Source organism: Streptomyces sp. NPDC007084 (assembly GCF_040703595.1).
GTDB lineage: Bacteria > Actinomycetota > Actinomycetes > Streptomycetales > Streptomycetaceae > Streptomyces.
The window spans coordinates 1-57230 of record NZ_JBEYFY010000036.1 but is presented as its reverse complement, the minus strand read 5'-3'; the positions used below and the strand labels follow the sequence as shown (position 1 = coordinate 57230).

At 72.5% G+C, this 57230-nt stretch carries 48 protein-coding genes and 2 pseudogenes (1 of these 50 running past the window's edge); 27 read left to right on the top strand and 23 right to left on the bottom strand.

Going from position 1 to position 57230, the window contains the following annotated elements; translation table 11 throughout:
- Positions 1-114, bottom strand: partial view of a hydroxyacid dehydrogenase gene (locus AB0912_RS25110; protein WP_366703430.1) — the beginning only. The gene continues 894 nt to the left of window position 1, outside the view; only the first 114 of its 1008 coding nucleotides appear in the window; the start codon lies at positions 112-114; its stop codon lies beyond the left edge, outside the window.
- A gap of 318 nt (positions 115-432) precedes the next feature.
- Between AB0912_RS25110 and AB0912_RS25105 the strand changes: the two genes are divergently transcribed.
- The 3 genes from AB0912_RS25105 (at position 433) to AB0912_RS25095 (ending at position 5675) form a co-directional block, all read left to right on the top strand.
- Positions 433-1683 (top strand): D-arabinono-1,4-lactone oxidase, encoded by a 1251-nt coding sequence (locus AB0912_RS25105; RefSeq protein WP_366703428.1) that lies wholly within the window; start codon positions 433-435, stop codon positions 1681-1683.
- Positions 1684-1713: 30 nt separating this feature from the next.
- Positions 1714-4641, top strand: coding sequence for a glycoside hydrolase family 2 TIM barrel-domain containing protein (locus tag AB0912_RS25100; RefSeq protein ID WP_366703426.1), 2928 nt, complete (start codon positions 1714-1716; stop codon positions 4639-4641).
- A 350-nt stretch (positions 4642-4991) separates the two neighbouring features.
- On the top strand, positions 4992-5675 hold the full coding sequence (locus tag AB0912_RS25095) for a siderophore-interacting protein (RefSeq protein ID WP_366703424.1): 684 nt from the start codon (positions 4992-4994) through the stop codon (positions 5673-5675).
- 84 nt (positions 5676-5759) lie between these two features.
- On the opposite strand, the gene AB0912_RS25090 is transcribed toward AB0912_RS25095, so the two are convergent.
- The 3 genes from AB0912_RS25090 to AB0912_RS25080 form a co-directional block, all read right to left on the bottom strand.
- Positions 5760-6566 carry an isocitrate lyase/phosphoenolpyruvate mutase family protein gene (locus AB0912_RS25090; protein WP_366703422.1) on the bottom strand — a complete coding sequence of 269 codons (807 nt, stop codon included), beginning with the start codon at positions 6564-6566 and terminating at the stop codon, positions 5760-5762.
- Between the two features lie 62 nt (positions 6567-6628).
- Entirely contained in the window at positions 6629-8476 is a 1848-nt protein-coding gene (locus AB0912_RS25085) for a DUF2264 domain-containing protein (RefSeq protein ID WP_366703420.1), read from the bottom strand.
- A 69-nt stretch (positions 8477-8545) separates the two neighbouring features.
- Positions 8546-9349, bottom strand: a complete 804-nt coding sequence (locus AB0912_RS25080; RefSeq protein WP_366703418.1) for a class I SAM-dependent methyltransferase — start codon at positions 9347-9349, stop codon at positions 8546-8548.
- Positions 9350-9702: 353 nt separating this feature from the next.
- Here AB0912_RS25080 and mmuM point away from each other — a divergent pair, with 353 nt between their 5' ends.
- A complete protein-coding gene (gene mmuM, locus AB0912_RS25075) occupies positions 9703-10662 on the top strand; it encodes a homocysteine S-methyltransferase (protein WP_366703416.1) in 960 nt (319 codons plus the stop codon).
- A 288-nt stretch (positions 10663-10950) separates the two neighbouring features.
- Here the strand turns inward: mmuM and AB0912_RS25070 are convergent, their stop codons facing one another.
- Entirely contained in the window at positions 10951-11721 is a 771-nt protein-coding gene (locus tag AB0912_RS25070; RefSeq protein ID WP_366703414.1) for a transposase, read from the bottom strand.
- Positions 11722-11889: 168 nt separating this feature from the next.
- On the opposite strand from AB0912_RS25070, the gene AB0912_RS25065 reads away from it, so the two are divergent.
- Together AB0912_RS25065 and AB0912_RS25060 are read left to right on the top strand one after the other, a co-directional pair.
- Entirely contained in the window at positions 11890-12492 is a 603-nt protein-coding gene (locus tag AB0912_RS25065) for a hypothetical protein (RefSeq protein WP_366703412.1), read from the top strand.
- A gap of 250 nt (positions 12493-12742) precedes the next feature.
- A complete protein-coding gene (locus AB0912_RS25060) occupies positions 12743-13339 on the top strand; it encodes a hypothetical protein (protein ID WP_366703410.1) in 597 nt (198 codons plus the stop codon).
- Between the two features lie 102 nt (positions 13340-13441).
- Here AB0912_RS25060 and AB0912_RS25055 read toward each other — a convergent pair.
- The 3 genes and pseudogenes from AB0912_RS25055 to AB0912_RS25045 form a co-directional block, all read right to left on the bottom strand.
- Positions 13442-14315: pseudogene (locus tag AB0912_RS25055) on the bottom strand (IS5 family transposase).
- A gap of 61 nt (positions 14316-14376) precedes the next feature.
- A complete protein-coding gene (locus AB0912_RS25050; protein ID WP_366703408.1) occupies positions 14377-16224 on the bottom strand; it encodes a carboxylesterase family protein in 1848 nt (615 codons plus the stop codon).
- Positions 16225-16331: 107 nt separating this feature from the next.
- Positions 16332-17066: pseudogene (locus AB0912_RS25045) on the bottom strand (ThuA domain-containing protein).
- A 406-nt stretch (positions 17067-17472) separates the two neighbouring features.
- Here AB0912_RS25045 and AB0912_RS25040 point away from each other — a divergent pair.
- Entirely contained in the window at positions 17473-17892 is a 420-nt protein-coding gene (locus tag AB0912_RS25040; protein ID WP_366703406.1) for a VOC family protein, read from the top strand.
- Positions 17893-17895: 3 nt separating this feature from the next.
- Here the strand turns inward: AB0912_RS25040 and AB0912_RS25035 are convergent, their stop codons facing one another.
- Both AB0912_RS25035 and AB0912_RS25030 read right to left on the bottom strand, forming a co-directional pair.
- Positions 17896-18684 carry a helix-turn-helix transcriptional regulator gene (locus AB0912_RS25035; RefSeq protein ID WP_366703404.1) on the bottom strand — a complete coding sequence of 263 codons (789 nt, stop codon included), beginning with the start codon at positions 18682-18684 and terminating at the stop codon, positions 17896-17898.
- Positions 18685-18694: 10 nt separating this feature from the next.
- The gene (locus tag AB0912_RS25030; RefSeq protein WP_366703402.1) at positions 18695-19666 is read right to left on the bottom strand and encodes an AraC family transcriptional regulator; all 972 of its coding nucleotides are present in this window, start codon (positions 19664-19666) and stop codon (positions 18695-18697) included.
- 127 nt (positions 19667-19793) lie between these two features.
- On the opposite strand from AB0912_RS25030, the gene AB0912_RS25025 reads away from it, so the two are divergent.
- Positions 19794-20627, top strand: coding sequence for an NAD(P)H-binding protein (locus AB0912_RS25025; RefSeq protein WP_366703400.1), 834 nt, complete (start codon positions 19794-19796; stop codon positions 20625-20627).
- Positions 20628-20771: 144 nt separating this feature from the next.
- On the opposite strand, the gene AB0912_RS25020 is transcribed toward AB0912_RS25025, so the two are convergent.
- The gene (locus AB0912_RS25020; RefSeq protein WP_366703398.1) at positions 20772-21953 is read right to left on the bottom strand and encodes a YihY/virulence factor BrkB family protein; all 1182 of its coding nucleotides are present in this window, start codon (positions 21951-21953) and stop codon (positions 20772-20774) included.
- Positions 21954-21970: 17 nt separating this feature from the next.
- On the opposite strand from AB0912_RS25020, the gene AB0912_RS25015 reads away from it, so the two are divergent.
- From AB0912_RS25015 to AB0912_RS24945, 15 genes are all read left to right on the top strand, one after another.
- Positions 21971-23608 (top strand): acyl-CoA dehydrogenase family protein, encoded by a 1638-nt coding sequence (locus tag AB0912_RS25015; protein WP_366703396.1) that lies wholly within the window; start codon positions 21971-21973, stop codon positions 23606-23608.
- A 404-nt stretch (positions 23609-24012) separates the two neighbouring features.
- Positions 24013-25236: a GAF domain-containing protein gene (locus AB0912_RS25010; RefSeq protein WP_366703448.1), complete on the top strand. Its 1224-nt coding sequence runs from the start codon at positions 24013-24015 to the stop codon at positions 25234-25236.
- Positions 25237-25375: 139 nt separating this feature from the next.
- Positions 25376-26719 carry a hypothetical protein gene (locus AB0912_RS25005; protein ID WP_366703394.1) on the top strand — a complete coding sequence of 448 codons (1344 nt, stop codon included), beginning with the start codon at positions 25376-25378 and terminating at the stop codon, positions 26717-26719.
- 185 nt (positions 26720-26904) lie between these two features.
- A complete protein-coding gene (locus AB0912_RS25000) occupies positions 26905-27471 on the top strand; it encodes a GNAT family N-acetyltransferase (RefSeq protein WP_366703392.1) in 567 nt (188 codons plus the stop codon).
- 93 nt (positions 27472-27564) lie between these two features.
- Positions 27565-27648 (top strand): putative leader peptide, encoded by an 84-nt coding sequence (locus AB0912_RS24995; RefSeq protein ID WP_309486338.1) that lies wholly within the window; start codon positions 27565-27567, stop codon positions 27646-27648.
- A 135-nt stretch (positions 27649-27783) separates the two neighbouring features.
- Positions 27784-29478 (top strand): nitrite/sulfite reductase, encoded by a 1695-nt coding sequence (locus AB0912_RS24990; protein WP_366703390.1) that lies wholly within the window; start codon positions 27784-27786, stop codon positions 29476-29478.
- Complete coding sequence (locus AB0912_RS24985; protein ID WP_366703388.1) at positions 29475-29654, top strand: hypothetical protein; 180 nt, start codon at positions 29475-29477, stop codon at positions 29652-29654. The genes AB0912_RS24990 and AB0912_RS24985 overlap by 4 nt, the downstream gene beginning before the upstream one ends.
- On the top strand, positions 29651-30370 hold the full coding sequence (locus tag AB0912_RS24980) for a phosphoadenylyl-sulfate reductase (protein ID WP_366703386.1): 720 nt from the start codon (positions 29651-29653) through the stop codon (positions 30368-30370). The genes AB0912_RS24985 and AB0912_RS24980 overlap by 4 nt, the downstream gene beginning before the upstream one ends.
- Positions 30367-30975: an adenylyl-sulfate kinase gene (gene cysC, locus AB0912_RS24975; RefSeq protein ID WP_366703383.1), complete on the top strand. Its 609-nt coding sequence runs from the start codon at positions 30367-30369 to the stop codon at positions 30973-30975. The genes AB0912_RS24980 and cysC overlap by 4 nt, the downstream gene beginning before the upstream one ends.
- A complete protein-coding gene (cysD, locus tag AB0912_RS24970; protein WP_366703381.1) occupies positions 30972-31910 on the top strand; it encodes a sulfate adenylyltransferase subunit CysD in 939 nt (312 codons plus the stop codon). The genes cysC and cysD overlap by 4 nt, the downstream gene beginning before the upstream one ends.
- 2 nt (positions 31911-31912) lie before the next feature.
- Positions 31913-33268, top strand: coding sequence for a GTP-binding protein (locus tag AB0912_RS24965; protein WP_366703378.1), 1356 nt, complete (start codon positions 31913-31915; stop codon positions 33266-33268).
- A gap of 235 nt (positions 33269-33503) precedes the next feature.
- Positions 33504-34613 (top strand): aliphatic sulfonate ABC transporter substrate-binding protein, encoded by a 1110-nt coding sequence (locus tag AB0912_RS24960; protein WP_366703446.1) that lies wholly within the window; start codon positions 33504-33506, stop codon positions 34611-34613.
- A gap of 12 nt (positions 34614-34625) precedes the next feature.
- Positions 34626-35438, top strand: coding sequence for an ABC transporter ATP-binding protein (locus AB0912_RS24955; protein WP_366703377.1), 813 nt, complete (start codon positions 34626-34628; stop codon positions 35436-35438).
- A complete protein-coding gene (locus tag AB0912_RS24950) occupies positions 35425-36333 on the top strand; it encodes an ABC transporter permease (RefSeq protein WP_366703375.1) in 909 nt (302 codons plus the stop codon). The genes AB0912_RS24955 and AB0912_RS24950 overlap by 14 nt, the downstream gene beginning before the upstream one ends.
- Before the next feature lie 7 nt (positions 36334-36340).
- A complete protein-coding gene (locus AB0912_RS24945; RefSeq protein WP_366703373.1) occupies positions 36341-37087 on the top strand; it encodes a sirohydrochlorin chelatase in 747 nt (248 codons plus the stop codon).
- A gap of 26 nt (positions 37088-37113) precedes the next feature.
- On the opposite strand, the gene AB0912_RS24940 is transcribed toward AB0912_RS24945, so the two are convergent.
- From AB0912_RS24940 to AB0912_RS24920, 5 genes are all read right to left on the bottom strand, one after another.
- Positions 37114-37731, bottom strand: coding sequence for a DsbA family protein (locus AB0912_RS24940; protein WP_366703371.1), 618 nt, complete (start codon positions 37729-37731; stop codon positions 37114-37116).
- A gap of 69 nt (positions 37732-37800) precedes the next feature.
- Positions 37801-38415 carry a TIGR03086 family metal-binding protein gene (locus AB0912_RS24935; protein ID WP_366703369.1) on the bottom strand — a complete coding sequence of 205 codons (615 nt, stop codon included), beginning with the start codon at positions 38413-38415 and terminating at the stop codon, positions 37801-37803.
- Between the two features lie 10 nt (positions 38416-38425).
- Positions 38426-39562 carry a 2-dehydropantoate 2-reductase N-terminal domain-containing protein gene (locus AB0912_RS24930; RefSeq protein WP_366703367.1) on the bottom strand — a complete coding sequence of 379 codons (1137 nt, stop codon included), beginning with the start codon at positions 39560-39562 and terminating at the stop codon, positions 38426-38428.
- Positions 39563-39618: 56 nt separating this feature from the next.
- Positions 39619-39990 carry a nuclear transport factor 2 family protein gene (locus AB0912_RS24925; protein ID WP_366703365.1) on the bottom strand — a complete coding sequence of 124 codons (372 nt, stop codon included), beginning with the start codon at positions 39988-39990 and terminating at the stop codon, positions 39619-39621.
- Positions 39983-40531 carry a DUF1697 domain-containing protein gene (locus AB0912_RS24920; RefSeq protein ID WP_366703363.1) on the bottom strand — a complete coding sequence of 183 codons (549 nt, stop codon included), beginning with the start codon at positions 40529-40531 and terminating at the stop codon, positions 39983-39985. The genes AB0912_RS24925 and AB0912_RS24920 overlap by 8 nt, the downstream gene beginning before the upstream one ends.
- A gap of 329 nt (positions 40532-40860) precedes the next feature.
- On the opposite strand from AB0912_RS24920, the gene AB0912_RS24915 reads away from it, so the two are divergent.
- Positions 40861-43143 (top strand): MMPL family transporter, encoded by a 2283-nt coding sequence (locus tag AB0912_RS24915; RefSeq protein WP_366703361.1) that lies wholly within the window; start codon positions 40861-40863, stop codon positions 43141-43143.
- 56 nt (positions 43144-43199) lie between these two features.
- Here the strand turns inward: AB0912_RS24915 and AB0912_RS24910 are convergent, their stop codons facing one another.
- Together AB0912_RS24910 and mgt are read right to left on the bottom strand one after the other, a co-directional pair.
- Complete coding sequence (locus tag AB0912_RS24910; RefSeq protein ID WP_366703359.1) at positions 43200-44396, bottom strand: CDP-alcohol phosphatidyltransferase family protein; 1197 nt, start codon at positions 44394-44396, stop codon at positions 43200-43202.
- Positions 44397-44668: 272 nt separating this feature from the next.
- Complete coding sequence (gene mgt, locus AB0912_RS24905) at positions 44669-45874, bottom strand: macrolide-inactivating glycosyltransferase (protein ID WP_366703357.1); 1206 nt, start codon at positions 45872-45874, stop codon at positions 44669-44671.
- 166 nt (positions 45875-46040) lie between these two features.
- On the opposite strand from mgt, the gene AB0912_RS24900 reads away from it, so the two are divergent.
- On the top strand, positions 46041-46904 hold the full coding sequence (locus tag AB0912_RS24900) for an aminoglycoside phosphotransferase family protein (RefSeq protein ID WP_366703355.1): 864 nt from the start codon (positions 46041-46043) through the stop codon (positions 46902-46904).
- A 51-nt stretch (positions 46905-46955) separates the two neighbouring features.
- Here the strand turns inward: AB0912_RS24900 and AB0912_RS24895 are convergent, their stop codons facing one another.
- The 4 genes from AB0912_RS24895 to AB0912_RS24880 form a co-directional block, all read right to left on the bottom strand.
- Positions 46956-47678 (bottom strand): 3'-5' exonuclease, encoded by a 723-nt coding sequence (locus AB0912_RS24895; protein ID WP_366703353.1) that lies wholly within the window; start codon positions 47676-47678, stop codon positions 46956-46958.
- Between the two features lie 118 nt (positions 47679-47796).
- Complete coding sequence (locus tag AB0912_RS24890; protein WP_366703351.1) at positions 47797-49035, bottom strand: SAV2148 family HEPN domain-containing protein; 1239 nt, start codon at positions 49033-49035, stop codon at positions 47797-47799.
- 149 nt (positions 49036-49184) lie between these two features.
- A complete protein-coding gene (locus AB0912_RS24885; RefSeq protein WP_366703349.1) occupies positions 49185-50501 on the bottom strand; it encodes a copper amine oxidase in 1317 nt (438 codons plus the stop codon).
- 65 nt (positions 50502-50566) lie between these two features.
- Positions 50567-51403 (bottom strand): Tat pathway signal sequence domain protein, encoded by an 837-nt coding sequence (locus AB0912_RS24880; protein WP_366703347.1) that lies wholly within the window; start codon positions 51401-51403, stop codon positions 50567-50569.
- A 178-nt stretch (positions 51404-51581) separates the two neighbouring features.
- Between AB0912_RS24880 and glgX the strand changes: the two genes are divergently transcribed.
- A complete protein-coding gene (gene glgX, locus AB0912_RS24875; RefSeq protein WP_366703345.1) occupies positions 51582-53690 on the top strand; it encodes a glycogen debranching protein GlgX in 2109 nt (702 codons plus the stop codon).
- A 584-nt stretch (positions 53691-54274) separates the two neighbouring features.
- Positions 54275-56668 (top strand): malto-oligosyltrehalose synthase, encoded by a 2394-nt coding sequence (gene treY / locus AB0912_RS24870; protein WP_366703444.1) that lies wholly within the window; start codon positions 54275-54277, stop codon positions 56666-56668.
- On the opposite strand, the gene AB0912_RS24865 is transcribed toward treY, so the two are convergent.
- On the bottom strand, positions 56628-57131 hold the full coding sequence (locus AB0912_RS24865; protein WP_366703343.1) for a cytochrome P450: 504 nt from the start codon (positions 57129-57131) through the stop codon (positions 56628-56630). The two genes, treY and AB0912_RS24865, sit on opposite strands and share 41 nt — an antisense overlap.
- Between the last annotated feature and the right edge of the window lie 99 nt (positions 57132-57230).

Sequence of the window (57230 nt, the reverse complement as noted above, 5' to 3'; positions counted from 1 at the left end):
CAGGTCGGGATCGAGGTCCACGAGGTCACGCAGCCGGGTGAGCGTGTCCGGCGGGAAGACGCGCGGCACGTTCTCGGCGGTCATGGCGAACATCGCGACGGGGCGCTTCGGCACGGAGGGCCTTCCGGTTCGGGGGCGGTCGGGTTCGGGGGTGGGCGGTGCTGGGGCCGTCGGCTCGGGGGTGGGCAGCCCCTCCGAGGAGGGCGGGCCGCCCCCAGGACGGGGCTCCTGCGGGGACGGGGCTCCTCCGAGGCGGCGGCCGGAGGCGGCAGACGGAAGCGGCGGTCCGTCGGCAACCGCTCTCCACGCTAGATCGCCGCGCGTGAGAGGGTCAACGGAGAGGTCTGCCACCTGGGCGGACCGGCGCGGTACGTTCGCCGGGCGGTCAGCGCACGCGCGGCGGCCGGCGGACATCCGGGGAGGAACGGCACGATGACTCAGACCCTCACCAACTGGGCGGGCAACATCACCTACGCGGCGAAGGAACTCCACCGGCCCGCCACGCTCGCCGCGCTCCGTACGCTGGTCGCCGAGAGCCCCCGGGTGCGGGTGCTGGGCAGCGGGCACTCCTTCAACAGGATCGCCGAACCAGGCTCCGACGGCATCCTGTTGTCGCTGACCGAGCTGCCGCCCACGATCGACGTCGACACCGCGGCCCGTACGGTACGGGTGTCGGGCGGCGTCCGCTACGCCGAACTCGCCCGCCGGGTACGGGCGAAGGGGCTGGCGCTGCACAACATGGCCTCCCTGCCGCACATCTCGGTGGCCGGTTCGGTCGCCACCGGCACCCATGGCTCGGGGGTCGCGAACGGGTCGCTGGCCGCCGCCGTCCGCGAGGTCGAGTTGATCACCGCGGACGGCTCCGGACTGACGATCACCCGCGGCGAGGACCGTTTCGACGGCGCGGTGACCGCCCTGGGCGCCCTCGGAGTGGTCACCGCCCTCACGCTCGACCTGGAAGCGGACTTCGAGGTGAGCCAGCATGTGTTCACCGAACTCCCGCTGGAGGGACTGGACTTCGAGAAGGTCGCGTCCCACGCGTACAGCGTGAGCCTGTTCACGGACTGGGGGCGGCCCGGTTTCCGCCAGGTGTGGCTGAAGCGGCGCACCGACCAGCCGCTGCCGGACTTCCCGTGGGCGGCGCCCGCGACCGAGGCGATGCATCCGGTGCCGGGGATGCCCGCCCGCAACTGCACGGAACAGTTCGGTGTGCCGGGGCCCTGGCACGAGCGACTGCCGCATTTCCGGGCCGAGTTCACGCCGAGCAACGGCTCCGAGCTGCAGTCCGAGTACCTGTTGCCGCGCAGCGACGCCCTGGCCGCGCTGCACGCCCTGGACGCCATTCGCGGGACGATCGCGCCGCTGCTCCAGATCTGCGAGGTGCGGACCGTCGCCGCCGACCGCCAGTGGCTGAGCCCGGCGTACGGACGGGACACCGTGGCCCTGCACTTCACCTGGGTCGACGACATGGCGGCCGTGCTGCCGGTGGTGCGGCGGGTGGAACAGGCCCTGGAGCCGTTCGCGCCGCGCCCGCACTGGGGCAAGGTCTTCGCCGTGCCGGCACAGGCGCTGCGCGAGCGCTATCCACGGCTGCCCGAGTTCCGGGCGCTGGTGGACAGCCTCGACCCGGCCGGCACGTTCACCAACGCCTTCGTGGAGGACGTCCTGCCGCCTCGCTCCTGAACACGGACAACGGGCCGACCGAGGAGACGTATGTCATTCCGCACCTTTGACCCGCACCCCGCCCCCGCACCGTCCGCCACCGACTACATCGAGGACGTCTCCCCCGGCCACGGCGCGCTCCCGCCGCGTGCCCGGTACGCGACCTCGGACGCGCGAACCCTTTCGCTGAACGGGCGTTGGCACTTCCGCCTCTCCCCCACGGCCGACACGCAAGACGACTCCTTCGCCGCCGAGGGGTACGCGCCGCACGGCCCCCGAGACGGTCAGGGCTGGGACGAGATCCAGGTCCCCGGCCACTGGGTGCTCCAAGGGCACGGCTCGCCGATCTACACCAACCAGCGCTACCCGTTCCCGCTCGACCCGCCCCGCGTGCCGACCGAGAACCCGACCGGTGACCATCTGCGCTTCTTCGACCTGCCGGCGGACTGGCCCGCGGAGGGCGGTACGGTGCTGCGCTTCGACGGCGTCGAGTCCTGCGCCCGGGTGTGGCTGAACGGCACGGACCTCGGCACGTTCAAGGGCTCCCGGCTCCCCCACGAGTTCGCCGTCGGTCACCTGCTGCGGCCGGGCCGCAACGCGCTCGCCGTGCGGGTGCACCAGTGGTCGGCGGGCTCGTATCTGGAGGACCAGGACCAGTGGTGGCTGCCGGGCGTCTTCCGTGACGTGACCCTGCTGCACCGGCCGGCCGGCGGCGTGCTCGACTTCTTCGTACACGCCGGCTACGACCACCGCGAGGGCCTCGGCACCCTGCGCGTCGACTCCGACGTCGACGGGCGGGTCCTCGTACCCGCCCTCGGTGTCGACATGGCGACCGGCGAGGACGTCACCGTGCCGGTGGAACCGTGGACGGCCGAGACGCCCCGGCTGTACGACGGCGAACTGGTCACCGAGGGCGAGCGCGTCGCCCTGCGGATCGGCTTCCGCACCGTCGCCCTCGACGGCGGCCAGATCAAGGTCAACGGCCGGGCGGTCCTCTTCAAGGGCGTCAACCGGCACGAGTGGCACCCGGAGACGGGCCGCGCCCTCGACGTGGAGACGATGCTCGCGGACGTGCTGCTGATGAAGCGTCACAACGTCAACGCCGTCCGCACCGCGCACTATCCGCCGCACCCCGCCTTTCTCGACCTGTGCGACGAGTACGGCCTGTGGGTGGTGGACGAATGCGATCTGGAGACCCACGGCTTCACCGAGGAGGGCTGGCGCGGCAACCCGGTGGACGACGACCGCTGGACGCCCGCGCTCCTCGACCGGGCCGCCCGGATGGTCGAGCGTGACAAGAACCATCCGTCCGTCGTCCTGTGGTCGCTCGGCAACGAAGCGGGCACCGGACGGGGACTGACGGCGATGGCCGACTGGATCCGGGGCCGCGACAGCTCCCGCCTCATCCACTACGAGGGTGACCCCACGTGCCGTGACACGGACGTCTATTCGCGCATGTACGCCGACCACGCCGAGGTCGAACGCATCGGCCGCCACGAGGACGAGAACGAGAACGGAGGCGACGAAAGGCGGCGTCAACTGCCCTTCATCCTCTGCGAGTACGGCCACGCCATGGGCAACGGGCCCGGTGGACTGGCCGATTACCAGCGGCTGTTCACCGCGTACGACCGTGTCCAGGGCGGCTTCGTCTGGGAGTGGATCGACCACGGGGTCAAGGACGAGCGGTACGGGTTCGCGTACGGCGGTGACTTCGGCGAGGAGCTGCACGACGGGAACTTCGTCTGCGACGGGCTGCTCTTCCCTGACCGGACACCGTCCCCGGGACTCGTCGAGTACAAGAAGGTGATCGAACCGGTCCGCATCGACACCGCCGGCGCTTCCGGCTCCTCCGTCGTCCGGGTCACCAACGGGTATGACTTCGCCGGACTTTCGGCGCTCGCCTTCTCGTGGTCGTACCAGGTGGACGGCGTGACCGTCGGCTCGGGCCCGCTTCAGGTGCCGGACGCGGCCCCCGGCGAGTCGGCCGAAGTGAAGCTGCCCGCACCGCCCGTGGACCCGGGGAACGCCGAGGCGCACTGGACGGTCCGGGCGGCCCTCGCCGAGGACACGGCGTGGGCGCCGCGCGGCCACGAGGTCGCCTGGGCCCAACTGCCGTCCGCCGGGCCCGTGTCGGCGGCTCCGCTCGCCCGGTTCGTCGCCCCGGCGCGCGGCGAGCGGACGGTCACCCTCGGGCCGGGCACCTTCGACGCCCGTACCGGCGAGCCGCTCTCGATCGGCGGGGTCGGCGTCACGGGCCTGCGGCTCGACGTGTGGCGGGCGCCGACCGACAACGACAACGGCGCGCACTGGCAGCCGGACGCCCGCTTCGGCCCGCTCTGGCGCGCCCTGGGCCTGCACCGGACGCGGCACCGCCTGGACGCGGTGGAACCGGGCGAGGACGCGCTGACCGTACGGACCCGGGTGGCACCGGCCGCCCGCGGGGTGGGCCTGCGCACGGTGTACCGGTGGACGTCCGACGGCGTACGGCTGCGGCTCACCGTGTCCGTGGCCCCGGAGGGCGACTGGAAGCTGCCGTTGCCCCGGCTCGGAGTCCGGCTAGGCCTCGCCGGGTCGGCGGACCGAGTTACCTGGTTCGGCGGCGGGCCGGGCGAGGGGTACCCGGACACCAAGTCGGCTGCCAGGAACGGTCGTTGGGAGTCGACGGTGGACGCGATGCAGACTCCGTACGTGCGCCCGCAGGAGAACGGCGCCCGGCCCGACGTCCGTTGGGCGGAGATCGGCGGCCTGCGCATCGAGGGCGAGCCGCCGTTCTGGTTCACCGCGCGGCGCTGGACGACCGAGCAACTGGACGCGGCGGACCATCTGACGGACCTGACGCCCGGCGACACGGTCTGGGTCAACCTCGACCACGGCCAGCAGGGCATCGGCTCCCAGTCGTGCGGCCCGGGCGTGCTCCCGCCGTACCGACTGCACGCGGAACCGGCGGAGTTCTCGTTCGTGTTCTCGGACGCCGACTGAGCCGGGTGGCACGTCCACCGCCCCGAAATTCCGCGGAGCCCACGCGGCACCGCACCTACGGTCCATCCACTGCGCGGTCGACGAGGAACCAGCACGTCGACCGGCACAGGGACCGGTACAGGGACCAGCACAGGGACCGGTCCACGTGGACCAGTACATGGCCCCGGGGCGTGGACAAGCACGAGAAGCAGAACGCGAACGACGCCGGGGAAGAGGAAGAGACACCATCCCAACGCGCACTATCGCGAGGTCCCACGAACGCGTACTATCGCGTTCAGTCTCTCCGCCGTGCCCGCGGCGCCCGCTGCGCCCGCCGAGTACGACAACCCCGCCCCGTTGAGGAGCCCTTCATGCCCGATGTGCTGAGCCCCGTCCTCGATCTCGTGACCGTACGCGGCACCGTCACGGAGGCCGAGCAGGTCACCGCCCGGATGCGTCGGCTGCGTATCGACAGCGGGCAACTGGCCGGTCTGGAGGTCCGGCCAGGCCAGCAGGTGCGGGTCCTGGTCGGCGGGCTCACCCTCCGTACGTACTCGATCTGGCACTACGACCCGTCCGGCGGCGTCGAGTTGTGCGTACTGGACCACGCGGCGGGCGGACCGGGCGCCCGATGGGGCCGCACCGTCGCACCAGGCGAACAGGTGCGGCTGCGGCGGCCCGAGGGCACCTTCACGCTGCGCCCCGACGCCGCCCACCACTTCTTCGTCGGCGACGAGACGGCCTCGGTCGCGTTCGGTGCGATGCTCGCGGCACTGCCCGGGGAGGCCGTCGTCTCCGGGTGCGTCGAGACGGCCACGGAAGCGGACCGGCTGCCGCTGGCGGGCGGCGACCGGCTCGACTGGGTCATCCGGGGCGAGACGTCACTGCCGGACGCGGTACGACGTCTCGCCCCCGAACCCGGCGGGATCGCGTATGTCGCCGGGGAGGCACGGGGCGTGCAAGCGGTGCGGCGGGTGCTCCAGGAGGCCGGGTGGGACCGGCGCGCGGTCCTGACCAAGCCGTTCTGGACTCCGGGCAAGAAGGGCATGGACTGACGGCCGGGGCGTACGCCTCCGCCCTGAGGAGACACCACCGCCGTCTTCGGCCGCCGTCGCAACTACACCTCGGGCCAAGGGCGTTCACGCTCGGCGGTCGAGCCCTCGCGCGCCGAGCGCCTGGACGTCCGCGTACGACGGGACCGTTCCCTCAGTGGCCCGGCCGGCTCGGATGGCGAGGGCCGTGTCGACGGCGGCGCCCAGGGCGCGGCGGTAAAGCAGGGAGCCGAGACTGATCCGGCGGACGCCGAGGTCACCGAGTTGGGCGACGGGCGGGCCGAGCGGTGAGTAGAGGATGTTGAGCGGCGCGTCGAACGTCGTCACCAGGTCCGAGATGCGGTCCGGGTCGCTCAGGCCGGGCACGAACACGCCGTCGGCGCCCGCCTGGAGGTAGGCGTCGAGGCGGCGGCAGGTGTCGGCGTGGTCGCCGTCGCCGAGCCAGTAGGTGTCTGTCCGGGCGTTGACGAACAGGTGGGGGACGGCGGCCTTGACCGCGGCGATCTTCGCGGCGTGCGACGGAGCGGGCCCGAGCCCGTCCTCGATGTTGACGCCCACCGCTCCGGCGTCGGCCAGTTCACGGGCCAGCGCGGCGACGTCGTCCGGGTCCCCGCCGAAGCCGTCCTCGGCGTCCACCGAGAGCAGGAAACGGCCTCCGCCGAGCCGCCGGGCCAACTGGACCGTGAGGTCGCGCGTCGCCGCCGCGCCGTCGGGCAGCCCGGCGGCGGCGGCGACACCGAGACTCGTCGTCCCGACGGCCTCGAACCCCTCCCCGGCCAGCGCGAGAGCGGACGCGTGGTCCCAGGCGTTGGGCAGCAGCAGCGGGACGTCGGCGTGGTGCAGCGCGGCGAAGTCGGCGGCGCCGGCCGGGTTTTCTCGCGGGGCAGCGGTCATACGGGGACGATAGCGGCGGGACGGTTCGGTACCGGGCGAACCATCCCGGCCGCCTCCCCCCCTCAGCGGGTCGACGCCGCCGCGCTCGCCGAGCCTGGAACAGTTCCCCCTCGGACCGTTCGGACCTCGACGCTCGGCGAAGGCCCGTCCGGGCCCGTGGCCGTGCCGCCCGGCGTGAAGCGGAAGCTTGACTCGTCCTCCGGGGTCCAGGTCACCGTCAGGTCGTACGTGCCCGGTTCCGCGTCCTCGGCCGGTGCCACCCGGACGGACACCAGGTCCGTGAGCGGGCGGGAGTCCGGGACGGGTTCGGCGGTGAGACGGGCGAGGGCGACGAAGAGGGAGGCGCCGGTTCCGGTGGTGCCGGTCGCCGCCTCCGGCAGGCCCTCCGCCGCCGCTCCGCCGCCCGACAGGCCGTACACCGGCCGGAGTTCGGAGCGCGCCCCGCCCCGTGCCGCCCAGCCCGTCACCCGCACCGGCGTCCCCTCGGCCGCGCCCGCCACCAGGTGGGCCCGCACCTCGACGGCACCCCGCGCGACCACGAGCCCGGCCACGGCCACTCCCTCCGCGACGGTGTGCCGGGACGCCGCCCAGCCCTCGCCGACGCCCAGCGGCCGGATCGCGGTACGGCTCGCGTCGGCACCGACGATCACGCTGTTGTCGTACGACGGCGAGGGCTCCGTGACGGTGGAGTAGGCGAGCCGTGTGTAGTAAGGGTCGTAGCGGGCGTCCTCGCTGCCGTGGTTGTGGAGCCGGACCAGACCGTCCGAACGGGTCGACTGGATCAGCCAGTTGGGCGGTCCGACCGGGGTGACCGCGTCCGCGCGCTCCGCCGGGCCCGGCTCCTCCCGCACCGTCCACACCGGGTGGTCCGGGGGCAGCAGCAGACAGACGAAGGCCTTGGCGGCCCAGTACGGGGAGGCCGGTCCCGAGTAGTTCTGGAGGACCGACTCGTCGGGGCCGCGCCAGCCGAGGGTGAGCAGGCCGTAGCCGTCGGTCGCCCCCCGGTCGAGGAAGTAGCGCAGGGCGCCCGAGGCGAGGCGGCGGGTCTCACCCGGGGACAGGGGCGTACGGCCGGTGAGCGCGCCGAGCCAGAGCGGGGCGGTGGCGGCGAAGCGGTAGGTCAGCGAGCGGCCCTGCATCACCGGCGCGCCGTCGCCGCCGAACAGCCGGGCGTAGGTGGCGAGATGGGCCTCCAGGCGGCCCGCGTACAGGTCGAGGAGGCGGCTGTCGTCCGCGAGATGGGCGTGCAGCACCGGATAGAGGTGCATGGCCCAGCCGTTGTAGTAGTCGAACTTGCGGCCGTGGCCGTCGGTGTACCAGCCGTCGCCGAGGTACCACTGCTCGATGCGTTCCAGACCACGGTCGATCACCGCGCGCGAGAGGTCGGGCTCGTGTCCGATCTCGTGGAGGAAGCCGCCGACCGTCACGGGGAACAACTCCCAGTTGTTGGGCCAGGGTTCGGCCTTCAGCGCGTCACCGAGCCAGTCGGCGGCACGCTGCCGCACGCCGTCGTCCAGCCGGTCCCAGAGCAGTGGGCGGGTCAGCCGGAGCGCGAGCGCGATGGACGCGGCCTCCACGAGCGGCTGGCTACGGTGTCCGACCCGGGGCCAGACGCCCGCCGTTCCGGCGGCGAGGCCGTCCGCGTACCGCTCCAGGACCTTCTCGTCCCGGCGGAAGCCCGCCAGCAGCAGGGTCCGGGCGTATCCCTCCAGCCCGTCGGAGAGCCGGCCGGAGGCGCTCGGGCGCCCGCCGGGGAGGTGATAGAGGGCGCCGCCCTCGGCCGCGTAGGGCGCCACGGCGGCGAGCAGGGAGTCGGCGGCCCCTTCCCAGTGGGCGCGCGTACGGCCGGTGTACGGGCTCAGGGTGCGGTCCTCGGCGGGGTCGGCGGACTCGGCGGGCTCGGCGGGCATCAGCGCGGCTTCCTGTCGCAGGGGTGAGCGTCCGGGCAGGTGGACGCTACCCTCCCGGGCAAGCGCTTTCTAGACCCCCGGCGGCGCCGTTGGGGGCTCCACTCGCCGGGCGGTGATCAGCTCGTGCAGATAGCGCTTGGTGACGCTGCCTCCGTACCGGCGGTCGATCAGCCCGGCGATACAGGCGAGCAGGCCGTCGCGGGCGGGGGCGGGCAGGGCCCGGTGGCCGGAGTAGGTGCGCAGCACGTCCAGGTAGGCCTCGGTGGTGTAGGTGATCTCCCGGGAGAAGCGCCGGACACGGACCGGACCGAGCCGGTCGGAGACATCGAGTTCACCGGTGTCGGAGGCGACGTCGTCCTCCTCGGATGCGCGCAGGCCGGGCGGGGTGGCGGGGTCCCAGCGTTCGTAGCAGTCCTGCGCCTCCGCGAAGAACTCCCTGGAGCCGCCCGCCACATGGTGGGTGGTGACCAGCGCGAGGGTGCCGCCCGGGGCGAGCGCGGCGGTCATCCGGGGGACGCGCACCGCCGGGTCGATCCAGTGGAAGGCGGTGGCGCAGACCGACAGTGCGAAGGTCCGGCCTGGTGGCGGGCGCCACTCCTCGAAGGCGCCGACCTCGACACGGGCGTCCGGGAACGGCCGCAGGTTGCGCCGGGTCACCGCCGCGAGCGAGGGCCCCAGTTCAACCGCCGTGATCCGGCAGCCCGCCCGGGCGAGCGGCACGGTGAGCTGTCCCGTCCCCGGGCCCACCTCCAGGACGCGGGTGCCCGGGGTCAGCCCCGCCTCGCCGATCAGGGCCTCGACCAGGGCGGCCGGGTAGGCGGGACGGGCCCGGTCGTACAGCTCGGCGTCCTCGTCGAACACGTCTCGCAGCATGGGGCCAGGCTAGGGGGCGGGGACGGGTTGGGGGCGGGGGCGGGTTGGGGGCCGCGGCGCGGACTGGGGGTCGGGGCGCGGACTGGGGGTCGGGGCGCGGTCTGGGGGTCGGGGCGCGGTCTGGGGGCCGGGGCGCGGTCTGGGGGGCACGGTCTGGCGGAGGGATACGACCCGGCGCCGCTCCCCTGCCCACCTGCGGCCTGCCACCTCCGCCGGCCCACCTGCCCACCTGCCCACCTGCGGCCGGCCATCTCCCACCTGGCCCTGGCCCTGGCACCTGGCACCTGGCACCTGGCACCTGGCACCTGGCACCTGCCTGACAGGACCCCCTCCGGATCGACTAGCGTCGTGGGATGACCAGCGACGCGACCGGCGGCCCGGCCGGTGAGGCCCCCCGTACCCCCCGCACGTTCTCCGAGGCGCTCTCCCTCGGCACGGTGGTGCTCGACGGCGGTATGTCCAACCAGCTTGAGTCGGCCGGTCACGACCTGAGTGACGCGCTGTGGTCGGCGCGATTGCTCGCGGAGCGGCCCGAGGCGGTCGTGGAGGCGCATCTCGCCTACTTCGAGGCGGGCGCGGATGTCGCGATCACCGCCAGTTACCAGGCGACGTTCGAGGGCTTCGCCCGCCGGGGCATCCCGCACGAGCGGGCGGCCCGACTCCTCGGCCTGAGCGTCGAGTCGGCGCGTGAGGCCGCCCGGCAGGCGCACGCCAAGGGTGTCACGCGGCCCCTGTGGGTGGCGGCGTCCGTCGGTCCGTACGGGGCGATGCTCGCGGACGGTTCGGAGTACCGGGGCCGGTACGGGCTGAGCGTGGCCGAGCTGGAGCGGTTCCACCGGCCGCGCCTGGAGGTGCTGGCCGCCGACGCGCCCGACGTGCTGGCCCTGGAGACGGTCCCGGACGCCGACGAGGGGCTGGCCCTGCTGCGGGCGGTGCGCGGGCTCGGCGTACCGGCGTGGCTGTCGTTCAGTGTCGACGGTGACCGTACGCGGGCCGGTCAGCCGCTGGAGGAGGCGTTCGCGCCGGCCGCCGAGGCGGACGAGATCGTCGCGGTCGGGGTGAACTGCTGCGCGCCCGGCGACGTGGACGCGGCGGTCGCCATCGCGGCCCGGGTCACCGGGAAGCCCGTCGTGGTCTACCCGAACAGCGGCGAGGCCTGGGACGCCGACGCCCGCGCCTGGACCGGGAGTTCCACCTTCACGGCCGCCCAGGTCGACCGGTGGGAACGGGCCGGCGCACGGCTCGTCGGCGGATGCTGCCGGGTGGGACCGGAGGCGATCAGGGGGATCGCGACGGCGGTTCGGGGCGACTGACACCCCGGCCGGTACCGTCCCGTCGGCGCCCGCCCGGCAAAATGCCGGAGGCCGACGGCCGAAGGCCGGAAACCGGCGCCCCACCGACACCGGCACCGGGCGCCGAAGGCCGCACCCGGGCCCTCACCGCCACCGTCACCGTCACCGTCACCGTCACCGTCACCGTCACCGTCACCGTCACCGTCACCGTCACCGGGCATCCTCACGCCCGCCCGACTGCGCACCCCGCTAAAGGGTGTTGCAGAAGGTCTGGCTTCGGCAGGTCGAAGTGGTGTCTGGCCTGCTGTTTCACCGTGTCATGGCGAGGTTGTGCATGGTGGTGATGGCCTGGACCGCGTGGTGGAGGCCGTCTCCTTTCTGGCGGCAGTCGCGCAGGATCTTCCAGTTCTTCATCCGGGCGAAGGTGTGCTCGACGCGGGCGCGGACCCGTCGGTGCTCGGCGTTGTCTTCTTCCTGGCCGCGCAGGAGGGGGCGGCCGGCTCTCTTGCGGTGCGGGACGATCAGGCCGGTGCCGAGGTAGGCGCCGTCCGCGATCACCGTCGTTCCCGCCGCCAGGGCGGGCAGACCTGACTCCCGCCACACGTGGGCGTCGGCCTTGTTGCCCGGCGCTGGTCGAGCCGCCGCAACAACCAGGCGGGTGTCGGCGTCGATGATGACCTGCACGTTCGCCGAGAACCGGTAGTTGCGGGAGGAGGCCCCGACCTTGCGGTCGCGGACCGGGATCAGGGTACCGTCCACGATCCACAACCGCTCGGTGTCCGTCACCGGCCGCGGAGCCGGCTCAAGCGCCAGCAGCGGACGAAGCCGCTGGATGACCCGGCAGACCGTGGCCGGCGAGACACCGAACAGCGGCGCCAACTGTCGCATGGTGAGGTTCGTACGGTAGTACACGGCCACCAGCAGCACCCGGTCCGGCAGCGGCAGGCACCACGGCCGGCCACCACCCGGACCATTCCCACCCCGTTCCCGCACCACTTTCACCAGCTTCGCGAACCGGTCCATCCGCAAGCCCGTGAACGTCTCCACCCACACCGGCTCAGCCCGCAACACCCCGCCCATACAGGCAAAATGCCCATAACAGAGGCTTCTGCAACACTTTTTAGGGGCTGTTGCGAAAGTGCCAGTCACAGCCACTCGTTGCGCCGCGGGAGGTCACCGGGCCGACCGGCCGTGATCACGACGGACAGCGGCTTGCCCCCACGGGGTAGGGTCCCGCAAGTGGAGATCATGGACTTGACCGCACTGGAACGTCGCCTCTGTCAGGCCTTCCCCCGCGGGGAACCGATCGACCTCCGCCAAGCCCAGGACGAGGACCCGGAGGATCCCCGCGCATGGGGCCCCGAGCGAACGGTCCGCGCCGAGGTCATCCGCACCGTTCTCCTCAGCGATCCGTCCGAACCCGGCGAAGTGCCCGCCCTCCACCTCACCGGCGCCCGGATCGTCGGCGTCCTGAACCTCCAGTATGCGGAGATACCCCACCCCGTCCGCCTCACCGCCTGCCACTTCGAGCAGACGCCGGAGTTCCACGGAACACAGACCAGCCTGCTCGACCTCAGCTCGTCACACCTCCCCGCCCTCAGGGCCACCGCCATACGCGTCAATGACGTCCTGCGGCTCACCGACTGCCGCATCCCCGGGACCGTGCAGTTGGGCAGCGCTCAGGTCATGGGCGGAATCTTCCTCGACCGCGCCCGCCTCGGTGTCGACGGGGAGCCCGCACTCGAGCTCAGCCAGGCTTCCGTCGGCAACGACATCTGGGCGGCCGGGCTCGTGGCACTGGGCGAGATACGCCTGGGATCCGCCCGTATCGAGGGGCACCCTCGATCTTGAGGACGCCCACATCAAGAACCCAGCGGGCGATGCCCTCAACGCCGCTCACCTCACGGTCGGAGCAAGACTCAACGCGGGCGGCCTCCACGCCGAAGGCCGGGTCAGGCTCACCGCGGCCAAGATCACCGGCTGGCTCACGTTCATCGAGGCCCGGCTCCGCAACCCGGGAGGTGTCGCACTGGGAGTCAGCAGCTGCGAGGCAGCCGGGTTCTCGCTCTGGGACGCGGCCCCGGTCTCCGGCAGCGTCAAGATGCACTACTCCAACTTCAAGGTCATCCACGCCAAGCCCGAGGTCTGGCCCGCCACCGTGCGGCTGGAGGGTCTGACGTACGAGACCCTCGCTCCGCGTCTGCCCGCCGCACAACGACTTGCCCTGCTTGAGCGGGACGAAGCCGGCTTCGTTCCTCACGCCTACGAGCAGCTCGCGGCCGTGTACCGCCGCGTCGGTGACGACGCCGAAGCCCGTGCCGTCCAGCTCGCCAAGCAACGCCGGCACCGCACCACGCTGCCCTGGTACGGAAAGCTCTGGGGCCGCCTCCAGGACGCGACCGTCGGCTACGGTTTCCGCCCCACCCGTGCCATGGCCTGGCTCCTGGCCCTGCTACTCCTCGGCTCCGTCGCCTTCGCTCTCCACCACTCGCGCCCGGCCGAGCGCGGCAAAGGTCCGGAGTTCAATCCCGTCGTCTACACCCTCGACCTGCTCCTGCCCATCGTCGACTTCGGCCAGGAGAAGGCATTCACTCCCACCGGCCTCTACCAATGGCTGTCCTATCTCCTGATCGCAGCAGGCTGGATCCTCGCCACGACCGTCGCCGCCGGGGTGACCCGCAATCTCAACCGCCCATGACCCGCCCTGCTTGGGAACCGCGATTTCGTGGTTCCCAAGCAGACGGTCCGGCGTCGTTTCCGCATCTCGCGACAGGCCCTAGGGGTGTCGCGACCGTGCTGGTCACAGCCATTCGTTGATGGCTGCGATCAGCACGGTCGCTTCGTAGCGGACGGCAAGTTTGTCGTATCCGGTGGCAACGGCCCGGTGCCGCTTGAGCCGGTTGATTCCGTACTCGACAGCGTGCCGATGCTTGTAGTCATCCTTGTCGAACGCCGGCGGCCGCCCGCCACGCGATCCGCGCCTCAGCCGGTTGCGGACCCGGTCCGCCGGCACCGGAATCGTGGCCTTGATCCCGCGTCTGCGCAGGTAGGAACGGTTGCTGCGGGAGTCGTATGCCTTGTCGGCCCGGACCCGGTCGGACGCTTGCGCGGCCGGCCGAGTCCCAGCCGGGGGACCCGGATCGCTTCCAGGACCGGCTCGAACTGGGGTGAGTCGCCGCGCTGCCCAGCTGTGATCACCACGGACAGGGGCTTCTGTCCCTGCTCGACCGCGAGGTGGATCTTGCTGGTCAGCCCGCCCCGGGACCGCCCGAGGCCGTGGTCGGCCGGCTCGACGAAGACACCGCCGGGCGGTTCCTTCTGGAGGTCCCCTTTTTCGCCGCCCCGGCGGCGTGCTGGTGGGCCCGGCAGACGGTGGAGTCGACGTTGACCTCCCAGGTGATCAGGCCCTTCGCGTCCGCCTCGGCCTGGAGCTGCGTGAGGATCCTGGCCCAGGTCCCGTCCCGTTGCCAGCGCCGGAACAGGTCATAGACCCGGTCCCACGGGCCATACCTTTCGGGCACGTCCCGCCACGGGGCACCGGTCCGGGTCCGCCACCGTATGCCGTCTATCAGCTGCCGTCGCGTCCACACCTGCGGACGTCCCGGCTTGATGCCTCGCGGCAGTAACGGCTCCATCCGGACCCACTGGCCATCCGTCAGATCCCCATGTCCCACGAAGCACGACCATCAACGAGCAAGATCCACTTTCGCAACAGGCCCTGGGCACCCCTTCCGCTCAACGCCAACCGGCGCGGCCCCCGCAGCCCCCCCCTGCGCCCCCTGGACCCTCACCTTCGCGCCCGTCCCGCCCCACCCGCGCCCTCCGGACCGCCACCCCGAGCGTTCGACCTGCGGAAGCGGCGGACGGCGGACAGCGGGGTCGCGATGCGCGTGCTGGTGTCCGGGGCGCGATGCGCCGGGGTTCCGGGTTCGGCGGGCCCGGATTCGGCTGGTCCGAGGTCGGTGGCTCCGGGGCCGGTTGCTCCGGGCCGACTGGTCCGGTCGCCGGGGTGGCCGTGGTCCTGGGGGGCCGCGCCGACTCCGCTTCCCAGAGGGCGAGTTCACGGTCGCGCGGCCCGTGCACGGTGTACGGGTCGCCCGCGCCGAAGACCCGGACCGGGTGTGAGCCGTCCCAGGCCTGCCACCCGGGGTCGCCGTCGACCGCGAACCGCACCCACGCGCCGTGCATGGCGTCGGCCAGTTCATGCGGGGCCCCCTCGCCCGCGAGTTTCTCCGACTCGGGCACGTCGGGGGTGTCGAAGACGAAGCCCAACTCCAGGGCGTGGCAGGCGCCGAGGTCCGGCACGTTGGACGGCCAGGCGAACTCGTACACGTAGGCCGGAGCCCGGAGGCCGTCGTGCGCGCCCGCGTCATCCACGTCCGAGCCGTGCGCGTCCGAGCCGTGCGCGTCCGAGCTGTGGGAGTCGGCGAGGCGGTGCAGCGGGACCCGCAGGATGTGGTCGGTGACCAGTTGGCCGACGAGGTCGGCGGTGCGGGCCTCCGGGTGGAGGGCGCGGTAGCCGCGGGGGACCTCGTGGCCGCAGTGGCAGCGGGCCATGGCCCCGGCCAGGGCGACCGGGCCGAGCCGGTCCACGCGGTCCAGCAGGCCGCCCGGTGCGAGCCACAGCCGGTACTCGTCGCGGGTCCAGCCGAGGAGAAGGCTTACGTCCGGTGCCGCCCCCTCGGTCAGGGCCTCCATCGGATCGCGGGGCACGAGGTCGCCGTCGACGACGATGCCGAAGGCGGGCCCGCCGAGCACCGGGCTGCTGAGCCGGCCCACGTCGGCCTGGGTGCGCAGGAGCAGGTCGCGGTCGACGGCGGCGAAGGCCTCCGCCGTCGCCGGGATCTTCAGCCGGGTGGCCATCCTGCGGACCATCCGGCGCACCTTGTCGCGGTCGCTCGCCTCGGGCGGTCCGCTCTGCAGGACGGCCCGCTGGAAGAGTCCCTCGGCGCGCGGGCTCGCGAGCAGCGCGCCGGTACTGATGGCCCCGGCGGACTGGCCGGCGAGGGTCACACGGCCGGGATCGCCGCCGAACGCGCCGACGGACTCGCGCACCCACTCCAGCGCGGCCAGTTGGTCGCGCAGTCCGGCGTTGGCGGGCGCGTCCGGGAAGAGGCCGTAACCCTCCACTCCCAGGCGGTAGTTGAGGGACACGAAGACGATGCCGTCCCGGGCGAAGGCGCGCCCGTCGCAGACGGGTACGGCCGAGGAGCCGCGGGTCAGGGAGCCGCCGTGGAGCCACACCATGACGGGCAGCCGGGCGGCGGGGTCGGGGGACGGTGTCCACACGTTCAGGTTGAGGCAGTCGTCGCCGGGCACACTGGGGTCGGACAGCAGCCGTCCGAACGCCTCGGAGTACGGCGGTTTCGGCGGCGTCGGCCCGAAGGCGCCTGCGTCACGCACCCCGTCCCAGGGCTCCGGCGGCACGGGCGGGCGGAAGCGGCGGGGGCCGAAGGGCGGGGCGGCGTAGGGGATGCCCCGGAAGACCGCGATCCCGTTCTCGTACCGGCCGCGCACCCTTCCGTACGGGGTGGCGACCACCGGGTCCTTCGCCTCCGTCGGTTCCACCGCGTCCACCGCCATCCCGGACCAGCTCCCATCGTCGCGAGTCGTAAGGATCAGAGCATCACATCGCGTCCCGGTATTCCTGCGGGCGTCCCCATTCGGCCGATATGACGGTACGTCCCTGGTCAGCGCGTCGCGGCAGGGCCGGCCCCGGTTTCCGCCCGGCCTTTGGCCCCGGCCCCGGTTTCCGCCCGGCCTTTGGCCCCGGCTCCGGTCGCGGCCCAGGTGATGCCGCCGAGGAGATGCCGGCGGAAGTCCTCGTCGGCGTAGGCGTCGGCGGTGTGTCCGAGGGCGGTGTAGAAGACCCGGCCGGCGCCCTGGTTCCGGCACCAGACGAGGGGGTGGTCGTCGCCCATCCGCCCTCCCTCGTAGGAGGATTCGTCGGCCGAGACGAGCACGCGTACCGAACGGCGGGGACTGGCACGGAAGTCGTACCACTCGTCCGTGAACTCCCAGACGGGCGGCAGGTGTCGGGTGGCCGGATGGCCGTGGTCCTCGACGACGGCGCGGCCGGGCTAGAGGTCGGGGTGCCGGTCGAAGCGGGCGCCGAGCAGTTCGCCGTAGTACGGCCAGTCGTACTCGGTGCAGGCCGCCGCGTGCACCCCCGCGAACCCGCCGCCCCCGTCGACATAGGCCGCGAGCCGGTCGCGTCCGGCCGGGGTCAGCACGTCGCCGCTGGTCGACAGCAAGACGACCACCGCGTACGCGTCGAGGCCCGCCTCGAAGGCCGCCGGGTCCTCGGTGGCGTCGACGGCGAACCCGTACGCCTCCCCGAGGGCCCGTACGGCGGCGATCCCGGCCGGGATGGAGTCGTGCCGGTAGTCGGCGGTTCGGGTGTAGACGAGGACGCGGAAGGTCATGCCCGGAGCGTAGTGGCGGCCCCGGTCGGGGCTGAGGCCCCCGGACCCGGGCCCGGGACGCGCAGACCGCCCGGCGCCTCGGCATGTCGGCCGGCCGTCGGGCCCTGTCACCCCGGCCAAGCGGCCCACCCCGCCCTTTGACGGACGCGCCATAACTCCCCTGACGGGCGGGTCATACCTCTCCTGACGGGCGTGCCATACCTCCCCGGCACGCGGCCCGCCCCCGTCCGGCCCCCGCCGCCGTAGCCTGCGGCCCCGGACGGGCCACAGAAAAGCGGGCTCCGCCCCGGCTTCGGCGCCGGCCCCACCCCTACCCCCAGCCCCAGCCCCAGCCCCAGCCCCAGGACAGCCGACCATGTCCGATTCCTGCAAGACTCCCTCCCCCGGCCCCTCCTACCGTGATCGCATGACTCCTCGATTCGATGTGGTCGGCCTGGTCGTCTCCGACATGGCCGCCTCTCTCGCCTTCTACGCCCGGCTCGGGCTCGACTTCCCCGTGGGAGCCGAGGCCGAGCCGCATGTCGAGGCCGGGCTGCCCGGTGGGCTGCGGCTCGCGCTGGACACGGAGGAGACCGTGCGGTCCTTCCACCCCGGCTGGCGGCCCCCGGCCGGTGGTGGCCGGGTGTCTCTCGCCTTCCGGTGTGACGATCCGGCCGAGGTCGACGCGGTGTACGAGGGACTGGTCGGCGCCGGGCACCACGGTGAGCTGAAGCCCTGGGACGCCTTCTGGGGCATGCGGTACGCCGTCGTGCACGATCCGGACGGCAACGCCGTGGACCTGTTCGCTCCGCTGCCCGGGGACCAGTCGCCCGCCCAGGCAACCTGACCGCTACCGCCGGGGGATCAGCTCACCCAGCGTCGACCCGGTCAACTCCCTTACGTCCCGCGCCAGATGGGCCTGGTCGGCGAAGCCGGCGCGGACGGCGGTGTCCGCGAAGGGGACGCCGGAGCGGGCCAGGGCGAGGGCGCGTTGCAGGCGCAGGACGCGGGCCAGGGTCTTGGGACCGTAGCCGAACGCGGCGAGGGAACGGCGGTGCAACTGTCTTGCGCTCAGGCCCAGTTCGTCGGCGGTCCGGCCGACCGGGCGGCCCGCGTCGAGGGCGGCCACGACCTTCAGGAGCAGCGGGTCGGGCCGCTCGGCGTCGGCCGCCCGGCGCAGGGCGACGTCCTCCAGCGCGGTCACGGGGTCGGCGGCGCCGTCGATCCGGGCGGTGATGCGGCGCACCTCGGCGGCGGGCCACAGGTCGGTCAACTCCACGCGCCGGTCCCGGAGTTCGTCTGCCGGTACGCCCAGGTAGGCGGGCGCCGTGCCGGGGTGGAAGCGGACGCCCGCCCAGCCGCCGGGCGGCATCGCGTCCGGGAGGTGGGGTCCGGTGTCCGGACCGGCAACCAGCAGCCGGCCCTCGGTCCACAGCAGGTCCATACAGCCGTCCGGCAGCACGGCCGCGACGGAGGCAAGAGGAGCAACGGAAGCAACGGAAGCAGCGGGCGTACGGGACGCGTCCTCGGGGCCGTCCCCAAGCTCCTCGCCCCCGTTCCCCGACCCGGCGTCAGAGGCGCTGGGGACGCGGGTCCACACGACCGCGCCGGGCAGCCGGGAGGGCCGTTCCGCGTACATGGGTGCCAGGCTACGCCGGGCCCGTGCGGTGTTCCTGGGGGCTGACCCCGTAGACCCGCTTGAAGGCGCTGGACAGGGCGAAGGCGCTGCCGTAGCCGACACGGCGGGCGATGGTCTCCAGGGTGTCGTCGCTCTCGCGGAGCCGGTCGGCGGCCAGGGCGAGGCGGCGGCCGGTCAGATAGGTCATCGGGGGCTCCCCGACGAGTTCGCCGAAGCGGCGGGCGAGGGCGGCGCGTGAGACCCCGGCCTTGGCGGCGAGCGTCGCGACGGTCCAGGGGTGGGCGGGGTCGTCCTGGACGAGCCGCAGGACGCGGCCCACCACGGGATCGGCGAGGGCCTGGTACCAGCCGGGGGCGGCGGCCTCGGGGCGGGAGAACCAGGCCCGCAGCGCGGCGATCATCAGCAGGTCGAGCAGCCGGTCGAGGACGACCTCCTGGCCGGGTTCGTCGCGGACCATCTCGTCGGCGAGGATCGAGGTCAGCGGGGACGTCCACACGTCGGAGGTGAGCGACAGCAGCGGCGGCAGGGCGTCGAGCAGCCGGCCGTCGACCTCGCCGCGCATCAGGTAGGTGCCGATGAGCAGCACCGTGGAGCCGTCGAGCCGGTCGCCCCAGGTGCGCACCCCGAGGTCCCAGTGGCCGTTGAGCGAGCGGCCGTCGGGGTAGGAGCACTCGCCGCCGGGGAGGATCACGGCCTGCGGCGGGGTGCCGGGGTCGTCGGCGCAGAGGTACGGGGCGGGGCCGCGGGCGATGGCGAGATCGCCGGCCCGCAGCCGGACCCGTTCGCCGGCGTCCGCCACGACCCAGGCGTCACCGCGGGCCACGAGCATGATCGTCAGCGGGGCGCGGTCCTCGACGCGGATCGACCAGGGCGGGTCGAAGCAGGCGCGGATCATGAAGGCGCCCCGCGCGCGGGGACCCTCCAGCAGGCCGGCGAGGGGATCCCCCCGCGTGAGCATGTGTGAGCGCGGGGCGGCGTCCATGGCGCCAGCGTAGACGGACCGCCGGGGGTGTGCCGTGGGCGGCCGTGGATGTCGGTGGACGGTCGCTTATGGGAGCGAGCCGTTCGGCGATGGTCGCGGGCGCCGGGGCGGCAGTTGACTCGGAGCCATGACCAAGAACACGCGGGACATGACGGTACTGGTGACGGGCGCGACCGGGCGGACGGGGAGCCGGGTCGCTCAGGCGGCGCGGGCGGCGGGGCTGACCGTCCGGCCGGGATCGCGGGCGACCGGCTTCGACTGGCACGAGCCGTCGACCTGGGCGCGAGCGCTCGCGGGCGCCGACGCGGCGTATCTGGCGCATCCCACGGACGTGGGCGCCCCGGGTACGGCCGAGGCGGTCGGGGCGCTGGCCGGGGAGGCGGTGCGGGTCGGTGTGCGGCATCTGGTGCTGCTGTCCTCGCGGGGCGAGGAGCAGGCGGGGCCGGCCGAGGAGGCGCTCAGAGCGTCCGGCGCGCGCTGGACGATCGTACGGGCGGCGTGGTTCTCGCAGAACTTCAGCGAGGGGCCGCTGGTGGAGGGGCTGCGCCACGGGGAGCTGGTGTTCCCGGCGGGTGAGGTGCGGGAGCCTTTCGTGGATGTCCGGGACATCGCGGACGTCGTGGTGGCGGTGCTGACGGGGGGCGAGCGGTTCGCGGGCCGGGAGGTGGCGGTCTCGGGGCCCCGGCTGCTGTCGTTCCGGGAGGCGGTGGCGGAGATCGCGGCGGCCACCGGCGAGACGCTGACGTACACACCGGTGTCGGCACGGGAGTACGGCGAGGTTCTGGCGGGGTCCGGGGTGCCCGCCGGGGAGGTCGCGTTCCTCGTCGGCCTGTTCGAGAGCCTCCTCGACGGCCGGAACGCCCATCTGTCGGACGGGGTCCGGGAGATCCTCGGACGGCCGCCGCGCGACTTCACGGACTTCGCCCGGGAGGCCGCCGCGCGCGGCACGTGGAAGGGGTGACGGCACCCACCCGGGGACCGGCCCGGCAGGGCTCAGCACTGGCATCCGGCGGCCCGGCCCGGTCCTGGACTCCGGCGGCCCGGTGAGGCCCGGCCCCGGCGTCCGGGAAGCCGGCCGCCCCGGGAAGACCGGCGCGCGGCGGGCTCAGTCCTCGGGAGGGTGCTCCTCCGAGTCCTTGTCGGGACGGTGGCCGTGCTGGGGGTTCCTGGTGTGGGTGCGCAGCCGGGACGTCACGTCCTCCGGGGGCAGGAAGCGCGACCAGCGCTCCGGGAACTCGGAGGGCATGTCGGGGTCGTCGGGGTCGGCGTCGTAGTCGGAGTCGTACGAGCGGGTCGCGGCGGCGCGGGCCACGAACTCGGCGGCCTGGGCCTCGCGCATCCGCTCGTTGGCGGCGCGGGCCGCGGCGGTGGCGGCGGCCGGCCAGACCCGGTCGATGGCGGCGTTCACGGCCGCGCCGACGAGGACGGCGAACGCGGACACGCCGATCCACAGCAGGACGGCGACCGGCGCGGCGAGCGAACCGTAGATGGTGGGGCCCTCGACCGTGTTGGTGAGGTAGATGCGCAGCAGGAAGCTGCCGAGCACCCACATGGCGAGGGCGACCAGGGCGCCCGGCACGTCCTCCACCCACGGGGAGCGGACGGGCACGGACACGTGGTAGAGCGTGGTCAGGAAGACGATGGACAGCACGATGACGACGGGCCAGTACAGGACCTGGACGACGGTCGTGGACCACGGCACGAAGGTCACCACGGCGTCGGGGCCGGCCACCATCAGGGGCAGCGCGATCGAACCGATCAGCAGCGCCACGATGAACAGCAGGAACGACATGACCCGGGTCTTCACGATCCCGCGGGTGCCGTCGAGGCCGTACATCACGGTGATGGTGTCGATGAAGACGTTCACCGCGCGGGAGCCGGACCACAGGGCGAACAGGAAGCCGAGGGAGATGATGTCGGGCCGGCCGCCCTTCATCACGTCGTGCAGGATCGGCTCGGCGATCTGGTGCACGCCCTTCTCGGTGAGGACCGTGCGGGAGGCCTCCAGCAGGTTGGACTCCAGGCTGGCGATGGTGTCGGCGCCGGTCCAGTCGTCCACGTAACCGAGCAGGCCGATCATGCTGAGCAGCAGCGGTGGCACGGACAGGAGCGTGAAGAAGGCGGCCTCGGCCGCCAGCCCCAGGATCCGGTACTCCATGCACGAGTTGACGGTGTCCTTGAGCAGCAGCCAGGCGGTCCTGCGCTTCGAAACGTTCCGGTACAGCGCGCGTGCGCGGTGAAAGCGGCCCGGGCGGGGCCGTTCAGGTGTTTCTTTTGCCTGGTGCACGTCCTTACCGTATCCGTATGGCAGCCAGCACCCACACCGTGACCAACCAGGCTCCGCCCCTGGTCGGATATGACGTATTCGCCGCCGACCGGGCCCTCAGCGAGGCGGTCGACCGGCACCTCGATCCAGGGCTCCTCGACGAGGCCCGTGGCGAACTGTCCGCGCTCGGCCTCTCCTCCGGTTCCGCCCAGGTGCAGGAGTGGGGTGCGCTGGCCAACGAGAACCCGCCCAAGCTGCGCACCCACGACCGCTACGGCAACCGGATCGACCAGGTCGACTTCCATCCCGCCTGGCACCGGCTCCTCGGCAAGGGCGTGTCGGCGGGGCTCACCGCCGCGTGGAACCGGCCGGGAGGACATCTGCGGCGGGCGGCGGGCTTCGTCGTCTGGGCGCAGGCCGAGGCGGGCAACGGCTGCCCGCTGTCGATGACCCACGCGGCGGTACCCGCGCTGCGCACCGACCCGGCGCTCGCCGCCGAGTGGGAGCCGCGGCTGACGTCCACGATCTACGACCAGGAGCTGCGGCCCGCCTCCCGCAAGCCCGGGGTGATCTTCGGTATGGGCATGACCGAGAAGCAGGGCGGCAGTGACGTACGGGCCAACACGACCGAGGCGCGGCCGCTCGCCGAGGACGGGACGTACGGGCTGACCGGGCACAAGTGGTTCTGTTCGGCGCCGATGTCGGACGGTTTCCTCGTGCTGGCGCAGGCTCCGGGCGGGCTGACGTGCTTCCTGGTGCCGCGCGTCCTGGAGGACGGCACCCGCAACGTGTTCCGGATCCAGCGGCTCAAGGACAAGCTCGGCAACCGCTCGAACGCCTCCGGCGAGGTCGAGTTCGACGGGACCTGGGCGCGCCGGGTGGGCGAGGAGGGGCGCGGGGTGCGGACCATCATCGAGATGGTCGCGGCGACCCGGCTGGACTGTGTGCTCGGTTCGGCCGCGCTGATGCGGCAGGCCGTCGCGCAGGCGGTCCATCACGCCACGTACCGCGAGGCGTTCGGCGGGCTGCTCGTCGACAAGCCGCTGATGCGCAACGTGCTGGCGGATCTGGCGCTGGAGTCGGAGGCGGCGACCACGCTGGCGATGCGGCTGGCGGCGGCGTACGACGAGGGCGGCGAGCAGGAGCGGGCGTTCCTGCGGCTCGCGGTGCCGGCCGCCAAGTACTGGGTGACCAAGCGGTGTACGCCGGTCGCGGCGGAGGCGCTGGAGTGTCTGGGCGGCAACGGCTATGTCGAGGAGTCGGGCATGCCGCGGCTGTTGCGCGAGTCGCCCCTCAACTCCGTCTGGGAGGGCGCGGGCAACGTGCAGGCGCTGGACGTGCTGCGCGCACTGCGGCGGGAGCCGGGGGCGCTGGACGCGTATCTGCGGGAGGTGGGTCAGGCGCGCGGCGCGGACCACCGGCTGGACGGCGCCATCAAGAACCTGCTGGCCGAACTCGCGGACCTGGACGGCGTGGAGGGGCGGGCGCGGCGGCTGGTCGAGCGGATCGCGACGGTGCTCCAGGGGTCGCTGCTGGTCCGGTTCGCGCCGCCGGAGGTCGCGGACGCGTTCTGCGCGTCGCGGCTGGGCGGTGACTGGGGTTCGGCGTTCGGCACGCTGCCGCACAGTCTGGATCTGGCCACGGTGGTGGAGCGGGCCCGGCCGGTGGCGGTCTGATCGACCCGGTGCGGGGGTGGTGCCGCGCCGACACGGCACCACCCCCGCCTGGCCCCGTTCAGGAGCTCGGACGCCGCTCGGGCGGCGTCGCTGTCAGTTTCAGGGAACCTTGTGACCGTTGGCGAGAGTTGCAGACCGTTGCATTCCTTTGCGCACCTTGTACGAAGTCCGCGCGGACCGCGCCGAGAGCAGGCACGATGTGGGAGGACGGCGGCGTCGTGGCCCGTCCGCGGTCCTCGTTCCGGGAGTGCCCTGTGAAGACCACATCGTTGCGTCCCACCCCGTCCGCGCCGCTGGTCGCGTCCGAATCGTCCGTGCCCTCGCACGGCGGCTGGGCGGCGCCGGTCAAGGGCGAAGGCGGGGTGATCGCTCCGCGTCCGGTGATCGACCGGTCGTGGCGGCGGATGAGACGGCTGGGTGTCGATCCCGAACAGGGAACGGACAGCGCCCCGTTGCAGTCGGACGAACTCGAACACCGGCGGACGTCCACCGTCCTCGCCGACGTGCTGCCGACGCTCAGTGCCGGGCTCGGCGCGGTCGCCGACGCCTCGCTCCAGATCATGGTGGTCGCGGACCCGGAGGGCCGGGTGCTGTGGCGCGAGGGCAACACGGGCGTACTGCGCCGGGCCGACACCGTCTGCCTGGCCGAGGGCGCCGACTGGAGCGAGGACACCACCGGCACCAACGCCATCGGGACGGCCCTGTCGGTGGACGCGCCGGTGCGGGTGCACGCCGCCGAGCACTTCGTGCGGGCGCTGCGCGAGTGGACCTGCGCCGCGGCCCCCGTCCACGATCCGCGTGACGGGCGGCTGCTGGGGGTGGTCGACGTGAGCGGCCCGGACACCACCTTCCACCCGGCCACGCTGGCCTTGGTCGACACGGTGTCGAGGCTGGCCGAAAGTGAACTGCGCACCCGGCATCTGGCGGCCATCGAACGGCTGCGCGCGGTCGCCGCCCCGCTGCTGTCCCGGCTGTCCGGCCCGGCGCTGGTGGTGGACACGCACGGCTGGCTGGCCGCCGTCACCGGGATGCCGCCCGTCGACCGGGTCCCGCTGCCGGACGACCTCGGCGCGGGCCGCACCTGGCTGCCCACGCTCGGCACCTGTGTGGCCGAGCCGATGCCGGGCGGCTGGCTGCTGCGCCCCACGGGGGCCGAGGACGAGGGGGACGCCGCCCGTGTCCTGCTGGACCTCGCCGACCCGCGGCGGCCCGCCGTCACCGTCTCGGGCGCGGCGGGCAGTTGGTCCCAGGATCTGAGCCCGCGCCACGCCGAGCTGCTGTACGTCCTCGCCGTGCACCGGCCCGGGCGCAGCGCGGCGCAGCTCGCGGTCGACCTGTTCGGCGACCCGACCCGCACCGTCACCGTCCGGGCCGAACTGTCCCGCGTACGGCGGCGGCTGACCGGGCTGCTGGACCACCGTCCGTACCGCTTCCGCGAGGAGGTGGAGGTCGAGGTCCTGCTGCCCGGGGACCCGCTGGACCTGCTGCCGCACTCGACGGCCCCGGCGGTGCTGGCGGCCCGGTCGGCGGCCGAACCACCGGAGCCGGCCCGCGGGCGGGCGGGGACGGGGACGGCCGGCCGGCCGTCTCGCGGGGCGCACCGAGGGTGTGCGGAGGGTATGACGTGAGCGTATTTAGTGAGCGTCTTCCGCGGTCTTTGTCCTGGCCCGGGAGTCTCTGTCGTAGCATCCCCTTCACAGGCCACCCCACCCGTCTCTCCGTCAACGCCCTCGGCGGGGGAGGCAGTTGGCCTAGTCGGGAGGACGCATGAAGCAGCGCGGCAGGCATCGTCGTCGCAGAAGGGGTCAGGCGCTGCGCGCCACCCTGGCCGGAACCGCCCTCGCGCTGACCGCGGCGGCCACCCTGATCAGCACCTCCCAGGCCACCGGCGGCAACAGCCCGGGCGGCCTCACCGAACTCCGGGCGGGCGCGGCGGCCCCCCAACTGCGGCTGCGCGAGCACCTCCTCCCCCGTAGCGCGCTCGACACGCTCAGCGGCACCATGGGCGGCAACGTCGGCGTCGAGGGCGTCCTGGACGACACCGACCACGCGATGCGCGACACCGCCGGCTGCTCTGACTCCGAGCGCTCCGCGCTGCCCGTGGAACCGGCGGCCACGCGCGCGTACTGCTGGGACCGCGCCGACGCGCGCACCAGCGCCTGGCGGCCCCGCTCGGTGACCACCTCCGGGGACGCCGACGTCACCGGCCAGTGGGGCACCCGCCGGGTGATCCTGGCCGGCTGGACGCACCGGGGCGGGCAGGCGGCGCCGGCCGACCGGGGCAAGGCCTTCGCCCGGGTCGCCTTCGTGGACGCCACCGACCCGGACGCGCTGCGCTACCGCTGGGTGCTGCTGGTCGCCCCGCGCGCCGGCGGCAAGGACTTCACCGCGGTCCGGGCGGGCCTCGGCGGCATGGTCTGGTACCAGGACAAGCTGATCGTCACCGCCGCGCACGGCGCGGGCCTGCTCGTCTTCGACATGCACCGGGTACTGCGGGCCGGCGTGGACAGCGCCGCCGTGGGCCGCACCGCCGGCGGCTACTCGGCGGCCGGCTACCGCTATGTGATGCCCGCCGTCGGCTCCTACGAGATGGAGGGCGGCGCGTGTACGCGGGCGGGGGCGGTCCCCTGTTTCGGCTCGCTCTCGCTGGACCGTACGACCGCTCCGGCCAGCCTGGTCGCGACGGAGGCCACCGTCGGCCGCGCGGACCGGACCCGCGTCTGGCGCTATCCGTTCAGCACCGCCCTGTACCGGACGGGGCTGCGCGCCGACGCCGAGGGCCGGGTGGACGCGGTCGAGGCCTACACGACCAAGGGCACCGGGGTGTCGGGCGTCGTCTCGCACCGGCCCGCCGGCGCGCGCGAGGCCCGGTGGTACGTGGGCCGGCCGTCCGGGAGCGGCGGCGGGCACGGTTCGCTGTGGCGGCAGAACGGCCGCGGCGCCCAGGCGGCCACCTGCACCGCGGACCAGTCGCACGCCTGCTGGGGGCTCGGCCCCGGCGCGCTCTCCTACTGGCCGCAGACCGGCGAGCTGTGGACCCTGACGGGCACGGCGGCCCGCCGGGTGCTGTACGCGGTGCCGCTGTCGTCGGTCGACGACTCGGTCGACTAGCGGACCACCGCGCTGGACCGGAGCGGACTGGGTCTCCTCGCGGAAGCGGCCGGGTCCCCGTTGCGGAAGCGGCCGGGTCCCCGTTGCGGAGGCGCCGGCGGATCGCTCGGAGCCGACCGGGCCCCCCTTTCGGAAGGGAGTCCCCTTTTTGGAGGGGCGCCCGCCCTCGTGGTTCCCTGACCGGCATGAGCAACCTGAGCGTGACCACCTGGTCCCTGGAGCAGACGGCGCCGACCGATCTGCTCCCCGCGATCGCCCCCGACGGCGACGTCCGTGTCGTGCGCGCCGAGGTCCCCTCCCCCGAGTTCAGCCGCTTCCTGTACGCCTCCGTCGGCGGGGACATCCGCTGGACGGACCGGCTCGGCTGGACGTACGCGCAGTGGCAGGAGGTCCTCGGCAAGCCGGGCGTGGAGACCTGGGTCGCCTACGACCGGGGGACGCCCGCGGGCTACGTCGAGCTGGCCGCGCAGGACGACGGGGTGGTCGAGATCGTCTACTTCGGTCTGCTTCCCGCCTTCCGGGGCCGCCGCATCGGCGGTCATCTGCTGTCGTACGGGACGGCGCGCGCCTGGGACCTGGCGGGGCGCTGGCCCGGGCTGGCCGAGACGAAGCGGGTCTGGCTGCACACGTGCAGCAAGGACGGCGAGCACGCGATGGACAACTATCTGCGCCGCGGCTTCAAGCTCTTCGACACCAAGGTCGAGGAGGAGCGCGAGGTGCCCACGCCCGGCCCCTGGCCCGGCGCGCTGTGACCGGTGACACCCTTGTCTCGCGATACGGGACAAGGGTGTCCACATAATGGATGATGGTGGACTGGCCCGAGATCCGCGTGACACGCTTCCGTCATGTCTGGAACTGGGATTGCCTTGGTGAGTCGGCGGCACGTCGACCTCGGCCGCATGTCCAGCGCCATCTGTCCGGCGAGCTGATCAGCACAGCAGCGCCGACTTCCCTATCCTTTCTGCACCTCCCGCGCGGACCGCGCCATGCCTTGGTATGCGCCCGTACGCGCAGGTCAGAGCCGCAGTCAGACCTGTCCCGCAGTCTCGAAGGACGTAATCGCCATGGCCGCCACCCCGCAGAATCCCGACGCCGCGCCCCGCCGCAAGGTGAGCCGTCACCGTGGCGAGGGTCAGTGGGCCGTGGGTCACTTCACTCCGCTCAACGGCAACGAGCAGTTCAAGAAAGACGACGACGGTCTCAATGTGCGGACACGCATTGAGACGATCTACTCGAAGCGCGGATTCGACTCGATCGACCCCAACGACCTGCGCGGCCGGATGCGCTGGTGGGGCCTCTACACCCAGCGCAAGCCCGGGATCGACGGCGGCAAGACCGCGATCCTGGAGCCGGAGGAGCTGGACGACAAGTACTTCATGCTGCGCGTCCGGATCGACGGCGGCCGGCTGACCACCGCTCAACTGCGGGTCATCGGCGAGATCTCGCAGGAGTTCGCGCGCGGCACCGCCGACCTCACCGACCGCCAGAACGTGCAGTACCACTGGATTCGCATCGAGGACGTCCCGGAGATCTGGGAGCGTCTGGAGGCCGTGGGCCTGTCCACGACCGAGGCCTGCGGTGACACGCCCCGCGTCATCCTCGGTTCGCCCGTCGCCGGCATCGCCGAGGACGAGATCATCGACGGCACCCCCGCCATCGAGGAGATCCACCGCCGGATCATCGGCAACAAGGACTTCTCGAACCTGCCCCGCAAGTTCAAGTCCGCGGTCTCCGGCTCGCCGCTGCTCGACGTGGCGCACGAGATCAACGACATCGCCTTCGTCGGCGTGAACCACCCCGAGCACGGGCCCGGCTTCGACCTGTGGGTGGGCGGCGGCCTGTCCACCAACCCGAAGATCGGCCGGCGGCTCGGCGCCTGGGTCCCGCTGGACGAGGTCGCGGACGTCTACGAGGGCGTCATCTCGATCTTCCGGGACTACGGCTACCGCCGGCTGCGCACCCGCGCCCGGCTGAAGTTCCTGGTCGCCGACTGGGGTGTGGAGAAGTTCCGCCGGATCCTGGAGGACGACTACCTGGGGCGGAAGCTGGTCGACGGCCCCGCGCCCGACCAGCCCGTGGCCCGCTGGCGCGACCACGTCGGCGTGCACCGTCAGAAGGACGGCCTCTTCTACGTCGGCTTCGCGCCGCGCGTCGGCCGGGTGGACGGCGCGACCCTGACGAAGATCGCCGAACTGGCCGAGGAACACGGCTCGGGCCGGCTGCGCACCACCGTCGAGCAGAAGATGATCGTGCTCGACGTGGACGAGACCCGCGTCGACTCCCTCGTCGAGGGGCTGGAGGCGCTCGGTCTGACGGCCCGGCCCTCGTCCTTCCGGCGCGGCACGATGGCCTGCACCGGCATCGAGTACTGCAAGCTCGCGATCGTCGAGACCAAGGCGCGCGGTGCTTCCCTGATCGACGAACTCGAGCGCCGCATCCCCGAGTTCGAGGAACCCATCACCATCAACATCAACGGCTGCCCGAACGCCTGCGCGCGTATCCAGGTGGCGGACATCGGTCTCAAGGGACAGCTCGTCCTCAACGACCGGGGCGAGCAGGTCGAGGGCTTCCAGGTGCACCTGGGCGGCGCGCTCGGTCTGGAGGCCGGGTTCGGCCGCAAGGTCCGCGGCCTGAAGGTCACCTCGGAGGAACTGCCCGACTACGTCGAGCGGGTCCTCAGGCGCTTCCAGGCGGAGCGCGAGGACGGCGAACGCTTCGCGGTGTGGGCCTCCCGCGCCTCCGAGGAGGCCCTGTCGTGAGCGAGCGGGCCGCGCCGTTCTACTGCCCCTACTGCGGGGACGAGGATCTGCGCCCCAGCGAGGAAGGGCACGGCGCGTGGGAGTGCGCGGCGTGCAACCGGGCCTTCCGGCTGAAGTTCCTCGGGCTGCTGTCCCGGGGGCTTCGGCAGGACGAGCAGGGCGGGGCGGAGATATGACGGCCACTCAGCGGCAGCGTACGGAAGACGAGTTGAGGGACCTCGCCGAGCGGGCGGGGCGCGAGCTGGAGGACGCCTCCGCGCTGGACATCCTCCGCTGGGCCACCGGCACCTTCGGCGCGCGGTTCTGCGTCACCTCCTCGATGGAGGACGCGGTCGTCGCCCATCTGGCCTCCCGCGCGTTCACCGGCGAGGGCCGCGTCGACGTCGTGTTCCTCGACACCGGCTACCACTTCCCGGAGACCATCGGCACCCGGGACGCCGTCGAGGCCGTGATGGACGTCAACGTCATCACCCTCACCCCGCGCCGCACGGTCGCCGAGCAGGACGCCGAGTTCGGGCCGCGGCTGCACGACCGCGACCCCGACCTGTGCTGCGCGATGCGCAAGGTCCAGCCGCTCGAAGAGGGACTGACCGGCTACGACGCCTGGGCGACGGGGCTGCGCCGTGACGAGTCCCCCACCCGGGCGAACACCCCGGTCGTCGGCTGGGACGAGAAGCGCCGCAAGGTCAAGATCGCGCCCATCGCCCGCTGGACACAGGACGACGTCGACGCGTACGTGGCCGAGCACGGGGTCCTCACCAACCCGCTGCTGACGGACGGTTACGCCTCCGTGGGCTGCGCCCCCTGCACCCGCCGGGTCCTGGCGGGCGAGGACGCGCGCGCGGGCCGCTGGGCGGGCCGCTCGAAGACCGAGTGCGGGCTGCACGGATGACGACGACACCGACGCCCACCGACCCGGCCGCGCCCGCCGCCGACCCCACGAACTACCAGGAGCATCACGTGACGACCGGAGCCACCGTCTGGCTCACGGGTCTGCCGAGCGCCGGCAAGACCACCATCGCGTACGAGCTGGCCGGCCGGCTGCGCGCGGAGGGCCACCGCGTCGAGGTCCTCGACGGCGACGAGGTCCGCGAGTTCCTCTCCGCGGGCCTCGGCTTCTCCCGCGCGGACCGCGACACCAACGTCAAGCGGATCGGCTACCTCGCCGAACTGCTGGCACGCAACGGCGTGAAGGCGCTGGTCCCGGTGATCGCCCCCTACGCGGACAGCCGGGACGCGGTCCGGGGACGCCACCAGGCCGGCGGCACCCCCTATCTGGAGGTGCACGTCGCGACGCCGGTCGAGGTCTGCTCGGTGCGGGACGTGAAGGGGCTGTACGCCAGGCAGGCAGCCGGCGAGATCTCCGGCCTGACCGGCGTCGACGATCCCTACGAGGAGCCCGAGTCGCCCGATCTGCGGATCGCGTCGCACACCCAGACCGTGCAGGAGTCCGCGGCGGCGCTGCACGCGCTGCTCACCGAGAGGGGTCTCGCATGACGACCGTCGCCAGTGTCACCGGGGACACCGACAGCGGGCCGTACGCGCTGTCGCACCTGGACGCCCTGGAGTCCGAGGCCGTGCACATCTTCCGTGAGGTGGCGGGCGAGTTCGAGCGGCCGGTCATCCTCTTCTCGGGCGGCAAGGACTCCATCGTCATGCTGCACCTCGCGCTGAAGGCGTTCGCGCCGGCCGCGGTGCCCTTCACGCTGCTGCACGTGGACACCGGGCACAACTTCCCCGAGGTCCTCGCCTACCGGGACCGCACGGTCGCCGAGCACGGGCTGCGGCTGCACGTCGCCTCCGTGCAGGAGTACATCGACCGCGGGGTACTGCGCGAGCGGCCCGACGGCACCCGCAACCCGCTGCAGACGCTTCCGCTGACCGAGAAGATCCAGGCGGAGCGCTTCGACGCCGTGTTCGGCGGCGGGCGGCGCGACGAGGAGAAGGCCCGCGCCAAGGAGCGGGTGTTCTCGCTGCGCGACGAGTTCTCCCAGTGGGACCCGCGCCGCCAGCGCCCCGAGCTGTGGCAGCTCTACAACGGCCGGCACGCGCCCGGCGAGCACGTCCGCGTCTTCCCGCTGTCCAACTGGACGGAGCTGGACGTGTGGCAGTACATCGCCCGGGAGGGCATCGAGCTGCCCGAGATCTACTTCGCACACGAGCGCGAGGTCTTCCAGCGGTCCGGGATGTGGCTGACCGCCGGCGAGTGGGGCGGTCCGAAGGACGGCGAGCGCGTCGAGACCCGCCTCGTCCGCTACCGCACCGTCGGCGACATGTCCTGCACCGGCGCCGTCGACTCCGAGGCGACCACCCTGGACGCCGTCATCGCCGAGATCGCCGCCTCCCGGCTCACCGAGCGCGGCGCCACCCGCGCCGACGACAAGATGTCCGAGGCCGCGATGGAAGACCGCAAGCGCGAGGGGTACTTCTAGCCATGACCAGCACCACCGAACCCACCGAGCCGCTGTCGGTCGAGCAGTTGTCGGCGACCACCCTGCTGCGCTTCGCGACCGCCGGCTCCGTGGACGACGGCAAGTCCACCCTCGTCGGGCGGCTGCTGCACGACTCCAAGTCGATCCTCACCGACCAGCTGGAGGCCGTCGAGCGCGTCTCGGCCGGCCGCGGCCAGGACACCCCCGACCTCGCCCTGCTCACCGACGGCCTGCGCGCCGAGCGGGAACAGGGCATCACGATCGACGTCGCCTACCGCTACTTCGCCACCGCGCGCCGCCGGTTCATCCTCGCCGACACCCCCGGGCATGTGCAGTACACCCGGAACATGGTCACCGGCGCCTCCACCGCGGACCTCGCCGTCGTCCTCGTCGACGCGCGCAACGGCGTCATCGAGCAGACCCGCCGGCACGCCGCCGTCGCCGCCCTGCTCCGCGTCCCGCACGTGGTCCTCGCGGTCAACAAGATGGACCTGGTCGGCTACGAGGAGCGCGTCTTCGCGGCGATCGCCGAGGAGTTCACCGCGTACGCCTCCGAGCTGGGCGTCCCGGAGATCACCGCGATCCCCATCTCGGCACTGGCCGGCGACAACGTGGTGGAGCCCTCCGCCACCATGGACTGGTACGGCGGCCCGACGGTGCTCGAACACCTGGAGACCGTGCCGGTCAGCCACGACCTGGCGCACTGCCACGCCCGGCTGCCCGTGCAGTACGTGATCCGCCCGCAGACCGCCGAGCACCCCGACTACCGGGGCTACGCGGGCCAGATAGCCGCCGGCACCTTCCGCGTCGGCGACGAGGTCACCGTGCTGCCCTCCGGCCGCACCTCGAAGGTGGCCGGCATCGACCTGCTGGGCACTCCGGTCGACGTGGCGTGGACCCCGCAGTCGGTGACCCTCCTGCTGGCGGACGACATCGACATCTCGCGCGGTGACCTGCTCGTGCCGAGCAAGGACGCGCCGCCGGTCACCCAGGACGTCGAGGCGACCGTCTGCCATGTGGCCGACGCGCCGCTCACCGTCGGCCACCGGGTGCTGCTCAAGCACGGCACCCGCACGGTCAAGGCGATCGTCAGGGACATCCCGTCCCGGCTGACCCTGGACGACCTGTCGCTGCACCCGCACCCGGGCCGGCTGGTCGCCAACGACATCGGCCGCGTCAAGATCCGTACCGCCGAACCGCTCCCGCTCGACGCCTACGCCGACTCCCGGCGCACCGGCGCGTTCATCCTGATCGACCCGGCCGACGGCACGACGCTGACCGCGGGCATGGTCGGCGAGTCCTTCGCCGCGCCGCAGCCGGTCGGCGAGGACGCCGACGAGGACGGGTGGGACTTCTGACATGAACCCCATCGACTACTACGCGACGTTCGCGAAGGAGGGCGGCCGCGTCGGCAGCGGCTCCCTCGGCAGCGGGCAGGGCGGGGTCGCGCGATGTGCGCGATGACGTACGCGCACCGCTTGCGCGCCCCGTCCCCCCACAGCCTGAACGTCCGAAGACCTGCCGACCTCCCGGCCACGACCTGAGCAAGGCGTGACCGCCGGGCCAACGAGAGGAAAACCTCCCGTGCCTGCCATCCGCTCCACTCGCTCCGCCCTGGTGCGCCGCGGCCTCGCCGTCGCCACCGCGCTCCCCCTGCTCGCCCTCGCGGCGTGCAGCTACGGCTCCGACGCCAAGGACGACACCAAGGCGAAGGTCGCCGCCGGGTCGAAGAAGATCGACGGGCTCGACTCCGTGAAGATCGGCTACTTCGGCAACCTGACGCACGCCACCGCGCTGGTCGGCAACCAGAAGGGCTTCTTCCAGAAGGAGCTGGGCGCCACCACCGCGAAGTACCAGATCTTCAACGCCGGCCCCTCCGAGATCGAGGCCCTCAACTCGGGCTCCATCGACATCGGCTGGATCGGCCCGTCGCCCTCGATCAACGGCTACACGAAGTCGAAGGGCAAGAGCCTGCGCATCATCGGCGGTTCGGCGTCGGGCGGCGTGAAGCTCGTGGTCAACCCCAAGAAGATCAAGTCCCTGAAGGACGTCAAGGGCAAGAAGATCGCGACGCCGCAGCTCGGCAACACGCAGGACGTCGCGTTCCTCAACTGGGCCGCGGAGCAGGGCTGGAAGGTCGACGCGCAGAGCGGCAAGGGCGATGTCTCGGTCGTCCGCACCGACAACAAGATCACGCCGGACGCCTACAAGTCCGGTTCCATCGACGGCGCCTGGGTGCCGGAGCCGACCGCGTCCAAGCTGGTCGCCGAGGGCGGCAAGGTGCTCCTCGACGAGCGGGACCTGTGGCCCGACAAGAAGTTCGTGATCACGAACATCATCGTGTCGCAGAAGTTCCTCGCGGCGCACCCGAAGGTCGTCGAGGCGGTACTGAAGGGCTCCGTCGAGACCAACAAGTGGATCAACGCCAACCCGGACGAGGCGAAGGCGTCGGCGAACAAGCAGCTCGAGACGGACTCCGGCAAGGCGCTGCCCGCCGATGTCCTGGACCCGGCCTGGAAGTCCATCCAGATCATCAACGACCCGCTGGCGTCCACGCTGACCACCGAGGCGGACCACGCGGTGAAGGCGGGCCTGCTGGAGAAGCCCGACCTGGACGGCATCTACGACCTCACGCTCCTGAACAAGGTCCTCAAGGCCGCGGGTGAGAGCCCGGTCGACGACGCCGGTCTCGGCGCCAAGTAAGCCCGGATCCCGATGAGTTCCCAGGAGGTGACGACCGTGGCCACGACCCTCGCCCAGTCCGCGGACGGCGTCGGCACGACGGAGTACGCCGCCCGCATCGAGCACGTCTCGAAGTCCTTCGACGGACCGGCGGGGCCGCAACTCGTCCTGGACGACATCACGCTCGATGTCGCGCCGGGTGAGTTCGTCACCCTCCTGGGGGCCTCGGGCTGCGGCAAGTCCACGCTGCTGAACCTGGTGGCGGGGCTCGACAAGCCCTCGGCCGGTGAGATCACGACGCAGGGGCGCCCCGCTCTGATGTTCCAGGAGCACGCCCTGTTCCCGTGGCTCACCGCGGGCAAGAACATCGAACTCGCCCTGCGCCTGCGGGGGGTTCCGAAGTCCGAGCGGCGCGGCAGGGCAGAGGAGCTGCTCGAACTGGTCCGGCTGCGCGGCGCGTACGGCAAGCGGGTGCACGAGCTGTCCGGCGGTATGCGCCAGCGGGTGGCGCTGGCCCGGGCGCTCGCGCAGGACAGCCGGATCCTGCTGATGGACGAGCCGTTCGCGGCGCTGGACGCGATCACCCGGGACGTGCTGCACGACGAGCTGACCCGGATCTGGCGCGAGACGGGCGTGTCCGTCCTGTTCGTCACGCACAACGTGCGCGAGGCGGTGCGGCTCGCGCAGCGCGTGGTGCTGCTGTCCTCGCGGCCCGGCCGCGTGGCCCGGGAGTGGACGGTCGACATCCCGCAGCCGCGCCGTATCGAGGACGCCCCTGTGGCGGAACTGTCCGTCGAGATCACCGAAGAACTGCGTGGGGAGATCCGCCGCCATGGCCAGCACTGACACGAAGGCGCCCGCCGACGCCGGCGTCGAGGAGCACGACGGGCTGGGCGGTCTGGAGGCGGGCCTCGACGCGCTGGAGACCTCCGTCACCCGCCGCCGGTCCTACGGCGCGACGTTCCGGCAGAAGGTGCTGCCGCCGCTGCTCGCCGCCGCGGTGGTGCTGGTGGCCTGGCAGGCGCTGATCACCTTCAAGATCGTCGACGATCCGACCAAGCTGCCCTCGCCGGCCGAGGTGTGGGACGAGGTCCAGGACGCCTGGCTCAAGGGCACCCTGCTCGACTACATCTGGACCAGCGTCTCGCGCGGTCTGCTCGGCTTCCTGTTCGCCCTGGTGATCGGGACCCCGCTGGGGCTGCTGGTGGCCCGGGTGAAGTTCGTGCGGGCCGCGATCGGCCCGATCCTGTCCGGCCTGCAGTCCCTGCCGTCGGTGGCCTGGGTGCCGCCGGCCGTGATCTGGCTGGGGCTGGACAACAAGATGATGTACGCGGTGATCCTGCTCGGCGCGGTGCCGTCCATCGCCAACGGCCTGGTGTCGGGCGTCGACCAGGTGCCGCCGCTGTTCCTGCGGGCGGGCCGCACGATGGGCGCGACGGGCCTGCGCGGGACCTGGCACGTCGTGATGCCGGCCGCGCTGCCCGGCTATCTGGCCGGTCTGAAGCAGGGCTGGGCGTTCTCCTGGCGGTCGCTGATGGCCGCGGAGATCATCGCCTCCTCGCCCGATCTCGGCGTGGGCCTGGGCCAGTTGCTGGAGAACGGCCGCAACGCCAGCTCCATGCCGATGGTGTTCCTAGCCATCTTCCTCATCCTGTTCGTGGGCATCGCCATCGACCTGCTGATCTTCAGCCCGGTGGAGCGGTGGGTGCTGCGCAGCCGCGGACTCCTGGTGAAGGGCTGACCCCGTCATGAGCAGGTCCGAGCGTCCCGTCCTCGTCGTCATCGCCCACGGCAGCCGCGATCCGCGGCACGCCGCGACGGTGCACGCCCTGGTACGGCGGGTGCGTGCCGCGCGCCCGGGCCTGCGCGTGGAGACCGGCTTCCTCGACTTCAACATCCCCTCCGTCCAGGGGGTGCTGGCGTCGCTGGACGCGGAGGGGGTGCGGGACGTGGTGGCGCTGCCGCTGCTGCTGACCCGCGCCTTCCACGCCAAGTCGGACATCCCGGCGGTGCTGCGCGAGGCGCCGTCCCGAATGCGGGTGCGCCAGGCGGACGTCCTCGGCCCGTCGCCGCTGCTGACGTCGGCGCTCGAACGCCGTCTGTACGAGGCGGGGCTGACGCCCGCCGACAAGCCCTCGACCGGGGTCGTGCTGGCCTCGGCGGGGTCCACCGACCCGGAGGCGATCGCGGTGATCGCGGCAATCGCGCGGGAGTGGCGGCACACCGGCTGGTGCGCCGTGCGGCCCGCGTTCGCCTCCGCGTCGCTGCCGCGCACCGAGGACGCGGTACGCGACCTGCGCGCGCTCGGCTGCGAACGGGTCGCCGTCGCCCCGTACGTGCTGGCCCCGGGTTTCCTCCCGGACCGCATCGCGCGCGGCGCGGAGGGGGCGGACGTGCTCGCCGAGGTCCTCGGTCCGGCGCCGGAGGTGGCGCGGGTGCTGCTGGACCGCTACGACCAGGCCCGGCTGCCGGCCCTGGCGGCGCTCGGCGCCTGACGCGCGGGCTCCGTCCTCCGTGGCGGTCAGTCGAAGGAGAGCCCGCCGGTGCGGGTCCGCTTGAGTTCGAAGAAGTCCGGCTCGGCGGCCAGGACGCGGAAGCTCTCGAAGAGCCGGACCGCCCGTTCACCGCGCGGGACCGCCCGCAGCACCGGCCCGAACCACACCGTCCCGTCGACATGGACGGTGGGCGTGCCCACGTAAGCCCCCGACTCCGGCTCCCGGCCCGCCTCGTGGCTGCGCCGCACCGCCTCGTCGTACGCGAGATCGTGTGCCGCGTCGGCCAGTTCGGCGGGCAGTCCCAGTTCGGCGAGCGACTCGGTGACCACGGTGTCGAAGTCCTTGATCCCGCGTTCGTGGACACGGGTGCCGAAGGCGGTGTACAGGTCGCGCAGCACCCCCTCGCCGTGCTGCCCGGCCGCCGCCACCGCGACCCGCGCCGGGCCGATCGACCGGTCCACCAAGTCGCGGTACCAGTCGGGAAGTTCGTTGCCCGCGTTGTGCAGGTACAGGCTCATCGGGTGGAAGCGGAGGTCGAGGGGGCACTGCCGCTCGACCTCCAGGAGCCAGCGCGAGGTGATCCAGGCGAAGGGGCAGGCGGCGTCGAACCAGAAGTCGACACGGGTGGCTGCGGCGGTCGTCATGGCGTCCAGGCTAGGGACGGACCGGTCCAGGGTCGTGGGCCGATCGGCGCCTGTTTTCCTGGTCCAATCTCACGTTCCGAGCCGCGGGTCGCGTCCGCTGTGGGCGAGGGCGCGGTCGAAGGCGGGGGCGTCGTCGGGCACGTCGACCGGGGCGGCGAAGCCCTTGTACCGGCGGTACAGCTCGGCGTGGGTGTCGACCACGCCGAGGACGAAGCGGGCTGCGCCGTCCGGGACGCGGTACGGCTGACCGGTGGCGGCGGCGACGTCCCAGCCGTGCACGGCCAGCTCCTTGACGATCATCCCGGCGATGTCCGCCGCCGGCATCCGCGCCGAGCCGAGGTCCACCTCGCCCTCCCATACGGCAGGGTCGTCCCAGGCGGCCACGGCGCGGTCGAGCTGTTCGGCGTAGGCCTCGGCCCAGCGGGGGTCGGCGGTGAAGTCGCGGGCGGTCAGCTCGTCGGGGATCGGGGTGCGCAGGGCGCGGTGCTCCAGGCCGTGGGCGCTGTAGAGGACCCAGTGGTTCACCAGGGCGCGGACGTCCCAGTCCGCGCAGTACGAGGGCTCGGACAGGCGCGCCGCCGTGACACCCCGGGCCACGCGGGCGGCCTCGGCGGCGCATTCGGCCAGGTAGGGGTGCGCGGTGCGGTGGATGTCTTCGCCGTTGCCGCTGTTCGCGTCGTTCATGACGTCCACGCTAGAGACGCGAGGGCCGGCCTTCTTGAACAAACGCGACAGCCTCGTCGGCGAGGCGGACCAGTTCCGTCACCGGCATCGAGCCGGCGGCCCTGCGTTCGCGGGCGAAGGTGTTCGCGAGCCGCTGGAGCAGGGCGTTGAGCGGGGTCGGTACTCCGTGCAGGCGGCCCAGCAGGGTGATCTCGCCGTTGAGGTAGTCGGCCTCGATGGTGCCGGTGCCCCGGTCGAGGGACTGCCAGGAGGAGCCGCCGCGGCGCGCGGAGCCGTCGAGGGGCCTGAGCGTGATCTTGTCGCCGCGGACCTCGCGCTGTTCGTCCTCGCCCGCGTACGCGATCCCGGCCGCGTCCAGGACCGCGGTGCCCTCCGCCCGTACCCGCGCGTACAGTTCGCGCCCCTCGTCGGTGGTGATGACGCCGCTGACGGCCTCGATCGCGTTGGCGAGGTTGCCGAGGAGCTTGGCGTACTGCCAGCGCGCCACGTCCGGCACGACCGGCGCCTCGAAGCGCGCGGTCTCCAGGTCGGCGGCGATCCGGCGCAGCGTGTCGTCGGAGCCCTCCGGGTGGCCGGAGGGCTCCGGGCCGCCGGTGTTCCCCGGGTGGCCGCCGGTGCCTTCCGGGTGACGGCCGGTGCTCTCCGGATGGGCGCCGGTGTTCTCCGGGTAGCGGCCGAGGTGCAGCATGCCGGTGAGCGGGGTGCCGGCCGCGGCGACGGTGCCGGGTTGGACGAAGGTGGCGGGCAGCCACACACAGACCCCGTAGACCCGGCGGAAGCGGCGCAGTGCGAGGCGCCGGCTCTCCACACCGTTCTGGGCACACAGCACCGGAAGCCGCTCGGCCGCCGTGCCCCCGCCGGCCACGGGAGCGGGGCCCCACTCCTGGAGCGCGGCCTCGCCGTCCTGGGTCTTGACGGTGAGGACGAGGACGTCGTCGGCGCGCAGTGCGCCGAGTTCGCCCGGCCCGCCGACGGCGGGGACCCGGTGGACGCGCGGCCCCTCGGGCGTCACGAGCCGCAGCCCGTCCGCGCGCAGCGCCGCGAGGTGGGCGCCCCGCGCGACGAGGACCACCTCGTGTCCGGCCTCGGCCAGCCGCCCGCCGATGGCTCCGCCGACCGCTCCCGCCCCGATGATGATGTAGCGCATACGACGAGCCTCGCACAGAAGACGGTGGCGGCCGTCCGGAACGTCCGGGCGGGCGGTCAGGCCTCGGTGGCGCCGAAAGGCGTGCCCTGGTGGAAGTAGAGCAGCCACGCCCCGCCGGAGCGCCGCCACAGGGAACTGCGGTGCGCGCGGCGGCCGTTGTTGTCGGTGTCGAAGGTCAGGTGCACGAGGTCGTCGGCGAGCTGGACGCCCTTCATACGGGAGGTGGTGCTGTGTCCGCCGGTCTCCGTCTCGGCGGCGAGCGACGCGATGATCGAGGAGCGGTCCCAGATGTGGCCGGAGGAGCCGAACTCGTAGAAGTCGGGATGCAGCAGGGCGCCGACGAGGCCGGCGGAGCGGCGGACCTCCGGGTCGAGCAGGCGCAGTTCGCCTTCGATGGCGGCCTCGACGGCGGCGTTGCGCTCAGGCACCGGTCAGCTCCTCCAGTTTGACGACGGTGTTCCAGTTCCGTGTGGTGGCGAGGACGCCCTTGAGCAGCCGGGGCCTGGACAGCGCCTGCGCGAGCCGGGAGCGGCCGAGGCCGTCGGGCGCGTACAGGTACAGGGCGCGGTCCCCGAGGCGGAACTCCTCGGGGAGGAAGGCGGCGGGTTCGACGGAGGCGAAGCGCGCGGCGTCGACGGGCTCCGAGAAGTAGGTGACGTGCACCTGTTTGGCGGCCGGCTCGGCGGCGGGGAACGGGCAGGCCTCCCGTACGGCCTTCAGATAGCGGTGGTCGCGGACGAGTACGCCGACGTCGAACCCGAACCGCCGCTCGATGGCGGCGGCCAGCTCTGCGGCGAGGCTCGGCTCGTCGCCGTGGGAGCTGCTGAACACGGCGTTCCCGCTCTGCAGATACGTGCGGACGTCGCCGTAGCCGAGCCCTTCCATCAGGGTGCGCAGCTCGGCCATCGGCACCTTCTTCGCGCCGCCCACGTTGATGCCGCGCAACAGCGCCGCGTACGTCGTCGTCATCCGCACACCATAAAGCGGCCGTCGCCGCCGGAGCGGGTGGGCACGACGGCCACGGTCCACGGGGCTGCCCGGCCGTCCCTGACCGCCCCTCACCGCCCCTGAACGCCACGGATGGCGCCCGCCCGACCCTGATCGTCGTCCCCGAGAACCTCCCTTAGATGTAGGGGGCTTGCTCCTCCGCAGTGCGGAGGGCGTGCTGCCCGCGGGGAGGAGACGGCGGGCCCGGGGCTCACCGGACAGCACGACGAGACGTCCTCCGCGGGCCCCTACCGTCGAGGTGGAAGGTGACGGCAGGGGGCTGTCACCGTGCACAAGGGGGCTGGCCCGTCATGGGGAACGGAGACACACGGGTGCGGGGCATCGCCGCGCGGGCAGGCGGCTGGAGCGCCCGGCACCGATGGGCCGCCGTCGGGATCTGGGTACTGTTCGTCGTCCTCGCGATGGGCGCCGGCTCGGCGGCGGGGCGCGTCGACGTCAACGAGAGCGACCAGCTCAAGGGCGAGACACACACCGCCGCCAAGATCATCGAGGACGCCGGTATCGAGGAGCCGGCCGGCGAGTCGGTGCTCGTGCAGGCGAAGAGCGCGGACGGCAAGGCGACGGACCCCGAGTTCCGGAGCGCGGTCGCCGCCGTCGTCGAGGCCGTCCAGGCCACCGGGAAGGTCACCGACGTGACCTCGCCGTACGACACCGGCACCATCTCGAAGGACGGCCGCAGCGCGCTCGTGCAGTTCGACATGCGCGGCGACTCCGACACGGCGGGCGAGCGCGTCGAGCCGGTCCTGAAGGCCGTCGAGGGTGTCGGCAAGGAGCACACCGGGCTGCGCGTCGAGGAGATCGGCGGCGCGAGCATGATGAAGCAGTACGACGACGCGTTCGGCGACGACTTCCAGCAGGCCGAACTGTCCGCCGTGCCGGTGGCACTGGGCATCCTGCTGATCGCCTTCGGCGCGCTGGTGGCGGCGCTGCTGCCGGTGGCGCTCGCCGTCACCGCCATCATGGCGACGATGGGCCTGATGGGTGTCGTCAGCCATGTGATGCCGATGAGCGACACGGCCAACTCCGTGATGCTGCTGGTGGGTCTGGCCGTCGGCGTCGACTACTGCCTGTTCTATCTGCGCCGTGAGCGCGAGGAGCGCGAGGCCGGCCGGGACGCCGCGACCGCCCTGAGGATCGCCGCCGCGACCAGTGGCCGCGCCGTCATCGTCTCCGGTGTCACCGTGTGCGTGGCGATGGCGGGCATGCTCTTCACCGGGCTCGCCGAGTTCGAGGCGATGGGCCTGGCCTCGCTGATGGTCGTCGCGGTCGCCATGGTCGGGTCGGTCACCGTGCTGCCCGCGCTGCTCTCGCTGCTCGGCGAGCGCGTCGAGAAGGGCCGCGTGCCGTTCCTGCACCGGGCCAGGCGGCGCGGCGCGGGCGGCGGGCGCGCGAACCGCCGGCCGGCCGCCGAGGGCAGCCGCTTCTGGGGCGCCGTGCTGCGGGTCGTCCTCGCCAGGCCCGCGCTCTCGCTCGTCATCGCGACGGGCACGCTGCTCGCCATCGCCGCCCCGGCTCTCGGCATGAAGACCCAACAGCTGACCCTGGACCAGGAGTTCGGGAACTCGCTGCCGATCGTGGGCACCTACAACCGGGTCAACGACGCCTTCCCCGGCGGCTCCGAGCCCGCCGAGGTGGTCGTCAAGGCACGCGACGTCAACGCCGCTGACGTCAAGGCCGCCCTCGCCGACTTCCGTGCCCGCGCGGTCAGTTCGGGAGCCTCACGCGGTCCCGTCGACGTGAAGGTGTACGCCGAGCACAACGTGGCCTTCGTCTACGTGCCGCTCGTCGGCGGCTCCGACCAGGACAAGGCGGAGAAGAGCCTGGAACTGCTGCGGGACACGGTGCGCCCCGCGACCCTCGGCAAGGTCGAGGGGGTCCAGGCGCCGATCACCGGACAGGTCGCGGGATCGCACGACTTCAACGAGCAGCTGGTCGGCTCGGTGACCCCGGTGTTCGCCTTCGTGGTCGTCTTCGCCTTCCTCCTGATGCTGCTCTCGTTCCGCTCGCTGACCATCGCCGTCACCTCGATCGTCCTCAACCTCCTGTCGGTCGCGGCGGCTTACGGAATCCTCGTCGCCGTCTTCCAGCACGGCTGGGGCGCCTCGCTGGTCGGCGCGGAGGGCGTCGGGGCCATCGTGACCTGGCTGCCCCTGTTCCTCTTCGTGATCCTCTTCGGGCTCTCGATGGACTACCACGTGTTCGTGGTCTCCCGGATCCGTGAGGCACGGCTGCGGGGCCGCGACACCAAGGACGCGATCCGGCACGGGGTGGTCACCACGGCGGGCGTCGTCACCAGCGCCGCCGTCATCATGGTCGCCGTCTTCGCGATCTTCGGGACGCTGTCCATGCAGTCCATGAAGCAGATGGGCGTGGGCCTGGCGGCGGCCGTCCTCATCGACGCGACGATCATCCGGGGTGTCCTGCTCCCCGCGGTGATGGCGCTGCTGGGCGAACGCAACTGGTACCTGCCGAAGTGGCTGAACCGGATGCCCGACCTGACCCACGACGAGACGCCCGAGGCGGTCGCGCCGGCTTCGCCGGCCATGGTGGAGGGCGAGCGAGTAGGGGCCTGACATCAGGAAGGGGCCGCCCGCGGTGTTCGCGGGCGGCCCCTTCCGCTGTCCGCGCTTCAGGCCGCCTTGGCGACGGAGTCACGCTCGAAGGAGTCGATCGTGCGGGTGAAGTCCCGGGTGGACAGCAGGAGTTTGTAGATGATGGCGAGTTCGAAGACGAGGAGAAGCGCTCCGGAGACGATGGTCGCCCCCATCACGGAGTCGAGCAGCGGGCCGATCATGAAGACGCCCATCTGGAATTCGATACCGCTCACCAGGTGGGCGCGAATGCGGTGCCGCAGCAGGAAGGACCGCAGCCGCAGATAGGCCGGAAAGCGCCGGCGGAACTCCTGCTGGAGGTCGATGACCCGGGCCGGGGCGACGGGCGTCGTCGGCTCTGCGGGGCCCTCCGCCGGCACCGCTTCCGAACGCGCCGCCGAAACTTCCGCCGCGCTCCCCGCGAGAGCTTCCGCCGCGCTCTCCGCGGGCGCCTTCGCCGCGCTCTCCGCGGGCGCCTTCGTCACGGTGCTGGTCGCGGTGGCCGCCGGGGTGCTCACCGGGGTGCTCGCCTCGACCCGCGCCGCGCTCCCGGACGAGGTCTCCGCCGTCGCGTCCGCCGCCCGCTCCGCGGCGGTCGCGGCCTCCTCGGCCCTCGTCATGTCCTGCTCGATGTCGGCCTCGGGGTTGTCCCGGAGCAGGTCCTCCATGAAGGTCAGTTCGGCCTGGTTCTCCGCGCGGCGCGCCTCCCGCATCCGCGACTTGATCTGCTTCCGCATCGTGTGGCGGATCTTGAAGATCTCCAGGGAGTTGATGTAGCGCAGGGTGTCGAGGCCGACGACGGCGAGGGCCAGCCAGATGTACAACGTCTCACCGGTGCGCTGGTACTGACCGCCCATCAGCGCCACCGCGCACACCGCCACCCGGATGCGGTCGAAGACGAAGTCCAGCCAGGCGCCGAACACCGAACCCTGGCCGGTCAGCCGGGCGAGCTTGCCGTCCATGCAGTCGAAGATGAAGCTGACGTGGTAGATGACCGCGCCCCCGATGAGCCACCGCCAGTCGCCGAGCGCGAAGCAGGCCGCCGAGGCGAGGCCGAGCAGGAAGGCGCCCCAGGTGATCTGGTTCGGGGTGACCCGCGTCCGCAGGGCGAGCTGCCGCACCAGGGGGGTGGCGACCGGGTCGACGAGCAGCACCGTCCACCAGGCGTCGCGCTTCTTCTCCGTGATGCGGCGTACCTCGGTGAGGTCCGGTATGTCTCGGCGTGTGGATGGCATGGGTCAACTTCCTGGTGTTCGACTGGAATTAACCTCACGCTAGGAATCCGCTTACCGAAGCCGCAAGATCCGCTCCGTGCAACCTTTTGGAAGGGGTAACGGTCTCTTAGATAACCGGGTCGATGGATATGCCCGGCGACCGCCGCGTTATCCGAGCGTTACACACATACCGGTCTGTTATCCGATGCACGCGAGGACTTCACGGTTCGCGTACAACCCTGGGAAGAGTGGGGGCGAACAGTCCTCGATCCCCCGGGGCGGGTACGTCTCGTTCAGCCGAGGGACCCGAGAGACAGGCGATCCTCGATGAGATCCGCCGCCCGGCGTGTGCCGCCCTCTGCCGCCATCCGCTCCTTGATCCTCTTGAGCCGTTCCGCCACCTCGGGGTCGCCCGTGAGCGCCAGGACCGCTTCGCGCAGCGCGGCGGGTGACGCCTCGGCCATCGGGAGGTGCCGGGCGACGCCCAGGGCCTGGAGCATGTCCGCGTTGCCGAACTGATCGGCCGCCTGCGGTACGGCGACCATCGGCGTGCCGGTGGCCAGGCCCTCCTGACTTCCGCCGGCCCCCGCGTGGGTGATGAACGCGTCCGCCTGCCGGAGCACGGCGAGTTGGGGCACCCAGGAGTGCACCTCCACGTTGCCCGGCAGTTCGCCGAGATCTCCGGGAGCGACGAACCTGCCGATCTGCAGGACGACATGCCAGTCCGGCAGTTCCGCGAACGCCTCGGCGCAGGCGCGGTAGAAGGCGGGCTGCTTGGTGAAGCTGGAGCCCAGGGACACCAGCAGCACCTTCCCGGCGCCGGCGGGCCGCCGCCACTCGCCCTGTGCGGCGCGGTCTCCCTGGCAGGCACCGACGAAGGTGTAGCGCTCCTCGTCCACCCGGTCGGCGTGGGGCTGGAGGGCGCGCGGGATGAGCACGAGGCAGCGGTCGGGGCGGCCCATGAAGTCCTCGACGCTCAACTCCATGCCGTGAGCGGCTATCCAGCCGGCGAAGGTATCGAAGAAGGCCTTGCCGCGCGGGGTCTGTTTGAGCGGTTCGAACATCGGCTTGCCGACCTCCTCCTCGTAGCCCTCCCAGGCCACCATGCTCGGCGAGAGCTGCACGATGGGGACGCCCCAGCGGTGCGCGAGCACCCGGGCCGGGTAGGCGGTGATGTCGTAGAGCACCAGGTCCGGTTCGTCTCCCGCGTAGGCCGCCGCGAGCTGCGGTTCGGCCTGGAAGGCGTCCGTGAGGAACGGCTCGATGTTGTCGATCAGTTCGGTGCCCCACGCGTCCGGGTCGTCGTCGGTGGGCAGGGTCGAGTTCCACAATTTCGGTTCGGCGCCGGTCTCGGCGATACGGTCGGCGAAGGCGGGCGGGATCGCGTACGTGACCCGGTGGCCGCGGGCGACGAGTTCCCTGATCACCTCGATGCCCGGGTTCACATGGCCGTGCGCGGCGATGGAGAACATGGCGATATGGGCGGGTCGACTGGTCATGCGGCGACCCTAGGCGAGACGATACGTATCGTCCATCTGTTTACCGGCCGATGGGCCGCGCACCCGGTCCGACCTGTGGGAATGCGACACTGGCGGCCGGATGGCGTGCACCGGGAACCGTGACGCGAGGGCGCGCGGGCCGCGCGCGAGGACACGGAGGCGAGCGATGGACGAGGCACGGGCGCGGGACGTACTGGCCGCGGCGAAGGTACTGCCGGGTCCGGCGCGGGACGCGGAACTCCTCGCCCTCGGCGAGAACGCGGTGTTCGCCGCCGGTGACCTGGTCGTGAAGGTGGGCCGGGACGCGGAACTCCTCGACCGCGCGCGGCGGGAGCTGGACATCGCCGGCTGGCTCGCCGCCTCGGACGTTCCCGCCGTGCGGGCCGCCGAGCCGGAACCGCTGCTGGTCGACGGGCACCCGGTGACGGTGTGGCACCGGCTGCCCGACGCCGTACGCCCCGCCGAGCCGCGCGATCTGGCCGGGCTGCTGAAGGTGGTGCACGCGCTGCCCTCCCCCGCGTTCGCCCTGCCGCCCCGGGAACTGCTCGGCGGGGTGGAGCGCTGGCTGCGGCTGGCGGGCGACGCGATCGACCCCGCGGACGCCGCGTATCTGCGGGAGCGGCGGGACGGTTTCGCCTCGGCCGCCGCCGCGCTCACCCCGCAGCTGCCGCCGGGGCCGATCCACGGCGACGCCCTGCCCCGCAACGTCCATGTCGGCCCGGACGGACCGGTCCTGGTCGACCTGGAGACCTTCTCGGCGGATCTGCGCGAACACGACCTGGTCGTCATGGCCCTCTCCCGCGACCGCTACGGCCTCGCCGCCGAGGCCTACGACACCTTCACCGAGACCTACGGCTGGGACGTCCGGACCTGGGAGGGCTGCTCGGTCCTCCGAGGCGCCCGCGAAACGGCGAGCTGCGCCTGGGTCGCCCAGCACACCCCGACCAACCCCAAGGCGTTGACCGAGTTCAACCGCCGGGTCAGGTCCCTGCGGGACGGCGACGAAAGCGTGCGCTGGTATCCGTTCTGAGCGCGGGCGGGGGCCCTGGGACATGGAGCGCGAGCAAGCGGGCCGCCCTGCTCAGACGCGTTCGTCCGCCAGGTCCCGCAGGGGCCAGTTCCCGTCCACGACGGCGTCGGCCTCGCCCTTGCGGCGCAGGAAGCTCTGGAAGTCGGCGGCCCATTGCGCGTACCACTCGATCTGGCGGCGGTGCAGTTCGGCGGGGCCGAGGGTCGCCACCTTCGGGTGGCGGACGGCTATCGCGCAGGCGAGGCGGGCCGCGGCGAGGGCGTCGGCCGAGGCGTCGTGGGCGGTGTCCAGCGCCACCCCGTACTCGGTGCAGACCGCTTCGAGGTTGCGCTTGCCCCGGCGGTAGCGGTCCACGGAGCGGTCGATCGTGTACGGGTCGATGACCGGCCCCGGGTCGCCGCCGTCGAGCCGGTCGCGCAGCGACGGCAGTCCGTGGCGCCGCAGTTCGGCGCAGAGCAGGGTGAGGTCGAAGGCGGCGTTGTACGCGACGACCGGGACGCCCGCCTTCCAGTAGCCGGTGAGGGCCTCGGCGAGCGCGTCGGCGACCTGGTCGGCGGGGCGGCCCTCGGCGGCGGCCCGCTCGTTGGTGATGCCGTGCACGGCCACCGCGTCGGCGGGGATCTTCACGCCCGGGTCGGCCAGCCATTCGCGGTGGCCCTGCGGCTCGGCGTTCCTGACCTCGATGACGGCGGCCGTGACGATGCGCGCCTCTCGCGGATCGGTGCCGGTCGTCTCCAGGTCGAAGCCGATCAGCAGCTCCCGGTGCCAGCTCATGGTGGCCCCCCTTCTTCGTGGTGCTTTCCCCCAGTGGTCTCCACGATCGCATGGGCCACTGACAATCCGGGGACCGCGTTCCGCCCGGCGGCGGGAGGCCAGCGCGAGAGGGGCGTTTTCAGGACACGGGCCGCGAATCCGCCCAGGCCACCTCGAACTCCTCGCGGTACGTCGGGAAAAGCCCCTCTTCGCTCTTGTCGTCCGGTTTGACCACTCGGCTGCCGCCGCGCAGGACGAGTACGGGCGCCTCCATGCCGCGGGTGCGCCGCAGGTACGACTGCACGACGGCGATGCCGTCCGAGCCGTCGCCGTCCACGAGGTAGGCGGTGAAGCGGGGCGTCTCGTCGAAGACCTGGATCTGGAAGGCGTCCGGGTCGCGCAGCTTGGACCGCACCCGGCGCATGTGCAGGATGTTCATCTCGACGGCCCGGCTCAACTCGCCGCGCTTGATGCCGAGTTCGCGCTCACGGCGTTTCACCGCGCTGGAGGCGGGGTTCAGGAACAGCAGGCGGACCCGGCAGCCGGACTCGGCGAGCCGGACGAGCCTGCGTCCGGAGAAGTTCTGCACCAGCAGGTTCAGGCCGATGCCGATCGCGTCGAGCCGGCGGGCGCCGCCGAAGAGGTCCTCGGCGGGGAACTGGCGCAGCAGCCGCACCCGGTCGGAGTGCACGCCGACGACGTCGGCGTACCGGTCGCCGACGAGTTCCTCGACGGCGTCGACGGGCAGCCGCCGGGCGGAGGGCACGTCGCTGCCGGCGCCCAGGATCTCCAGGAGCTTCGCCGCGGCCCGCTCGGCCTGGCCGAGGACCGCCTCGGACAGGGCGCGGTTGCGCGAGACGACGTTGCGGGTCACTTCCAGCTCGTCCAGGGCGAGTTCGACGTCGCGACGCTCGTCGAAGTACGGCTCGAAGCAGGGCCAGTGCTGCACCATCAGCTCGCGCAGCTGGGGCAGGGTGAGGAAGCTCAGGACGTTGTCGTCCGCCGGGTCGAGCAAGTACCCCTTGCGGCGGCTGACTTCGCGTACGGCGACCGCCCGCTGCACCCACTCCTGTCCGGCGGGGCCCGCGGCGGCGACCACCCAGTCGTCGCCGTGCACGGGTTCGTAGACCGGGCGCAGGACGGCGGCCACCACGGCGCGCAGCCGCTGTTCGACCAGGTTCAGCCAGATGTAGGCGCGGCCGGCCCGCTGGGCGCGGGTGCGCACCTCGCGCCAGGCGTCCGCGCCCCAGTCCAGCTCCGGTCCGATCGATCCCATCTCCATCGGCCGTGCCAGGGACACCGCGCCGGGTGGGACATCTGTGGAGTTCCCCTCGTGACCCTCGTCACCAGGAGGCAGCTCCAGCCCTCCCGAGCCCACCCGCGCACCGCCTTCCGCTCCCCCGAGCAATCCCCAGGGGCCAGGCCCCGATCCACCAGTCCTCGGGGGCCGGGCCCCCAATCAACGATCAAGGAAGGGTACTCCGGGAGCGGTCGGCGGTGCAGCCCGATGGACAGGCTGTTTCCCAACTACCTCGGTCGCGCTTGCCCGTTCTGGTCCGCCAGCTCCGGCGGAGTGAGCGGATTCATGGCGGTGACGTCGCGCGGGGCGAGGGAGAAGCCCTGCCAGTGGACCGGCATGGGCTGCTGGTCCTCGTCACGGGCGATGTGGTGGAAGCCCACGTTGACCCAGACCACGGGGTGCGTGAGGGTCTGTCCGCCGACCCACTTGTCGACGGACTTGCCGTGTCCGGCACCGCAGTTGCGCAGGTTGTCGCTGGCGAACTGCTCGCACTTGTTGTACTCGGTGAAGTAGACGTCGTGCTTGGTGAAGGACCGGCCGAGGTACTTGGTGGTCGCGCCCGGGACCAGGTCGTAGGAACGGCGGTGGTTGTCCTTGTTCTTGCCGGAGTTGCTGACCACGCGCCACCAGCGCATGTTCTTGGCGTCGCCGGCGAGTTCCTTGGTGACCTTGGTGACGGTGGTCTTGTTGCTGGGTGCCTCGGCGCCGCGCGCGGGCGGGCTGACCTTGGAGTCGTACTGCTCGATCTTGGCCTTGGAGGAGCCGTCCAGGCCGAAGTTGAGCCGCCAGAACACGTTGTGGCTGTGGCTGGTGGCGTAGTCCTTGGCGCCCTTGCCGAGCGGCCAGCCGCGGCCGTCGCCCGCGTCGTAGTCACCGGGCGAGAGGCTGCCGGTGGCGCCGACGTTCATGTTGAGGGTGCCGTCGTCCTGGAAGCGCCACTCGGTGATGTACTCGTACCAGCCGACCTTGTTGACGGTGTAGACGAGCAGGTCCTTGCCCTGTTTCTGGAAGACCTTGTTCCCGGTGTCGGCCTGCATGCGGTAGGCGTGGCCGCGTGAACGGGTCGTGGTGCACAGGCCCTTGACGTTCGCGTGCTGCGGGTCCCAGGCCTCGGGGACCTTGACCGTCTTGATGGTGCCGCCGGGGCACTCGGCGGGGGCCATGTCGACCAGGCCCTGGCCGAATCCGGCGCCCGTCAGGTCGCTGTACTCGACGGAGCCGTCGTCGTAGGGGACGTCGATCTGGGCGAGCTTGGCGGTGCTGAGGACCTTGATCGGGCGGGCCTCGCCGGGCGGCTGGTAGGAGATGTCCTCCAGGACGAGCCCGGCCTCGCTCTCGTAGTGCCAGCACATCCGCCAGGTGGTACCGGTGGCGAGCTTCTGTTCGATCCGGTAGGCCGGACTGCAGTCGGGGGCCGGCGCCGGCGCGGCCTTCGGCTGGGCGACGGCCGGCCCCGCGGCCGTCGTGGCGGCGGCGGCCAGGGCGAGCACGGAGAGGCCCGCCGCCGCCCGGCGGCGGACACGGCTGTTTCTGTTGACACGCATGAGGAAGCGACTCCTTGCGGAAAGCGGTGAAGGTGGGAAGGAAGAACGAACGGCGGAGCCGGCGGTCAGCCGAGCCTGCCCACCTTGCGGGCGCTCAGGTCGATCACCAGGGTGCGGCTGTCGATCCAGGGCCCGTTCTTGACCTTCGGGAAGAGCCGCACGCACCGGTGCACGCCGCAGGCGTCCAGGGCGGCGGGCTGCGCGCCGGGCGTGGCGCGGTAGACCATGCTGTTCAGGACGAGCTGGCCGGAGGTGGTCAGTTCCTTGCCGGTGGCGTCCTTGTAGTCGGCCTTCAGGCCCGCGCCGAGCGGGTCGGCGATCAGCAGGTCGGCGGCCTCGGTCATCTCGGCCCGGGTGATCGGCGGCTGCACGTCGTGCTGGACGCCGGTGTGCTCGACCTTGCCGGTGTCGAGGTTGACCGTACGGGTGACGAGCGTGTCGTCCTTGTAGTCGTAGAACGTGACGTCGGCGCGGCGCGGCGCGTGCGGGTCGTCCAGTTCCGAGGTCTCGGGTTCGGCGAGGTCGATGCCGAGGCGCTGCGGTCCGCGCGCCCCCTCGACGTCCTTGCTGGAGTCGAAGAGCTGCCGGCTCACCGCGATGCGCTCGACGCGCTTCATCTCGTCGTCGGTCAGCGGATCACGTCCGGTGCCCTTCGCCCCCTGGGCCGGCGCCTGCTCGACGACGCCGGGCCGCACCGCGCCGCCCGGTCCCTGCGCCAGTTCCCGCGTCCGTCCCTGTTCGGCGGCCTGCCGCGCGGTTCCCCCGCCGCCCTTGCCGCCGGCCGTGTCGTCGGCGCCCGCCGTACCCGGAAGGGTGATGCCGATCATCACGGCCGTACCGGCCACCGCGATGGCCGCACCGGCCACCACCTTGCCCAGATGGCGGTGCACTGTCCTGCGCACATGTCCCCCTGCTCCTCCTGAGTTCCAGGAGTCGTTCGAAGCCCCACTGGTTCGGCATACGAGGTATGCCTGGTCGCGGGGTAAGAGGGATGTAAGTCATAGGAGGTTCCATCACTTTCGGGGAGACTCGTCTCGGACTCGCCCCCAGGGGCACGGCACTACTGGAAGAGTCATATCCATGCAGGTCTGGCCTGGTGAGGCATATCCACTCGGTGCCACGTACGACGGTGCCGGTACCAATTTCGCGGTCTTCTCGGAGGCCGCCGACCGTATTGAGCTGTGTCTGCTGGACGACGACGGCTCGGAGACGGCCGTGGAGCTGCGCGAGACGGACGCCTTCGTCCGGCACGCCTACCTCCCCGGCGTCATGCCCGGGCAGCGCTACGGATTCCGGGTGCACGGGCGGTACGCGCCCGAGCACGGGCAGCGCGCCAACTCGGCGAAGCTGCTGCTCGATCCGTACGCGAAGGCGATCTCCGGCGCCATCAAGTGGGGAGAGGAGGTGTACAGCTATCCGTTCGGGTCGCCCGACAAGCGCAACGACCTGGACTCCGCGCCGCACATGATGACGTCCGTCGTGGTGAATCCGTACTTCGACTGGGGCGAGGACCGCCGCCCCCGGACGGAGTACCACCACACGGTGCTCTACGAGGCCCACGTGAAGGGCCTCACCATGCGGCATCCGGCGCTCCCGGACGAGCTGCGGGGCACCTACGCGGCGCTCGCGCACCCGGCGATCATCGAACACCTGACGGAACTGGGCGTCACGGCACTGGAGCTGATGCCCGTACACCAGTTCGTGAACGACCACCGGCTGGTCGACATGGGCCTCAACAACTACTGGGGCTACAACACCATCGGCTTCTTCGCCCCGCACAACGCGTACGCCTCCTGGGGCGACCGAGGCCAGCAGGTCCTGGAGTTCAAGTCGGCCGTCCGGGCACTGCACGAGGCGAACATCGAGGTCATTCTCGACGTGGTCTACAACCACACCGCCGAGGGCAACCACCTGGGCCCCACACTGTCCTTCCGGGGTCTGGACAACGCCTCGTACTACCGCCTGGCGGACGACCCGCGCTACTACATGGACACCACGGGCACCGGAAACTCGCTGCTCATGCGCTCCCCGCACGTGCTCCAGCTCATCATGGACTCGCTGCGCTACTGGGTCACCGAGATGCATGTGGACGGCTTCCGCTTCGACCTGGCGGCGACCCTGGCCCGCCAGTTCCACGAGGTGGACCGGCTGTCGTCGTTCTTCGACCTGGTCCAGCAGGACCCGGTGGTCTCCCAGGTGAAGCTGATCGCCGAGCCCTGGGACGTCGGCGAGGGCGGCTACCAGGTGGGCAACTTCCCGCCGCTGTGGACCGAGTGGAACGGCAAGTACCGCGACACGGTCCGCGACATGTGGCGGGGCGAGCCGCGCACCCTGGCCGAGTTCGCCTCCCGACTGACCGGCTCCTCCGACCTCTACCAGGACGACGGGCGCCGGCCGCTCGCCTCCATCAACTTCGTCACCTGCCACGACGGCTTCACGCTCAACGACCTCGTCTCCTACAACGAGAAGCACAACGAAGCCAACGGGGAGGAGAACCGCGACGGGGAGAGCCACAACCGTTCGTGGAACTGCGGCGCCGAGGGCGAGACGGACGACGAGGGCGTGCTCGCGCTGCGCGGCCGGCAGCGGCGCAACTTCATCGCCACGCTGATGCTCTCCCAGGGCGTGCCGATGCTCAGCCACGGCGACGAGTTCGCGCGCTCCCAGGGCGGCAACAACAACGCGTACTGCCAGGACAGCGAGCTGTCCTGGGTGCCGTGGCCCGAGGAGGACTGCGAGCTGCTCGACTTCACGCGCGCGATGGTGTGGCTGCGCCGTGACCACCCCGTCTTCCGGCGGCGGCGCTTCTTCCACGGCCGGCCCGTCCAGGGCACCCACGACGAGCTGTCGGACATCGCCTGGTTCACCCCCGAGGGCCAGGAGATGACCCAGCACGACTGGGGTTCCGCGACGGCCCGGGCGCTGTCGGTGTTCCTCAACGGCAACGCGATCTCCGAGCCGGGACCGCGCGGGGAGCGGATCTCCGACGACTCCTTCCTGATGATGTTCAACGCGTCGCCGAAGTCGCTGGACTTCGTCGTGCCGGCCGACCACGGCCGCCAGTGGCAGGTCGTGGTCGACACCTCCGTCCCCGGCGGCATCCCCCCGGGCTCGGGCGCCAAGGTCGACGCCGGCGACCGGCTGACCCTGGTCGACCGGAGCATGACGGTGCTTCAGCGGCCCGCCTAGGGCGTGTCGTTTGGATCAGGTGGCGCCGGAGTGCGGCGCCTTGTCGGCTGGGCCGAGCGGGGCAGGGTGCGTGCAGCTGCAAGGCGGAGGAGGGCGACGACGCGGAGCGTCGGCAACCGACGACAACGCCGCAGATGTGCGTGCCCTGCCCCGCGACCCGCCACATGATCCAAACGACACGCCCTAGCGGACGCCGACGGCCCGCACACGCGCGTGCGCCTCCTTTCCGGCTTTGCGGGAGGGGCACGCGCGTGTGCCGCTTTTGGGGAGGCGCGCGCGTGTACGTGTTCGCCCCGGGCGGCGGGCACCAGGCGTGGCCGTACGGGTTCATCCCGGGCGGCGGGCACCAGGCGTGGCCCTACGTGTTCACCCCGGGCGGCGGGCACGGGCGTGGCCCTACGTGTTCACCCCGGCCGGCGGGCACGGGCGTGGCCGTACGTGCCCCCGGCCGGACTCCGTGGGTGCCCATCTGCGTGTCCGGGTGACACGAAAGGCGGCCGGGCGGGTACGTAAGCCCCATGACTTCTGAGCGTCCCGAACCGGCGTTGGCGGACTCGGTGGTCCCCGGCCCGCCGCCGCCCGTCGTGCCCACCTCCACCTACCGGCTCCAGCTCCAGCCGGAGTTCCCCTTCGGGAAGGCCGAGGCGGCCGTGCCGTATCTGGCCTCGCTCGGCGTGTCCCATCTGCACCTCTCGCCCGTCCTGGAGGCCGTGCCGGGCTCGACGCACGGCTACGACGTCGTGGACCACGCGCGCGTGCGGGCCGAACTGGGCGGCGAGGAGGGGCTGCGGTCGCTGGCGCGCACCGCGCGGGAGCACGGTCTCGGCCTGGTCGTGGACATCGTGCCGAACCACATGGCGATGTCCCCGCGCCACAACCGTGCCCTCTGGGAGGTCCTGCGGGAGGGCCCCGAGTCGCCGTACGCGCGCTGGTTCGACATCGACTGGGAGGCCCAGGGCGGCCGGATCCTGCTGCCGGTGCTCGGGGACCGGCTCGGCGCCGAGATCGGCCAGCTGAAGGTCGACGGCGACATACTGCGCTACTACGACCACGTGTTCCCGCTCCGCGCGGGCACCGAGAAGCTGCCGATGCCACGGCTCCTCGACGCCCAGTGGTACCGCCCGGCGTGGTGGCGGCTGGCCCGCACCGAGCTGAACTACCGGCGCTTCTTCAGCATCTCGGAGCTGATCGGGGTCCGGGTCGAGGACCCCGAGGTGTTCGCCGCGACCCACGGCAAGATCCTCGAACTGCTGCACGAAGGCGTGATCGACGGGCTGCGCGTGGACCACCCGGACGGCCTTGCCGACCCGGACGCGTATCTGCGCCGGCTGCACGAGGCCACCGGCGGCCGGTGGACGGTGGTCGAGAAGATCCTCGCGGACGGCGAGCCGCTGCCCGCCGCGTGGCCCGTGGCGGGCACCACCGGGTACGACGCGCTGCACCACGTCGACGGACTCTTCGCCGACCCGGCGGGGGCGAGCCGGCTGCTCGGCCGGTACCGGCTGTTCGCCGCGCCGCAGGCCGACCAGGGCGGCCACTGGGAGACGACGGTCCGGCGCGCCGCGTACACGGTCGTCGACCACGAACTGGCCACGGAGGTCGACCGTCTCACGCGGGTGGCGAGCCGGCTGTGCGCCGCCTCCGCCGACCCCGCCCTGCGCGACCACGCCCCCTGGGCGCTCCACACCGCGCTGCGCGAACTGCTCGTCCGCGTGGAGGTGTACCGGCCCTACCCGTCCACGGACGCCTCCCTGGTGGTGACCGAGGAGGCCGCCGACGAGGCCCGGGCCCTCTTCACGGTGCCCGAGGAGGCGCACGCCGTGGACGTCGTACGGGACATGGTGCTCGGCCGGGGTGACGACGGGCCGGAGCAGGCCGAGTTCCGGGCCCGGTTCGCGCAGACCTCGTCCGCGCTGCGGGCCAAGTCCGTGGAGGACACCGCGTTCTACCGCTACGTACCGCTGCTGCCGGCGAACGAGGTGGGCGGCGACCCGGGCCGTCCGGCGGTCTCCCCGGAGGCCTTCCACGCGTACTGCGCGCGCGTGCAGCGCGACTGGCCGGGCACCGGGACCGTCCTGTCCACGCACGACACCAAGCGCAGTGCCGACGTGCGGGCCGCCGTCGCGGTCCTCTCCGAGTGCCCGGACCGCTGGTCCGAGGTCCTGGAGGAGGTGGCACGGGACGGGGCGGGGATGCCCGACCCGCAGGTGGCGTGGGCCGCGTGGCAGACGGTGTTCGGGCTCGGACCGGCCGGGGAGGGGGGCGCGGGGGCATCGGCCGGCTCGTACGAAGCCCGCGTCCAGGACGCCCTGTCGAAGCACATCCGGGAGGCCGGGACGCACACCGCGTGGACCGAGCGGGACCCCGCCTACGAGGAGGCGGTGGCGGCGTTCGTGGCGGAGGGGCCGTGCGGGCCTCCAGGACGGCGCGTGGCGGCCTTGCGGGCCTCGCTGGCCCCGCACATCCGGGCGAACGTCCTCGGGGCCGCTCTGGTCCACCTGACGATGCCCGGGGTGCCGGACGTGTACCAGGGCACGGAGGGCGAGTACCGGGCGCTGGTGGACCCGGACAACCGGGGGGCGTTCGCGCCCCGGGACACCTCCGAGGAGAAGGTGGCGCTCACGGTGGCCGCGCTGCGGCTGCGGGCCCGGCGGCCGGAGGTCTTCGGGGCCGGGGCGAGCTACGCGCCGCTGGCCGCCGAGGGTCCGGCGGCCGGGCACTGCCTGGCGTTCGCGCGCTCCGGCGAGGTGATCACGGCGGTCACCCGGCTGTCGCTGCGGCTCGCGGAGGCGGGCGGCTGGGGCGACACGCGGCTCGCGCTCCCGGCGGGGCGGTGGGCCGACGTGCTCTCCCCGGAGGCTCCGGAGCGGGTGTTCTCCAGGCACGCGCGCGTGGCGGACCTCTTCGGGGAGGCGCCCGCGGTGCTGCTGGAACGGGTCAGCGAAACCGGACCGGCAGGGTCCGGGGCGACCGGCTGATCAGCCCCTGTGCCGGGGGCCGGTCTCCCGGCGCCCGGCACAGGCCCGGCAGGACGTCGAGCAGGGCGCGCAACCCGTGGTGGGCGACCAGGGCGGCCAGTGAGGTGCCGGGGCAGCCGTGCCGTCCCGCGCCGTACGCGAGGTCGCCCGGGTCGGCGCGGAAGGCGTCGTAGCGGTCGGGGTCCGCGAACCGCCCGGGGTCGCGGCCCGCCGCACCCGGCAGACACGCCACGGTGGCGCCGGCGGGGATCGGGCCGACGGTCTCCAGGGCGCGGCGCGGCACCACCTGGAGCGGCGGGTCCCGGCGCAGCGACTCGGCCCACGCGCCGCCCGCCAGGTCCGGTCGGGCCCGGATCGCCTCCAACTGGGCGGGATGGTCGAGCAGGTTGGCGAGGTACGAGGCGAGCGCGCGGGCGGTGGTGTCGCCGCCCGCGCCCAGCAGGACCCCGGCCACGCCCGTCACGGCCGCGTCGTGTACGCGAGGGCGGCGGCCACCTCGTCACTCAGCTCGGCGGTCACCTTGGACGGGGTGACCGCCGCGATCACCACCGTGTCCGCCGTG

Coding starts and splice junctions, on each gene's coding strand:
- AB0912_RS25105 (WP_366703428.1), top strand. CDS start 433: ATGACTCAGACCCTCACCAACTGGGCGGGCAACATCACCTACGCGGCG.
- AB0912_RS25100 (WP_366703426.1), top strand. CDS start 1,714: ATGTCATTCCGCACCTTTGACCCGCACCCCGCCCCCGCACCGTCCGCC.
- AB0912_RS25095 (WP_366703424.1), top strand. CDS start 4,992: ATGCCCGATGTGCTGAGCCCCGTCCTCGATCTCGTGACCGTACGCGGC.
- AB0912_RS25090 (WP_366703422.1), bottom strand. CDS start 6,566: ATGACCGCTGCCCCGCGAGAAAACCCGGCCGGCGCCGCCGACTTCGCC.
- AB0912_RS25085 (WP_366703420.1), bottom strand. CDS start 8,476: ATGCCCGCCGAGCCCGCCGAGTCCGCCGACCCCGCCGAGGACCGCACC.
- AB0912_RS25080 (WP_366703418.1), bottom strand. CDS start 9,349: ATGCTGCGAGACGTGTTCGACGAGGACGCCGAGCTGTACGACCGGGCC.
- mmuM (WP_366703416.1), top strand. CDS start 9,703: ATGACCAGCGACGCGACCGGCGGCCCGGCCGGTGAGGCCCCCCGTACC.
- AB0912_RS25070 (WP_366703414.1), bottom strand. CDS start 11,721: ATGGGCGGGGTGTTGCGGGCTGAGCCGGTGTGGGTGGAGACGTTCACG.
- AB0912_RS25065 (WP_366703412.1), top strand. CDS start 11,890: ATGGACTTGACCGCACTGGAACGTCGCCTCTGTCAGGCCTTCCCCCGC.
- AB0912_RS25060 (WP_366703410.1), top strand. CDS start 12,743: ATGCACTACTCCAACTTCAAGGTCATCCACGCCAAGCCCGAGGTCTGG.
- AB0912_RS25050 (WP_366703408.1), bottom strand. CDS start 16,224: ATGGCGGTGGACGCGGTGGAACCGACGGAGGCGAAGGACCCGGTGGTC.
- AB0912_RS25040 (WP_366703406.1), top strand. CDS start 17,473: ATGACTCCTCGATTCGATGTGGTCGGCCTGGTCGTCTCCGACATGGCC.
- AB0912_RS25035 (WP_366703404.1), bottom strand. CDS start 18,684: ATGTACGCGGAACGGCCCTCCCGGCTGCCCGGCGCGGTCGTGTGGACC.
- AB0912_RS25030 (WP_366703402.1), bottom strand. CDS start 19,666: ATGGACGCCGCCCCGCGCTCACACATGCTCACGCGGGGGGATCCCCTC.
- AB0912_RS25025 (WP_366703400.1), top strand. CDS start 19,794: ATGACCAAGAACACGCGGGACATGACGGTACTGGTGACGGGCGCGACC.
- AB0912_RS25015 (WP_366703396.1), top strand. CDS start 21,971: ATGGCAGCCAGCACCCACACCGTGACCAACCAGGCTCCGCCCCTGGTC.
- AB0912_RS25010 (WP_366703448.1), top strand. CDS start 24,013: ATGAGACGGCTGGGTGTCGATCCCGAACAGGGAACGGACAGCGCCCCG.
- AB0912_RS25005 (WP_366703394.1), top strand. CDS start 25,376: ATGAAGCAGCGCGGCAGGCATCGTCGTCGCAGAAGGGGTCAGGCGCTG.
- AB0912_RS25000 (WP_366703392.1), top strand. CDS start 26,905: ATGAGCAACCTGAGCGTGACCACCTGGTCCCTGGAGCAGACGGCGCCG.
- AB0912_RS24995 (WP_309486338.1), top strand. CDS start 27,565: ATGTCTGGAACTGGGATTGCCTTGGTGAGTCGGCGGCACGTCGACCTC.
- AB0912_RS24990 (WP_366703390.1), top strand. CDS start 27,784: ATGGCCGCCACCCCGCAGAATCCCGACGCCGCGCCCCGCCGCAAGGTG.
- AB0912_RS24980 (WP_366703386.1), top strand. CDS start 29,651: ATGACGGCCACTCAGCGGCAGCGTACGGAAGACGAGTTGAGGGACCTC.
- cysC (WP_366703383.1), top strand. CDS start 30,367: ATGACGACGACACCGACGCCCACCGACCCGGCCGCGCCCGCCGCCGAC.
- cysD (WP_366703381.1), top strand. CDS start 30,972: ATGACGACCGTCGCCAGTGTCACCGGGGACACCGACAGCGGGCCGTAC.
- AB0912_RS24965 (WP_366703378.1), top strand. CDS start 31,913: ATGACCAGCACCACCGAACCCACCGAGCCGCTGTCGGTCGAGCAGTTG.
- AB0912_RS24955 (WP_366703377.1), top strand. CDS start 34,626: ATGAGTTCCCAGGAGGTGACGACCGTGGCCACGACCCTCGCCCAGTCC.
- AB0912_RS24950 (WP_366703375.1), top strand. CDS start 35,425: ATGGCCAGCACTGACACGAAGGCGCCCGCCGACGCCGGCGTCGAGGAG.
- AB0912_RS24945 (WP_366703373.1), top strand. CDS start 36,341: ATGAGCAGGTCCGAGCGTCCCGTCCTCGTCGTCATCGCCCACGGCAGC.
- AB0912_RS24940 (WP_366703371.1), bottom strand. CDS start 37,731: ATGACGACCGCCGCAGCCACCCGTGTCGACTTCTGGTTCGACGCCGCC.
- AB0912_RS24935 (WP_366703369.1), bottom strand. CDS start 38,415: ATGAACGACGCGAACAGCGGCAACGGCGAAGACATCCACCGCACCGCG.
- AB0912_RS24930 (WP_366703367.1), bottom strand. CDS start 39,562: ATGCGCTACATCATCATCGGGGCGGGAGCGGTCGGCGGAGCCATCGGC.
- AB0912_RS24920 (WP_366703363.1), bottom strand. CDS start 40,531: ATGACGACGACGTACGCGGCGCTGTTGCGCGGCATCAACGTGGGCGGC.
- AB0912_RS24915 (WP_366703361.1), top strand. CDS start 40,861: ATGGGGAACGGAGACACACGGGTGCGGGGCATCGCCGCGCGGGCAGGC.
- AB0912_RS24910 (WP_366703359.1), bottom strand. CDS start 44,396: ATGCCATCCACACGCCGAGACATACCGGACCTCACCGAGGTACGCCGC.
- mgt (WP_366703357.1), bottom strand. CDS start 45,874: ATGACCAGTCGACCCGCCCATATCGCCATGTTCTCCATCGCCGCGCAC.
- AB0912_RS24900 (WP_366703355.1), top strand. CDS start 46,041: ATGGACGAGGCACGGGCGCGGGACGTACTGGCCGCGGCGAAGGTACTG.
- AB0912_RS24895 (WP_366703353.1), bottom strand. CDS start 47,678: ATGAGCTGGCACCGGGAGCTGCTGATCGGCTTCGACCTGGAGACGACC.
- AB0912_RS24885 (WP_366703349.1), bottom strand. CDS start 50,501: ATGCGTGTCAACAGAAACAGCCGTGTCCGCCGCCGGGCGGCGGCGGGC.
- glgX (WP_366703345.1), top strand. CDS start 51,582: ATGCAGGTCTGGCCTGGTGAGGCATATCCACTCGGTGCCACGTACGAC.